Source organism: Escherichia sp. S10b, from assembly GCF_028421345.1.
GTDB lineage: Bacteria > Pseudomonadota > Gammaproteobacteria > Enterobacterales > Enterobacteriaceae > ECMA0423.
Window position 1 is genome coordinate 115,344 of the sequence record NZ_JAHZSO010000163.1, and the last position, 52,565, is coordinate 167,908.

General features: G+C 49.8%; 53 protein-coding genes, 3 tRNA genes and 2 pseudogenes (1 of these 58 only partly in view). 44 read left to right on the forward strand and 14 right to left on the reverse strand.

What is annotated here, in order from left to right:
* Nucleotides 1-294: the 3' portion of a lipoprotein YedD gene (yedD, locus tag FTE26_RS13155; RefSeq protein ID WP_001295642.1), read on the forward strand. It extends 120 nt beyond the left edge of the window; the window shows 294 of its 414 coding nt (coding positions 121-414); its start codon lies beyond the left edge, outside the window; the stop codon is at nucleotides 292-294.
* 33 nt (nucleotides 295-327) lie between these two features.
* Here yedD and amyA read toward each other — a convergent pair whose 3' ends face one another.
* The 4 genes from amyA to fliD form a co-directional block, all read right to left on the reverse strand.
* Complete coding sequence (gene amyA / locus FTE26_RS13160) at nucleotides 328-1,815, reverse strand: alpha-amylase (RefSeq protein WP_001245684.1); 1,488 nt, start codon at nucleotides 1,813-1,815, stop codon at nucleotides 328-330.
* A 77-nt stretch (nucleotides 1,816-1,892) separates the two neighbouring features.
* The gene (fliT, locus tag FTE26_RS13165) at nucleotides 1,893-2,258 is read right to left on the reverse strand and encodes a flagella biosynthesis regulatory protein FliT (RefSeq protein ID WP_001015028.1); all 366 of its coding nucleotides are present in this window, start codon (nucleotides 2,256-2,258) and stop codon (nucleotides 1,893-1,895) included.
* The gene (gene fliS / locus FTE26_RS13170; RefSeq protein ID WP_000287768.1) at nucleotides 2,258-2,668 is read right to left on the reverse strand and encodes a flagellar export chaperone FliS; all 411 of its coding nucleotides are present in this window, start codon (nucleotides 2,666-2,668) and stop codon (nucleotides 2,258-2,260) included. The genes fliT and fliS overlap by 1 nt, the downstream gene beginning before the upstream one ends.
* 14 nt (nucleotides 2,669-2,682) lie before the next feature.
* On the reverse strand, nucleotides 2,683-4,095 hold the full coding sequence (gene fliD, locus FTE26_RS13175) for a flagellar filament capping protein FliD (RefSeq protein ID WP_000146097.1): 1,413 nt from the start codon (nucleotides 4,093-4,095) through the stop codon (nucleotides 2,683-2,685).
* A gap of 254 nt (nucleotides 4,096-4,349) precedes the next feature.
* Between fliD and FTE26_RS13180 the strand changes: the two genes are divergently transcribed.
* The 8 genes from FTE26_RS13180 to sdiA all read left to right on the forward strand — a co-directional run bounded on the left by FTE26_RS13180 (nucleotide 4,350) and on the right by sdiA (nucleotide 11,672).
* Nucleotides 4,350-5,828 (forward strand): flagellin N-terminal helical domain-containing protein, encoded by a 1,479-nt coding sequence (locus FTE26_RS13180; protein WP_000079816.1) that lies wholly within the window; start codon nucleotides 4,350-4,352, stop codon nucleotides 5,826-5,828.
* Between the two features lie 164 nt (nucleotides 5,829-5,992).
* The gene (gene fliA / locus FTE26_RS13185) at nucleotides 5,993-6,712 is read left to right on the forward strand and encodes an RNA polymerase sigma factor FliA (protein WP_001087467.1); all 720 of its coding nucleotides are present in this window, start codon (nucleotides 5,993-5,995) and stop codon (nucleotides 6,710-6,712) included.
* 45 nt (nucleotides 6,713-6,757) lie between these two features.
* Nucleotides 6,758-7,309 carry a flagella biosynthesis regulatory protein FliZ gene (gene fliZ / locus FTE26_RS13190; RefSeq protein WP_001396188.1) on the forward strand — a complete coding sequence of 184 codons (552 nt, stop codon included), beginning with the start codon at nucleotides 6,758-6,760 and terminating at the stop codon, nucleotides 7,307-7,309.
* 87 nt (nucleotides 7,310-7,396) lie between these two features.
* Nucleotides 7,397-8,197 carry a cystine ABC transporter substrate-binding protein gene (tcyJ, locus tag FTE26_RS13195; protein WP_001295643.1) on the forward strand — a complete coding sequence of 267 codons (801 nt, stop codon included), beginning with the start codon at nucleotides 7,397-7,399 and terminating at the stop codon, nucleotides 8,195-8,197.
* A gap of 104 nt (nucleotides 8,198-8,301) precedes the next feature.
* A complete protein-coding gene (dcyD, locus tag FTE26_RS13200) occupies nucleotides 8,302-9,288 on the forward strand; it encodes a D-cysteine desulfhydrase (RefSeq protein WP_001128215.1) in 987 nt (328 codons plus the stop codon).
* A 14-nt stretch (nucleotides 9,289-9,302) separates the two neighbouring features.
* A complete protein-coding gene (gene tcyL / locus FTE26_RS13205) occupies nucleotides 9,303-9,971 on the forward strand; it encodes a cystine ABC transporter permease (protein WP_001158220.1) in 669 nt (222 codons plus the stop codon).
* Nucleotides 9,968-10,720, forward strand: coding sequence for an L-cystine ABC transporter ATP-binding protein TcyN (tcyN, locus tag FTE26_RS13210; RefSeq protein ID WP_001272994.1), 753 nt, complete (start codon nucleotides 9,968-9,970; stop codon nucleotides 10,718-10,720). The genes tcyL and tcyN overlap by 4 nt, the downstream gene beginning before the upstream one ends.
* 229 nt (nucleotides 10,721-10,949) lie before the next feature.
* A complete protein-coding gene (gene sdiA / locus FTE26_RS13215) occupies nucleotides 10,950-11,672 on the forward strand; it encodes a transcriptional regulator SdiA (protein ID WP_001154279.1) in 723 nt (240 codons plus the stop codon).
* Between the two features lie 66 nt (nucleotides 11,673-11,738).
* On the opposite strand, the gene yecF is transcribed toward sdiA, so the two are convergent.
* The 3 genes and pseudogenes from yecF to FTE26_RS20110 all read right to left on the reverse strand — a co-directional run.
* Entirely contained in the window at nucleotides 11,739-11,963 is a 225-nt protein-coding gene (gene yecF / locus FTE26_RS13220; protein WP_000106474.1) for a DUF2594 family protein YecF, read from the reverse strand.
* Nucleotides 11,950-12,126: a protein YecU gene (yecU, locus tag FTE26_RS13225; RefSeq protein WP_000590347.1), complete on the reverse strand. Its 177-nt coding sequence runs from the start codon at nucleotides 12,124-12,126 to the stop codon at nucleotides 11,950-11,952. The genes yecF and yecU overlap by 14 nt, the downstream gene beginning before the upstream one ends.
* 82 nt (nucleotides 12,127-12,208) lie before the next feature.
* Nucleotides 12,209-12,280: pseudogene (locus tag FTE26_RS20110) on the reverse strand (transcriptional regulator); the annotation flags it as partial.
* 141 nt (nucleotides 12,281-12,421) lie between these two features.
* Here FTE26_RS20110 and uvrY point away from each other — a divergent pair.
* From uvrY to yecA, 7 genes are all read left to right on the forward strand, one after another.
* Nucleotides 12,422-13,078, forward strand: a complete 657-nt coding sequence (uvrY, locus tag FTE26_RS13230; RefSeq protein WP_000611335.1) for a UvrY/SirA/GacA family response regulator transcription factor — start codon at nucleotides 12,422-12,424, stop codon at nucleotides 13,076-13,078.
* Nucleotides 13,075-14,907: an excinuclease ABC subunit UvrC gene (uvrC, locus tag FTE26_RS13235; protein ID WP_001283421.1), complete on the forward strand. Its 1,833-nt coding sequence runs from the start codon at nucleotides 13,075-13,077 to the stop codon at nucleotides 14,905-14,907. Before uvrY ends, uvrC begins: the two co-directional genes overlap by 4 nt.
* Before the next feature lie 56 nt (nucleotides 14,908-14,963).
* Nucleotides 14,964-15,512: a CDP-diacylglycerol--glycerol-3-phosphate 3-phosphatidyltransferase gene (gene pgsA, locus FTE26_RS13240; RefSeq protein ID WP_001160188.1), complete on the forward strand. Its 549-nt coding sequence runs from the start codon at nucleotides 14,964-14,966 to the stop codon at nucleotides 15,510-15,512.
* A gap of 151 nt (nucleotides 15,513-15,663) precedes the next feature.
* Nucleotides 15,664-15,739: transfer RNA gene (locus FTE26_RS13245), tRNA-Gly, on the forward strand.
* A 53-nt stretch (nucleotides 15,740-15,792) separates the two neighbouring features.
* A tRNA-Cys gene (locus FTE26_RS13250) sits at nucleotides 15,793-15,866 on the forward strand.
* A 12-nt stretch (nucleotides 15,867-15,878) separates the two neighbouring features.
* Nucleotides 15,879-15,965 (forward strand) — tRNA-Leu (locus FTE26_RS13255).
* 195 nt (nucleotides 15,966-16,160) lie between these two features.
* A complete protein-coding gene (gene yecA / locus FTE26_RS13260; RefSeq protein WP_000847902.1) occupies nucleotides 16,161-16,826 on the forward strand; it encodes a UPF0149 family protein YecA in 666 nt (221 codons plus the stop codon).
* Nucleotides 16,827-16,887: 61 nt separating this feature from the next.
* Here the strand turns inward: yecA and tyrP are convergent, their stop codons facing one another.
* On the reverse strand, nucleotides 16,888-18,099 hold the full coding sequence (gene tyrP, locus FTE26_RS13265; protein ID WP_000797573.1) for a tyrosine transporter TyrP: 1,212 nt from the start codon (nucleotides 18,097-18,099) through the stop codon (nucleotides 16,888-16,890).
* A gap of 190 nt (nucleotides 18,100-18,289) precedes the next feature.
* On the opposite strand from tyrP, the gene FTE26_RS13270 reads away from it, so the two are divergent.
* A complete protein-coding gene (locus FTE26_RS13270; protein WP_000377225.1) occupies nucleotides 18,290-18,529 on the forward strand; it encodes a YecH family metal-binding protein in 240 nt (79 codons plus the stop codon).
* Between the two features lie 37 nt (nucleotides 18,530-18,566).
* Here the strand turns inward: FTE26_RS13270 and ftnA are convergent, their stop codons facing one another.
* Entirely contained in the window at nucleotides 18,567-19,064 is a 498-nt protein-coding gene (gene ftnA, locus FTE26_RS13275; protein ID WP_001348483.1) for a non-heme ferritin, read from the reverse strand.
* Nucleotides 19,065-19,234: 170 nt separating this feature from the next.
* Entirely contained in the window at nucleotides 19,235-19,558 is a 324-nt protein-coding gene (locus tag FTE26_RS13280) for a YecR-like lipofamily protein (protein ID WP_001237869.1), read from the reverse strand.
* Between the two features lie 262 nt (nucleotides 19,559-19,820).
* Here FTE26_RS13280 and azuC point away from each other — a divergent pair, with 262 nt between their 5' ends.
* Nucleotides 19,821-19,907, forward strand: coding sequence for a stress response protein AzuC (azuC, locus tag FTE26_RS13285; protein ID WP_010723106.1), 87 nt, complete (start codon nucleotides 19,821-19,823; stop codon nucleotides 19,905-19,907).
* 114 nt (nucleotides 19,908-20,021) lie between these two features.
* Nucleotides 20,022-20,273, forward strand: a complete 252-nt coding sequence (gene yecJ, locus FTE26_RS13290; RefSeq protein WP_000082127.1) for a DUF2766 family protein YecJ — start codon at nucleotides 20,022-20,024, stop codon at nucleotides 20,271-20,273.
* A gap of 78 nt (nucleotides 20,274-20,351) precedes the next feature.
* Here yecJ and FTE26_RS13295 read toward each other — a convergent pair whose 3' ends face one another.
* A complete protein-coding gene (locus tag FTE26_RS13295; RefSeq protein WP_000179469.1) occupies nucleotides 20,352-20,855 on the reverse strand; it encodes a non-heme ferritin-like protein in 504 nt (167 codons plus the stop codon).
* A gap of 796 nt (nucleotides 20,856-21,651) precedes the next feature.
* On the opposite strand from FTE26_RS13295, the gene araF reads away from it, so the two are divergent.
* The 5 genes from araF (at nucleotide 21,652) to otsA (ending at nucleotide 27,592) form a co-directional block, all read left to right on the forward strand.
* Nucleotides 21,652-22,641, forward strand: coding sequence for an arabinose ABC transporter substrate-binding protein AraF (gene araF / locus FTE26_RS13300; RefSeq protein WP_000548675.1), 990 nt, complete (start codon nucleotides 21,652-21,654; stop codon nucleotides 22,639-22,641).
* A gap of 69 nt (nucleotides 22,642-22,710) precedes the next feature.
* Nucleotides 22,711-24,225 carry an arabinose ABC transporter ATP-binding protein AraG gene (gene araG, locus FTE26_RS13305; RefSeq protein WP_001187810.1) on the forward strand — a complete coding sequence of 505 codons (1,515 nt, stop codon included), beginning with the start codon at nucleotides 22,711-22,713 and terminating at the stop codon, nucleotides 24,223-24,225.
* A 14-nt stretch (nucleotides 24,226-24,239) separates the two neighbouring features.
* Entirely contained in the window at nucleotides 24,240-25,226 is a 987-nt protein-coding gene (araH, locus tag FTE26_RS13310; RefSeq protein WP_000100203.1) for an arabinose ABC transporter permease AraH, read from the forward strand.
* Nucleotides 25,227-25,392: 166 nt separating this feature from the next.
* Nucleotides 25,393-26,193, forward strand: a complete 801-nt coding sequence (gene otsB, locus FTE26_RS13315) for a trehalose-phosphatase (RefSeq protein WP_001295645.1) — start codon at nucleotides 25,393-25,395, stop codon at nucleotides 26,191-26,193.
* Nucleotides 26,168-27,592, forward strand: a complete 1,425-nt coding sequence (otsA, locus tag FTE26_RS13320; protein ID WP_001295646.1) for an alpha,alpha-trehalose-phosphate synthase — start codon at nucleotides 26,168-26,170, stop codon at nucleotides 27,590-27,592. The genes otsB and otsA overlap by 26 nt, the downstream gene beginning before the upstream one ends.
* A 6-nt stretch (nucleotides 27,593-27,598) precedes the next feature.
* On the opposite strand, the gene uspC is transcribed toward otsA, so the two are convergent.
* Nucleotides 27,599-28,027, reverse strand: coding sequence for a universal stress protein UspC (gene uspC / locus FTE26_RS13325; RefSeq protein WP_000122426.1), 429 nt, complete (start codon nucleotides 28,025-28,027; stop codon nucleotides 27,599-27,601).
* A gap of 779 nt (nucleotides 28,028-28,806) precedes the next feature.
* Between uspC and flhD the strand changes: the two genes are divergently transcribed.
* From flhD to flhE, 15 genes and pseudogenes are all read left to right on the forward strand, one after another.
* On the forward strand, nucleotides 28,807-29,157 hold the full coding sequence (gene flhD, locus FTE26_RS13330; protein ID WP_001295647.1) for a flagellar transcriptional regulator FlhD: 351 nt from the start codon (nucleotides 28,807-28,809) through the stop codon (nucleotides 29,155-29,157).
* A 2-nt stretch (nucleotides 29,158-29,159) separates the two neighbouring features.
* The gene (gene flhC, locus FTE26_RS13335; RefSeq protein ID WP_001291603.1) at nucleotides 29,160-29,738 is read left to right on the forward strand and encodes a flagellar transcriptional regulator FlhC; all 579 of its coding nucleotides are present in this window, start codon (nucleotides 29,160-29,162) and stop codon (nucleotides 29,736-29,738) included.
* Between the two features lie 126 nt (nucleotides 29,739-29,864).
* The gene (motA, locus tag FTE26_RS13340; protein ID WP_000906336.1) at nucleotides 29,865-30,752 is read left to right on the forward strand and encodes a flagellar motor stator protein MotA; all 888 of its coding nucleotides are present in this window, start codon (nucleotides 29,865-29,867) and stop codon (nucleotides 30,750-30,752) included.
* The gene (gene motB / locus FTE26_RS13345) at nucleotides 30,749-31,675 is read left to right on the forward strand and encodes a flagellar motor protein MotB (RefSeq protein WP_000795630.1); all 927 of its coding nucleotides are present in this window, start codon (nucleotides 30,749-30,751) and stop codon (nucleotides 31,673-31,675) included. The genes motA and motB overlap by 4 nt, the downstream gene beginning before the upstream one ends.
* A 4-nt stretch (nucleotides 31,676-31,679) precedes the next feature.
* Nucleotides 31,680-33,644 carry a chemotaxis protein CheA gene (gene cheA / locus FTE26_RS13350; RefSeq protein ID WP_001355823.1) on the forward strand — a complete coding sequence of 655 codons (1,965 nt, stop codon included), beginning with the start codon at nucleotides 31,680-31,682 and terminating at the stop codon, nucleotides 33,642-33,644.
* 20 nt (nucleotides 33,645-33,664) lie between these two features.
* The gene (gene cheW, locus FTE26_RS13355; protein WP_000147302.1) at nucleotides 33,665-34,168 is read left to right on the forward strand and encodes a chemotaxis protein CheW; all 504 of its coding nucleotides are present in this window, start codon (nucleotides 33,665-33,667) and stop codon (nucleotides 34,166-34,168) included.
* Between the two features lie 144 nt (nucleotides 34,169-34,312).
* Nucleotides 34,313-35,974, forward strand: coding sequence for a methyl-accepting chemotaxis protein II (gene tar, locus FTE26_RS13360; RefSeq protein ID WP_001297437.1), 1,662 nt, complete (start codon nucleotides 34,313-34,315; stop codon nucleotides 35,972-35,974).
* Nucleotides 35,975-36,019: 45 nt separating this feature from the next.
* A pseudogene (tap, locus tag FTE26_RS13365) lies at nucleotides 36,020-37,611 on the forward strand (methyl-accepting chemotaxis protein IV).
* A gap of 18 nt (nucleotides 37,612-37,629) precedes the next feature.
* Nucleotides 37,630-38,490 (forward strand): protein-glutamate O-methyltransferase CheR, encoded by an 861-nt coding sequence (gene cheR / locus FTE26_RS13370; protein ID WP_000204335.1) that lies wholly within the window; start codon nucleotides 37,630-37,632, stop codon nucleotides 38,488-38,490.
* 2 nt (nucleotides 38,491-38,492) lie between these two features.
* On the forward strand, nucleotides 38,493-39,542 hold the full coding sequence (cheB, locus tag FTE26_RS13375; protein WP_000036378.1) for a protein-glutamate methylesterase/protein glutamine deamidase: 1,050 nt from the start codon (nucleotides 38,493-38,495) through the stop codon (nucleotides 39,540-39,542).
* A gap of 14 nt (nucleotides 39,543-39,556) precedes the next feature.
* A complete protein-coding gene (gene cheY, locus FTE26_RS13380; protein WP_000763867.1) occupies nucleotides 39,557-39,946 on the forward strand; it encodes a chemotaxis response regulator CheY in 390 nt (129 codons plus the stop codon).
* A gap of 10 nt (nucleotides 39,947-39,956) precedes the next feature.
* Nucleotides 39,957-40,601: a protein phosphatase CheZ gene (cheZ, locus tag FTE26_RS13385; RefSeq protein WP_000983609.1), complete on the forward strand. Its 645-nt coding sequence runs from the start codon at nucleotides 39,957-39,959 to the stop codon at nucleotides 40,599-40,601.
* A 201-nt stretch (nucleotides 40,602-40,802) separates the two neighbouring features.
* Nucleotides 40,803-41,951 (forward strand): flagellar biosynthesis protein FlhB, encoded by a 1,149-nt coding sequence (gene flhB / locus FTE26_RS13390; RefSeq protein WP_001278958.1) that lies wholly within the window; start codon nucleotides 40,803-40,805, stop codon nucleotides 41,949-41,951.
* The gene (gene flhA / locus FTE26_RS13395) at nucleotides 41,944-44,022 is read left to right on the forward strand and encodes a flagellar biosynthesis protein FlhA (RefSeq protein WP_000066997.1); all 2,079 of its coding nucleotides are present in this window, start codon (nucleotides 41,944-41,946) and stop codon (nucleotides 44,020-44,022) included. Before flhB ends, flhA begins: the two co-directional genes overlap by 8 nt.
* Nucleotides 44,022-44,414, forward strand: coding sequence for a flagellar protein FlhE (flhE, locus tag FTE26_RS13400; protein ID WP_001259583.1), 393 nt, complete (start codon nucleotides 44,022-44,024; stop codon nucleotides 44,412-44,414). The genes flhA and flhE overlap by 1 nt, the downstream gene beginning before the upstream one ends.
* Before the next feature lie 119 nt (nucleotides 44,415-44,533).
* On the opposite strand, the gene FTE26_RS13405 is transcribed toward flhE, so the two are convergent.
* Nucleotides 44,534-45,022 carry a lysozyme inhibitor LprI family protein gene (locus tag FTE26_RS13405; protein WP_001297434.1) on the reverse strand — a complete coding sequence of 163 codons (489 nt, stop codon included), beginning with the start codon at nucleotides 45,020-45,022 and terminating at the stop codon, nucleotides 44,534-44,536.
* Nucleotides 45,023-45,112: 90 nt separating this feature from the next.
* On the opposite strand from FTE26_RS13405, the gene yecV reads away from it, so the two are divergent.
* Entirely contained in the window at nucleotides 45,113-45,157 is a 45-nt protein-coding gene (gene yecV, locus FTE26_RS13410; protein ID WP_211180499.1) for a protein YecV, read from the forward strand.
* A 41-nt stretch (nucleotides 45,158-45,198) separates the two neighbouring features.
* Here yecV and argS read toward each other — a convergent pair whose 3' ends face one another.
* Nucleotides 45,199-46,932: an arginine--tRNA ligase gene (gene argS / locus FTE26_RS13415; RefSeq protein WP_001025306.1), complete on the reverse strand. Its 1,734-nt coding sequence runs from the start codon at nucleotides 46,930-46,932 to the stop codon at nucleotides 45,199-45,201.
* Between the two features lie 215 nt (nucleotides 46,933-47,147).
* Here argS and FTE26_RS13420 point away from each other — a divergent pair, with 215 nt between their 5' ends.
* The 4 genes from FTE26_RS13420 to torZ all read left to right on the forward strand — a co-directional run bounded on the left by FTE26_RS13420 (nucleotide 47,148) and on the right by torZ (nucleotide 52,416).
* The gene (locus FTE26_RS13420; protein WP_001326063.1) at nucleotides 47,148-47,714 is read left to right on the forward strand and encodes a VOC family protein; all 567 of its coding nucleotides are present in this window, start codon (nucleotides 47,148-47,150) and stop codon (nucleotides 47,712-47,714) included.
* Between the two features lie 13 nt (nucleotides 47,715-47,727).
* Nucleotides 47,728-48,474 (forward strand): copper homeostasis protein CutC, encoded by a 747-nt coding sequence (gene cutC / locus FTE26_RS13425; protein WP_001185755.1) that lies wholly within the window; start codon nucleotides 47,728-47,730, stop codon nucleotides 48,472-48,474.
* A gap of 387 nt (nucleotides 48,475-48,861) precedes the next feature.
* Nucleotides 48,862-49,962, forward strand: coding sequence for a NapC/NirT family cytochrome c (locus tag FTE26_RS13430; protein ID WP_001214327.1), 1,101 nt, complete (start codon nucleotides 48,862-48,864; stop codon nucleotides 49,960-49,962).
* 24 nt (nucleotides 49,963-49,986) lie between these two features.
* The gene (gene torZ / locus FTE26_RS13435) at nucleotides 49,987-52,416 is read left to right on the forward strand and encodes a trimethylamine N-oxide reductase TorZ (RefSeq protein WP_000176774.1); all 2,430 of its coding nucleotides are present in this window, start codon (nucleotides 49,987-49,989) and stop codon (nucleotides 52,414-52,416) included.
* The last annotated feature ends 149 nt before the right edge of the window (nucleotides 52,417-52,565 follow it).

Genomic DNA, 52,565 nt, shown 5'->3' on the forward strand with positions numbered 1-52,565 from the left:
AAAGGGCCGCAACGTGCGCTGGTCAGTCCGGAAGCGATAGGCAGCCTGATTGTCACTAAAGAGGGCGATACCCTGGATTGCCGTCAGTGGCAGCGGGTGATTGCCGTGCCGGGCAAGTTGACATTGATGTCTGATGATCTCACTAACGTTACCGTAAAACGTGAGCTGTACGAGGTTGAGCGTGACGGTAACACCATTGAGTACGATGGTATGACGATGGAGCGTGTGGATCGCCCGACGGCAGAGTGTGCCGCCGCGCTGGATAAAGCGCCGTTACCGACGCCACTGCCGTAATGAAATCTCCCCGGCTTGCCGCCGGGGATGAATTTAAATCACCTCTTCGATAACCCACACGCTGACACTGCCGCCGTTGCAAAAGAAGGTCGCTTCACCGTTTTCGTCGGTTACTACGCTCTCTTGCCGGTTCCCCAGAAAATCACGCCAGGTTTTATTGCCGTAATTCTCTCCCAGATTAATGGTTTTTTCGCCATCATCCCCGTTCGACATGACCACCACGCAGCCGGGATATTCGTCAGTGCCACTGCGGCTAAAGGCAATGCAGTTCGGATGGTCGAAAAATAATGTCTGTACACCGTGGGCGAAACGCTGACGGGCGAGAATTAACTCATCAAGCTGTTCGATTATTGGCATATCTATCGGATAGGTTTGCCCGTCACCGCCGACATCTTCGTAATGCGCACCGTAGAGGTCCGGATAGAATACCGAAGGAACGCCATTTTCCCGCAACAAAATTAAGGCATATGCCAGCGGTTTAAACCACGGTTCGACCGGCGCTTCGAGGGCTTGCAACGGTTGGGTGTCGTGATTGGCAACGAGCGTCACGGCGTGGAAAGGATCGGCTTCCACTAATGTACCCGTGAAAATCTGCGTCATGTCGTAGTCACGCCCCATGCGCGATGCTTCATGGAATTTCATCTGCAGCGGCGCATCGAACAGCATGGTTTTGCCTTCCACCTGATCAATATACGTTTGCAGTTTATCGACTTCATGCGACCAGTACTCCGCCACAATAAACAGCGGCTTTGGCGCAACTTCCTGTACGTGTTCGATCCACTCTTTATAAAACCACGCCGGAATATGTTTGACCGCATCAAGACGAAAACCGTCGCATTGCGTTTGTTCCATCACCCAGCGCGCCCAGTATTTAATCTCTTCCGTCACGGCATGATTGCGAAAATCGATATTCTCGCCCATCAGATAATCGAAATTACCTAATTCATCATCAACCTGATCGTTCCAGCCTTCGCCGGTGTAGTCGTTAACAATTTTAAATATGCCATCTTCATCAGGGTTTTCGATATGGTCGATACCGCTAAAACATTTGAAATCCCAGATAAACTTCGAGTATTGCCCGGCACGCGCGGGGAAGGTGTAACGCGTCCAGCCTTCACACTCAATGATTTCTTCGTCAATTTGCGTACGGTCATCAGCATTTACACGCTGCACGCGAATAGCTTCTTTTTCATCCGCGCCCATTTTGTGGTTGACTACCACGTCCAACAGCACCGCAATGTCATTACGTTTCAGGGCGTCAATGGCGGCCAGCAGTTGTGCTTTATCGCCATATTTAGTAGGGATGCTGCCTTTCTGATCAAACTCGCCTAAATCAAATAAATCATAGGAGTCGTAGCCGACCGAATACCCGCCCGATGCGCCTTTATAGGCGGGCGGCAACCAGACCATATTGATACCAATATCATTAAAACCGTCGGCGCGCTCGGCCAGTTCAGGCCAGAGCTTACCGCCTTCCGGGTAATACCAGTGAAAACATTGTAACAGCGTGGGATTACGCATTCTTCGACTCCATTCAAGGGGAACATTAGAAGCGTAGCCGTAATCAGATTATTCGCGAGCCATTAGCTTGTTAAGATTCACAAGAAGTTATCTTGCGGAGCCAGCACAAAGCCGCCCTGATCGCCATAGGCACTTAACACCGATTTTTGCACCGATGACTGACCGACCAGTTTCGCCAGTTCATCCATCCGAATCTGTAATAACTGCTTTACCTTGCTTTCGTTGTCGAGAATCAGGCGCAGCATCGGGCGGAGCTGCTCCTGCATCGTGGTGGATGGGTTAATCTCTTCAGTCAGATGTGCAATCTCCTGCACCGCATTCACATACGCCATTTCGCTGGCGATGAGTTCGTCCCATTGTTCTTCCGTTGCCAGGCGTAACATGAGCTGGCTTTTTTCGACGAGTTGTTGCCAGGCGAAATACAAGTGCGGTGCATGGTTCATCAGACTGGGTCCTGAATCAAAGAAGGGGAGAGTAAAGACTCTTTCCAGGCATCGGCAATATTGCGCATTAATGCTTCCACTTCTTCGACTGCGGAGACATCGTTGCGTAAATTGGCTTGCAGCAAGCGCCTGACCATATAGCTATAAAGAGCAATCAAGTTTTGGGTTAATTCGTCTTTGCTCTCTTCATCAAGACTCACCCGCAGTCCGTTCTCAATGATGTTGATCGCTTTTGACAAAGAGACGCCTTTGCCTTGCTGATTGTTGTCCTGCATAAACAGGCGCGCTCTAACCAGTGCGCTCAGCACTCCATCAAATAGCATGGTGACCAGCTGCTGCTGGCTGGCGCTCATTACGGCGCTTTCGACGCCAATTTGTGCATAGGCTTTTGAGCCGCTCGCGGTATACATGCTGACCTCCGTGATCAGGAATTACTCATTGCAGTAAATTGTTGGCTGAGATAGGTACTGGTGTTATTCAGTTTGCTCATCATGGTATCTAATTGCGTAAACTGTGCAGTGTAACGCGCCACGGTGTCATCAATGCTGGCACTGACGGATAGATACTGTTTGGTCAGTTTTTTCAGTGTGGCGTTAATACTGTCCTGTGCGCTATCAATAATGCCATCATCGGCAAGGTAACCTTTTACCTCGGTGGCAATTTTGGTGGTAATTCCTGTTTCTTTACCATCGCCTACCAGCAATTCACGTACGGATGCTGTATTTTCATTCAGGACTTTTTTGAGTTTATCATCATCAATTTTCAGCTTACCCGTCGTGCCGTCCTGCTTAATCCCGAGCTCGTTTAATGTTTTGAAGGCACCGTCGCTGGCACCGTTTGCAAATTGTGCGCGGATGCCGCTTTGAATTGTACGTACAACGCTGTCTCCGAGAAGTGCACCATTATTTTTATCTTGTGCTTCAGCACCTGGGTCTACTTCTTTATATTTTGTCAGGGTGTTAAAGGTGTCAATGAGGGAGTTATATGAATCCACCCAGCCTTTAATTGCTTCGGTTGCTTTATCGTTGCTTTTTGTCACCGTGACCCGGACGTCAGTGACTTTTTGGGTCAAATCGAGAGTCACTCCCTGAGGAGCATCGGTAATTTTGTTACTTGAACGTTCAATATCGATACCGTTAACGTTTAGCTGTGCATTTTGCGCGTTAACCAGTTCCTTCATATTCCCGGTGTTGGTCTTGCTGTCATAAGCCAGCAGATCATTTAATTTACTGTCACCCTCAACAGATATGGTCATTTTATTGGCCAGACCTTCACTGGCGGTCAATACCAATTGATAGTCACCATCTTTGACTTTAACGATACTAGCGGAAATTCCACTATCGGCATCGTTAATGGCTTTGCTGATCTCATCCAATGACGTCTGATCTTTATTGAGCTTGATTTCCAGCGGCTCTTTACGGCCGTCTTGGGTAATTTTTATTGTGCGTGTATCTGATGACTCATCACCCAGTGCATCTTTTGTTGATGCAATGATTGTCGGGGAATCAGTTCGTAAAGATTGCGCCTGCGCCAGTTGGGTTACGCTGATGGTATAGATACCGGGGGCAGCACCTGCTTCGGTGGAAACTTTAAGGTCTTCATTGCTACTGGTAACGGTAGTGCTTTTGAACAGATCGGCTTTATTTAACGCAGTATTTGCAGTCTGGAATTTTTCTAATGCACTTTTTAATGTGCCATAGGCTGTCAGACGTGCGGTATTGTCACTCTGTTGCTGAGTAATTGGGTTTAAGCGTTTTTTTTCAGCGATGGTCAGGTTGTTTAGCAATGTATCCAGCGGCAGATTCGAACCAACGCCAAGAGATGTAAATGAAGCCATACCTAATTCCTTTTGATTGCAAACAGTAGATAAGCGGGTTATCGGCAATTTGTGCGCAAAGTTTAATAGTTGATTCACGAAGATGATGCGCAGAGTAGAGTTGTATATTACGGATATTTCAGCCGTTAAGAAAAAACAGGAGAGAAACTAAAATTTTCTAAAGTTCGAAATTCAGGTGCCGATACAAGGGGTACGGTGAGAAACCGTGGGCAACAGCCCAATAACATCAAGTTGTAATTGATAAGGAAAAGATCATGGCACAAGTCATTAATACAAACAGCCTGTCGCTGTTGACCCAGAATAACCTGAACAAATCTCAGTCTTCTCTGAGCTCCGCCATTGAACGTCTCTCTTCTGGCCTGCGTATTAACAGTGCTAAAGATGACGCAGCAGGTCAGGCGATTGCTAACCGTTTTACAGCAAATATTAAAGGTCTGACTCAGGCTTCCCGTAACGCGAATGATGGTATTTCTGTTGCGCAGACCACTGAAGGTGCGCTGAATGAAATTAACAACAACCTGCAGCGTATTCGTGAACTTTCTGTTCAGGCAACTAACGGTACTAACTCTGACAGCGATCTTTCTTCTATCCAGGCTGAAATTACTCAACGTCTGGAAGAAATTGACCGTGTATCTGAGCAAACTCAGTTTAACGGCGTGAAAGTCCTTGCTGAAAATAATGAAATGAAAATTCAGGTTGGTGCTAATGATGGTGAAACCATCACTATCAATCTGGCAAAAATTGATGCGAAAACTCTCGGCCTGGACGGTTTTAATATCGATGGCGCGCAGAAAGCAACAGGCAGTGACCTGATTTCTAAATTTAAAGCGACAGGTACTGATAATTATGATGTTGGCGGTAAAACTTATACCGTGAATGTGGAGAGCGGCGCGGTTAAGAATGATGCTAATAAAGATGTTTTTGTAAGCGCAGCTGATGGATCGCTGACGACCAGTAGTGATACTAAAGTATCCGGTGAAAGTATTGATGCAACAGAACTAGCGAAACTTGCAATAAAATTAGCTGACAAAGGCTCCATTGAATACAAGGGCATTACATTTACTAACAACACTGGCGCAGAGCTTGATGCTAATGGTAAAGGTGTTTTGACCGCAAATATTGATGGTCAAGATGTTCAATTTACTATTGACAGTAATGCACCTACGGGTGCCGGCGCAACAATAACTACAGACACAGCTGTTTACAAAAACAGTGCGGGCCAGTTCACCACTACAAAAGTGGAAAATAAAGCCGCAACACTCTCTGATCTGGATCTTAATGCAGCCAAGAAAACAGGTAGCACTTTAGTTGTAAATGGCGCCACCTACAATGTCAGCGCAGATGGTAAAACGGTAACTGATACTACTCCTGGTGCCCCTAAAGTGATGTATCTGAGCAAATCAGAAGGTGGTAGCCCGATTCTGGTAAACGAAGATGCAGCAAAATCGTTGCAATCTACCACCAACCCGCTCGAAACTATCGACAAGGCATTGGCTAAAGTTGACAATCTGCGTTCTGACCTCGGTGCAGTACAAAACCGTTTCGACTCTGCCATCACCAACCTTGGCAACACCGTAAACAACCTGTCTTCTGCCCGTAGCCGTATCGAAGATGCTGACTACGCGACCGAAGTGTCTAACATGTCTCGTGCGCAGATCCTGCAACAAGCGGGTACCTCTGTTCTGGCGCAGGCTAACCAGACCACGCAGAACGTACTGTCTCTGCTGCGTTAATTTACACTTATCGCTCAAACCCCGCCACCGGCGGGGTTTTTTCTGTCCGCAATTTACCGGTAACCCCCAAATAACCCCTCATTTCACCCACTAATCGTCCGATTAAAAACCCTGCAGAAACGGATAATCATGCCGATAACTCATATAACGCAGGGCTGTTTATCGTGAATTCACTCTATACCGCTGAAGGTGTAATGGATAAACACTCGCTGTGGCAGCGTTATGTCCCGCTGGTGCGTCACGAAGCATTGCGCCTGCAGGTTCGACTGCCCGCGAGCGTGGAACTTGACGATCTGCTACAGGCGGGCGGCATTGGGTTACTTAATGCCGTCGAACGCTATGACGCCCTACAAGGAACGGCATTTACAACTTACGCAGTGCAGCGTATCCGTGGCGCTATGCTGGATGAACTTCGCAGCCGTGACTGGGTGCCGCGCAGCGTGCGACGCAACGCGCGTGAAGTGGCACAGGCAATAGGGCAACTGGAGCAGGAACTTGGCCGCAACGCCACGGAAACTGAGGTAGCGGAACGTTTAGGGATCGATATTGCCGATTATCGCCAAATGTTGCTCGACACCAATAACAGCCAGCTCTTCTCCTACGATGAGTGGCGCGAAGAGCACGGCGATAGCATCGAACTGGTTACTGATGATCATCAGCGAGAAAACCCGCTACAACAACTGCTGGACAGTAATCTGCGCCAGCGAGTGATGGAAGCTATCGAAACGTTGCCGGAGCGCGAAAAACTGGTATTAACCCTCTATTACCAGGAAGAGCTGAATCTCAAAGAGATTGGCGCGGTGCTGGAGGTCGGGGAATCGCGGGTCAGTCAGTTACACAGCCAGGCCATTAAACGGTTACGCACTAAACTGGGTAAGTTATAACGTCAGTAAATGCCGCACTTTAATTTTGACTACCAGGAGTTCTTAATGATGGTGCAGCACCTGAAAAGACGGCCATTAAGCCGCTATCTTAAAGACTTTAAACACAGCCAGACCCATTGCGCGCATTGCCGTAAATTACTCGATCGCATTACCTTAGTTCGCGACGGCAAAATAGTGAATAAAATCGAGATTTCCCGCCTGGACACGCTGCTTGATGAAAATGGCTGGCAAACGGAACAAAAATCATGGGCGGCATTGTGCCGATTTTGCGGTGATTTACATTGCAAAACGCAGAGTGATTTTTTCGATATTATCGGCTTTAAGCAATTTCTTTTTGAGCAAACTGAAATGAGCCCAGGTACGGTGCGTGAATATGTCGTTCGTTTGCGCCGTTTGGGGAATCATCTACACGAGCAAAATATTTCCCTCGAACAGCTGCAGGACGGTTTCCTTGATGAAATCCTCGCCCCGTGGCTGCCCACCACCAGCACCAACAATTACCGCATCGCATTACGGAAGTATCAACACTATCAGCGTCAAACGTGTAGCGGACTTGTGCAGAAATCCTCCAGCCTGCCTGCTTCTGATATATATTAAATAAGAATAAGATGTAGCGGAGTTGTTTTTGTGTTTACAAACAATGGCTCTACACTGCAAACAGACATAACAACATTCGGGGTGAATATGAAATTAGCACATCTGGGACGTCAGGCATTGATGGGTGTGATGGCCGTGGCGCTGGTTGCGGGCATGAGCGTTAAAAGTTTTGCAGATGAAGGTCTGCTTAATAAAGTCAAAGAGCGCGGTACGCTACTGGTAGGGCTGGAAGGAACTTATCCGCCGTTCAGTTTTCAGGGGGATGACGGCAAATTAACCGGTTTTGAAGTGGAATTTGCCCAACAGCTGGCAAAACATCTTGGCGTTGAGGCGTCACTAAAACCGACCAAATGGGACGGTATGCTGGCGTCGCTGGACTCTAAACGTATTGATGTGGTGATTAATCAGGTCACCATTTCTGATGAGCGCAAGAAAAAATACGATTTCTCTACCCCGTACACCATTTCTGGTATTCAGGCGCTGGTGAAAAAAGGTAACGAAGGCACCATTAAAACGGCTGCTGATCTGAAAGGCAAAAAAGTGGGTGTCGGTCTGGGCACCAACTATGAAGAGTGGCTGCGGCAGAATGTTCAGGGCGTCGATGTGCGTACCTATGATGATGACCCGACCAAATATCAGGATCTGCGCGTAGGCCGTATCGATGCGATCCTCGTTGACCGTCTGGCGGCGCTGGATCTGGTGAAGAAAACCAACGATACGCTGGCAGTAACCGGTGAAGCATTCTCCCGTCAGGAGTCTGGCGTGGCGCTGCGTAAAGGAAATGAAGACCTGCTGAAAGCAGTGAACGATGCAATTGCGGAAATGCAAAAAGATGGCACTCTGCAAGCCCTTTCCGAAAAATGGTTTGGTGCTGATGTGACCAAATAATCAGCATAATGACAAAAAAGGGCGCTTTCACTAGCGCCTTTTTTATTTACGCGTTTTCAGCGTGCATAATAAGAAAATCACAACAACACACATCGGAGGCTATTATGCCACTGCATAATTTAACCCGTTTTCCACGGCTGGAGTTTATCGGCGCGCCAACGCCGCTCGAATATCTGCCGCGCTTTTCTGATTATCTTGGACGGGAAATTTTCATCAAACGGGATGACGTCACACCCATGGCAATGGGCGGCAATAAATTACGTAAGCTGGAATTTCTCGCGGCAGATGCCCTGCGCGAAGGTGCCGATACGCTGATTACTGCCGGCGCGATCCAGTCTAACCATGTGCGGCAGACTGCCGCAGTTGCGGCGAAACTCGGCCTGCACTGCGTGGCGCTGCTGGAAAATCCTATTGGCACAACCGCAGAAAACTATTTAACCAACGGCAATCGTTTGTTGCTGGATCTGTTCAATACCCAGATTGAAATGTGCGACGCACTGACCGATCCCAATGCCCAACTGGAAGAGCTGGCGACGCGAGTCGAAGCACAAGGCTTTCGCCCGTATGTCATTCCGGTTGGCGGTTCTAATGCTCTGGGCGCGCTGGGTTATGTGGAGAGTGCGCTGGAAATCGCGCAACAGTGTGAAGGGGCGGTTAATATTTCGTCGGTGGTGGTCGCATCGGGCAGTGCCGGAACTCACGCCGGATTGGCTGTTGGGCTGGAACACCTGATGCCTGAAAGCGAACTGATTGGCGTGACCGTGTCGCGTTCCGTTGCCGATCAATTGCCGAAAGTGGTTAACCTACAACAGGCGATTGCGAAAGAACTGGAGCTGACCGCATCAGCGGAAATTTTACTCTGGGATGACTATTTTGCACCTGGCTACGGCGTGCCGAACGACGAAGGCATGGAAGCAGTGAAATTGCTGGCGCGTCTGGAAGGCATTCTGCTTGATCCTGTGTATACCGGAAAAGCGATGGCGGGGCTGATTGACGGTATCAGTCAGAAACGCTTCAAAGATGAAGGGCCGATTCTGTTTATTCATACCGGCGGCGCGCCTGCGCTGTTCGCCTATCATCCCCACGTTTAGCTCCGGGAACGCTCATGCAAGAAAGTATACAACTGGTTATTGATTCCTTGCCGTTCCTGTTGAAAGGGGCTGGGTATACCCTGCAACTCAGTATCGGCGGCATGTTTTTTGGCTTACTACTCGGGTTTATTCTCGCGCTGATGCGCCTGTCGCCAATCTGGCCCGTGCGCTGGCTGGCGCGTTTTTATATCTCTATTTTTCGTGGTACACCGCTCATCGCACAACTGTTTATGATCTATTACGGCCTGCCGCAGTTTGGTATCGAATTAGATCCCATTCCGTCAGCAATGATTGGTCTGTCGCTCAACACTGCCGCCTATGCTGCCGAAACGCTTCGCGCCGCCATTTCTTCTATTGATAAAGGTCAGTGGGAAGCTGCAGCCAGTATTGGTATGACGCCATGGCAGACCATGCGTCGCGCGATTTTGCCACAGGCGGCGCGGGTGGCGTTGCCGCCGCTGTCGAACAGCTTTATCAGTCTGGTAAAAGATACGTCGCTTGCCGCGACAATCCAGGTGCCGGAGCTGTTCCGTCAGGCGCAGTTGATTACCTCGCGCACGCTGGAGGTGTTCACCATGTACCTGGCGGCTTCGCTCATCTACTGGATCATGGCGACAGTATTATCGACGTTGCAGAACCATTTTGAGAATCAACTTAATCGCCAGGAGAGAGAACCAAAATGAGTGCCATTGAAGTTAAGAACCTGGTGAAAAAATTTCACGGTCAGACGGTGCTGCACGGTATCGACCTCGAGGTAAAGCCTGGCGAAGTGGTGGCAATTATCGGTCCGAGTGGTTCCGGCAAAACCACGTTGCTACGCAGCATAAATCTGCTGGAACAACCGGAAGCGGGAACGATCACCGTTGGCGATATCACTATTGATACTGCACGTTCATTAAGTCAGCAAAAATCGCTGATTCGCCAGTTGCGTCAGCACGTCGGGTTTGTCTTCCAGAACTTTAATTTGTTTCCGCATCGTACGGTGCTGGAAAACATTATTGAAGGGCCGGTGATCGTCAAAGGCGAACCGAAAGAAGAGGCCACGGCGCGCGCTCGCGAGCTGCTGGCGAAAGTTGGGCTGGCCGGTAAAGAAACCAGCTATCCACGTCGTTTGTCTGGCGGTCAACAGCAGCGTGTTGCGATTGCGCGTGCGCTGGCTATGCGTCCTGAGGTGATTTTGTTTGACGAGCCAACGTCGGCGCTGGATCCAGAGCTGGTGGGCGAAGTCCTGAACACCATTCGTCAGCTGGCGCAGGAAAAGCGCACGATGGTGATTGTGACGCACGAAATGAGCTTTGCCCGGGATGTTGCGGACCGGGCGATTTTTATGGACCAGGGGCGGATAGTCGAGCAGGGGGCAGCAAAAGCGTTATTTGCCGATCCCCAGCAGCCTCGCACCCGCCAGTTCCTCGAGAAGTTTCTGCTGCAATAATAAGAAAAAATCAGCCCCGACGATTCACCTGTCGGGGCGGGACGCCATTTCAAGCGTGATAAAACTGCTTAACAAATCAGCATAACTCATTAATAACATAAGAGAATGCGATGGCTTGCAAAAGTAATTCATTGCCTGAATAATATAAATTATATATAAATCTTATTTATGTGATAGTTTGAATTATCATTATAAATGATACTCACTCTCAGGGGCGTTGCGGTTTACTATGCAGGATACGGATTTTTTCAGCTGGCGTCGCACGATGCTGTTGCGTTTTCAGAGGATGGAGGCCGCAGAAGAGGTCTACCATGAAATAGAGCTTCAGGCTCAGCAGCTGGAGTACGATTACTATTCGTTATGTGTTCGCCACCCGGTACCATTCACGCGACCTAAAGTGGCTTTCTACACCAATTACCCTGAGTCGTGGGTTAGTTATTATCAGGCAAAAAATTTTCTCGCAATTGATCCGGTGCTGAACCCTGAAAACTTTAGTCAGGGCCATTTAATGTGGAATGATGACTTATTCAGCGAAGCACAGCCGTTATGGGAAGCCGCGCGCGCACATGGTTTACGCCGCGGTGTCACTCAGTATTTAATGCTGCCAAATCGGGCGTTGGGCTTTTTGTCCTTTTCCCGTTGCAGCGCTCGCGAAATACCCATTCTTAGTGATGAACTGCAATTAAAAATGCAGTTACTGGTGCGCGAAAGTCTGATGGCTCTGATGCGTTTAAATGATGAAATAGTGATGACGCCAGAGATGAATTTCAGCAAGCGCGAAAAAGAAATTCTGAAATGGACGGCGGAAGGGAAGACATCAGCAGAGATAGCGATGATTTTGTCAATCTCTGAGAATACGGTCAATTTCCATCAGAAAAACATGCAGAAAAAAATCAATGCACCAAATAAGACCCAGGTGGCCTGTTACGCGGCCGCTACTGGCTTAATTTGATCGCTTTTCTTTCTGCGTGCCAGATGCAAAAACCGGCTGAAAGGCACGCTCTCAGCCGGTTTTATATTACTGACGGTAGGCTTGTTTAATTTGCTTAACCGTTTTGGAAAATACTGCAGCCTGGGTTTCGTCTTCGATCAGCGCAAGCTGTTTTTCCATCTTTAACATCACGCGGCCCGCGTCAGCTTGTCCCATCGCCTGCAGCATCAGCGTCAGCATCGCTTTCAGGCAGGAGACTTCATTTGCCAGTTCTTGATTATTCTCGGCAGTAGAAAAATCAGGCGTACTCATTTATTTTCCTCGTCATGTTGCAATGAAAATTTGCGGTGAAAAATGTTAAGGCGGCGGAGTATACCATAAGCTTTGCTAAAAATAGCAGTGGTTGTTTTTTGAGCGTGATATCGGCAGTGCTATAAAATACGTTAATATAATGACCAATAAATATTTTTATCATGAATGTTTTTTGCCCGTATTGTTCGGGTTAATTAATGTTACATATTCAGCGGGCTGATTTTCATTTTTGCTGAATAAAGTCAATTTTTGTCACATTTCATCGTAGGGCTTACTGTGAAACGATCCGGTAAGCCGTTGGTGACGGGCGTGACCATAACTGTGGACAATCGAATTGACAAAAACGAGAGAAAAATCGAATACCCACCATTTTTAACGTTTCAAAGTTGCAATAAAAACCGCTAATATACGAATGACTAACTATCAGTAGCGTTATCCCTATTTCTGGAGATATTCCTTTGATCAACGTTCTACTTGTTGATGACCACGAACTGGTGCGCGCAGGGATACGACGCATTCTGGAAGATATAAAGGGTATAAAAGTCGTCGGTGAGGCATCGTGCGGTGAAGACGCCGTTAAGTGGTGCCGGACAAATGCCGTTGACGTGGTGCTAATGGACATGAGTATGCCGGGCATTGGCGGTCTTGAGGCGACGCGTAAAATCGCGCGTTCCACAGCTGATGTCAAAATCATCATGCTTACCGTCCATACAGAAAACCCTTTACCAGCGAAAGTCATGCAGGCCGGTGCTGCGGGCTACCTCAGCAAAGGCGCGGCTCCGCAGGAAGTCGTGAGTGCGATTCGTTCTGTCTATTCAGGGCAGCGTTACATTGCTTCTGACATCGCTCAACAAATGGCGTTAAGCCAGATCGAACCAGAAAAAACAGAAAGCCCATTTGCCAGTTTGTCTGAACGTGAATTGCAGATTATGCTGATGATCACCAAGGGCCAGAAGGTCAATGAGATCTCAGAACAGCTCAATCTCAGTCCGAAAACGGTGAACAGCTACCGCTATCGTATGTTCAGTAAACTAAACATTCATGGCGATGTTGAGCTGACTCACCTGGCAATTCGCCATGGTCTGTGTAATGCGGAGACATTATCAAGTCAGTGAGTGATCAGTTTGACGCAAAAGCGTTTTTAAAAACCGTAACCAGCCAGCCAGGCGTTTATCGCATGTACGATGCTGGTGGTACGGTTATCTATGTCGGCAAAGCGAAAGACCTGAAAAAACGGCTTTCCAGCTATTTCCGTAGCAACCTCGCTTCGCGCAAAACCGAAGCGCTGGTCGCCCAGATCCAGCAAATTGATGTAACGGTTACTCACACAGAAACCGAAGCGCTGTTGCTGGAACACAACTACATCAAACTCTATCAGCCGCGTTACAACGTTTTGCTACGCGATGATAAATCATATCCTTTTATCTTCCTGAGTGGTGATACCCACCCGCGTCTGGCGATGCATCGTGGTGCGAAGCATGCCAAAGGTGAATATTTCGGCCCGTTCCCGAATGGCTATGCCGTACGTGAAACACTGGCGCTACTGCAAAAGATTTTCCCCATTCGCCAGTGCGAAAATAGTGTTTATCGCAATCGCTCGCGTCCGTGTCTGCAATACCAGATAGGGCGCTGTCTGGGACCGTGCGTTGAAGGACTGGTGAGTGAAGAAGAATACGCTCAGCAGGTCGAGTATGTGCGCCTGTTTTTGTCTGGTAAAGATGATCAGGTGCTTACGCAACTCATTAGTCGTATGGAAACTGCCAGCCAGAATCTGGAGTTTGAAGAAGCTGCACGTATTCGCGACCAAATTCAGGCGGTGCGACGCGTCACCGAAAAACAATTCGTTTCCAATACCGGCGACGACCTCGACGTTATTGGTGTGGCGTTCGATGCGGGCATGGCTTGTGTCCACGTATTGTTCATTCGTCAGGGCAAAGTGCTCGGCAGCCGCAGCTATTTCCCGAAAGTGCCTGGCGGTACGGAACTGAGCGAGGTGGTAGAAACCTTCGTAGGCCAGTTCTATTTACAAGGCAGCCAGATGCGCACCTTACCGGGTGAGATCCTGCTCGATTTTAATCTTAGCGATAAAACGCTGCTCGCCGATTCCCTTTCAGAACTGGCGGGACGCAAGATTAATGTTCAAACCAAACCTCGCGGCGATAGGGCGCGTTATCTGAAACTCGCGCGCACCAATGCGGCGACGGCCTTAACCAGCAAACTTTCGCAGCAATCTACCGTTCACCAGCGACTGACCGCGCTTGCCAGCGTGTTGAAATTGCCGGAAGTGAAGCGGATGGAGTGCTTTGACATCAGCCATACCATGGGTGAACAAACCGTCGCTTCCTGTGTGGTGTTTGATGCTAACGGCCCGCTGCGTGCGGAGTATCGGCGCTATAACATTACTGGCATCACGCCGGGCGATGATTATGCGGCGATGAATCAGGTGCTGCGTCGGCGTTATGGTAAAGCCATCGACGACAGTAAGATCCCGGATGTGATACTTATCGACGGCGGCAAAGGCCAGCTTGCGCAGGCGAAAAATGTCTTCGCCGAACTGGATGTCTCATGGGATAAAAATCATCCGCTGCTACTTGGCGTTGCCAAAGGAGCAGATCGTAAGGCTGGGCTGGAAACGCTGTTCTTTGAGCCGGAAGGTGAGGGATTCAGTTTGCCGCCAGATTCTCCCGCGCTGCATGTTATCCAGCATATTCGCGATGAATCACATGATCACGCGATTGGCGGGCACCGTAAAAAACGGGCGAAGGTCAAAAATACCAGTTCCCTGGAAACCATTGAAGGCGTCGGGCCAAAACGCCGGCAAATGTTGTTGAAATATATGGGCGGTTTGCAAGGTTTACGTAACGCCAGCGTCGAGGAAATTGCAAAAGTGCCGGGTATTTCGCAAGGTCTGGCAGAAAAGATCTTCTGGTCGTTGAAACATTGATGTCTCTGTAGCAACATAGGGGTAATCTTACTGACAACAGATAGTTACCCGTCATTATGCAATTTAATATCCCTACGTTGCTTACACTGTTCCGTGTCATCCTTATCCCATTCTTTGTATTGGTCTTTTATCTGCCTGTCACCTGGTCGCCGTTTGCCGCCGCGCTCATTTTCTGCGTCGCGGCGGTGACTGACTGGTTCGATGGTTTTCTGGCACGCCGCTGGAACCAGAGTACCCGGTTTGGTGCTTTCCTTGACCCTGTCGCAGATAAAGTTCTCGTGGCTATCGCCATGGTGCTGGTAACCGAGCATTATCACAGCTGGTGGGTGACCTTACCGGCGGCAACGATGATCGCCCGTGAAATTATTATTTCTGCGCTACGCGAATGGATGGCGGAGTTGGGTAAACGCAGTAGCGTGGCTGTCTCCTGGATTGGGAAAGTGAAAACCACTGCCCAGATGGTGGCGTTGGCCTGGCTGCTGTGGCGTCCGAACATTTGGGTTGAGTACGCCGGTATTGCACTTTTCTTTGTGGCTGCGGTACTGACTCTGTGGTCAATGTTGCAATATTTGAGCGCTGCGCGTGCAGATTTGCTTGAACAGTGATCGTTTCGGCGTAATTTTCAGCAAACAATCAAAAGTGGTGAAAAATATCGTTGACTCATCGCGCCAGGTAAGTAGAATGCAACGCATCGAACGGCGGCACTGATTGCCAGACGATAATAAAATCAAGTGATTAACTGATTGCTTGATGAATGCGGGAATAGCTCAGTTGGTAGAGCACGACCTTGCCAAGGTCGGGGTCGCGAGTTCGAGTCTCGTTTCCCGCTCCAGTTTAAAAGACATCGGCGTCAGCGGATGTCTGGCTGAAAGGCCTGAAGAATTTGGCGCGTTAACAAAGCGGTTATGTAGCGGATTGCAAATCCGTCTAGTCCGGTTCGACTCCGGAACGCGCCTCCACTTTCTTCCCGAGCCCGGATGGTGGAATCGGTAGACACAAGGGATTTAAAATCCCTCGGCGTTCGCGCTGTGCGGGTTCAAGTCCCGCTCCGGGTACCATGGGAAAGATAAGAATAAAATCAAAGCAATAAGCAGTGTCGTGAAACCACCTTCGGGTGGTTTTTTTGTGCCTGCAACTTGTCGTTACACCCTCCTTAATTTTTAATCACCAGCAAAGCCACTCAAAAAGTATCTCTGATACGGACCGGCATGTAAGATAGGTGCTGGCGAGTTGAGATCCACAAGGAAAAGCGTATGAAAACGGGACCGTTAAACGAAAGTGAGTTGGAATGGCTGGACGATATTCTGACCAAATACAACACTGACCACGCCATCCTTGATGTGGCGGAGCTGGACGGTTTATTGACGGCGGTGTTGAGTTCTCCGCAAGAGATTGAACCGGAACAGTGGCTGGTTGCCGTGTGGGGTGGGGCTGACTATGTGCCGCGCTGGGCGTCAGAGAAAGAGATGACGCGCTTTATGAATCTGGCTTTTCAACATATGGCCGATACCGCAGAGCGTCTGAACGAATTCCCGGAGCAGTTTGAGCCGTTATTCGGCTTGCGAGAAGTTGATGGCAGCGAGCTGACGATTGTTGAGGAGTGGTGCTTTGGCTATATGCGGGGCGTGGCACTTTCTGACTGGTCAACGTTGCCCGATTCGTTAAAACCAGCGCTGGAGGCGATTGCGCTGCACGGTACTGAGGAAAACTTCGAGCGGGTAGAGAAAATGTCGCCAGAAGCGTTTGAAGAGAGCGTAGATGCCATTCGACTGGCGGCGCTTGATCTACATGCGTACTGGATGGCGCATCCGCAGGAAAAAGCTGTTCAGCAACCGATCAAAGCAGAAGAGAAACCGGGGCGTAACGATCCTTGCCCGTGCGGTAGTGGTAAGAAATTTAAGCAGTGCTGCCTGCATTAAGAGGTCAAATTGGGTGTCAGCGTTAATTCTGGCACCCAATAAGGAATTTGAGGCTATCTGATCACCCCACTTCTGGTAACAACCCTGCCGCAATCAAAAATTGCACGCCAATCACAGCAATACCACAGAGAAACACCACCACCAGCGCCGGACGACCACCTTTGACCCGGTAACCCGCCTGAGGATTGTGCTTTCTGCTTTGCCAGGTCAACAGCGAAGGGATAATCAATGCCAGTACCGCCAGCGCCACACCGGCGTAACCCAGCGCCATCACAAATCCTCGTGGATAAAACAGTGCAAACGCCAACGGCGGCAGAAAGGTAATTGCACCAGTTTGCAACCGTCCACCAACGGTATTTGAACGCTGAAATAAATCAGCCAGATAATCAAATAAGCCTAACGCAACGCCGAGAAATGACGTGGCGAGGGCTAAATCAGCAAATAAATGCACTGCCAGCTCAACATGCGGAGAGGCCACCATTTCGCGTAATGCCTGTAACAGCCCGTTTAATCCGGCATGATTAGCCAGCAATCCCATAAAGGTTGTTGAATCAATGCTGCCAAGCGTTGCCACCTGCCAGAAAATATATGCCACCAGGGGGATCGCACTACCGGTTATAAACACCCAGCGTAGCTTACGAACGTTGCCATCCATATAGCTGACAATACTCGGCACGCTACCGTGAAAACCAAATGAGGTAAAAATCACCGGGATTGCTGACAGAGCCAGCCCCTGTTGTAACGGCAGGGTTAAAAGATTCACTTTGTGAATATGCGGTAGCAGCAATACCAGCATCACCACCAGAAAAATAATTTTGGCGCTGAACAGAAAACGGTTAAACAAATCGACCAGCGATGTCCCGACACAAACCACGCCACCGGCAACAAAAGTGAACAACAGCACGCCAGCGGTTGCCGACATTGAAATACCTGTCCAGTCGCTGATGCTGGAGGCCAACAATTCACCGGCACCGCTGATGTATGCCGCAGTCAGAGCATACATTAAGAACATCATACTGAAGCCCGTCAGCCACTGACCGTAGCGTCCCAGATAGCGTTTTGCCAGCGTGCCAAGACCGGTATCTGCCGGAACATGCTGGTACACCTCCAGCAGTAATAGCGCCGTGTAGCACATCAACGCCCAAAGCCCAATCAACAAGATTAACGTGACGCTAAAACCAACACCTGCCGCAGCCAGCGGCATTGCCAGCATGCCTGCGCCAATTGTGGTTCCCGCCACGATAAAAACACTTCCCAGGGTTCTGTTTTTCACGCTTTCTTCTGTCCTGACGATCTTTATGAGTGATATCTGCGGCGCAGGTTAAGGCATAACGGCTGCTTCGTCAAACCGACGTTACATATGGTGTAAATATAAATGTACAATAAAAAGCATTCAGTCCTGCGCTGGCGCAAAGTCTTCATAAGCGGCAATCGCTACGCTAGGCTTTTTTTGAGGAGGGACGATGGACTCTATTCACGGTCATGAAGTGTTAAATATGATGATTGAATCAGGCGAGCAATATACGCATGCCAGTCTGGAAGCTGCGATTAAAGCGCGTTTTGGTGAACAGGCACGTTTTCACACCTGCTCGGCAGAAGGGATGACAGCGGGAGAGCTGGTAGCGTTTCTGGCAGCAAAAGGCAAATTTATACCTTCGAAAGACGGTTTTTCGACCGATCAGAGTAAGATTTGCCGTCACTGATTTGAAACGGCGGCAGTAAACCTGCCGCCGGAGAGCATTAGTTTTGTGTGTCGAGGGTAGAGAGTTCTTTGTCGATAAAATACAGACCTTCGCCGCTTTTGCCTGCCAGGCTTAATTTATCAATAATCGATTTGAACAGTTTCTCTTCTTCATGCTGCTCAGAAACATACCATTGCAGGAAATTAAATGTTGGGTAGTCCTGATTGGTCATTGCAGCATGAGCCAGTTCGTTAATTTTCAGGGTGATTAATTGTTCGTGTTTATAGGTTTCCTGGAATAATTCATCAAGTGAGGAATATTCAGCAAACGGAGATTCAACGGTATTAATACGCGGTAAATTGCCGGTATCAGTCAGGTAATCAAACAGACGCTGCATATGCGTCATCTCTTCCTGGGCGTGACGGCGCAGGAACGCGGCAGCACCTTCGAAGGTATGATAGCTGCACCAGGCGCTCATTTGCTGATAAAGCAGTGAAGAGTACAGTTCCAGGTTCATCTGCTCATTAAGTTTTTCAATCATTTCTGGTTTCAGCATGATAGTGCTCCACAAAGGTTATATTTGTTGCTGTGGCGTCACTATAATTTGTTATTTTATTATTTGCAAAAGGTAAAATATAAACTTCAATTATTAAAAATACGAATGGGAATAAAACGCATTACCGCTATTTCTTTAATCAGCGAAGATCCCCTCGCTGATTAAAATATTTAGAGAAAGACAGGGAAGGCGGAATGATGGCACTGATATGACAAAGTGAATTCCGTATTCAAACATAAGGAACCCGCAAAAAGGCTACAGTTGCCTACTGGCTGACCAAAGGGGACCGCGTGGGTATAGCCTTCCTGCTGGCATGCGCGATCGGCGATCCCGCGACTGACATAACGATCGGTATGGGCATGCTGCAAAAAAGCCTGGTCATAAACTAACCGTACAATACCTGTTGCCGCGTCAACTTCGCTCACATGGGCTTGGCGAGTAACCGTACACCCCGCCAGCGTTATTAATGAAAGAGTCAGAATCAGAAGTCTCATGGTCCAGCCAGAAGAGTAAGAGAAAGCACTATTTTACGCGTTACAGTGCTGCGACAATGGCCGGAAAAGACGCCTGGCAGGCGCTATTTCTTGCCATCTGTAGGTGTCAGAAATAGGGGGGCTGTTTTTTGATTATCATTTTTATAACATTAAAGGGGTATTTATGTGATTTGTATCACATAAAGATTGATTTTTGTGATGATTGTCATATTATAAGCGCAAAGACAATAACACCTGTATAACAAATGGTCGGAGTGCCGCGATGAAACTGCGCAAAATCCTGAAAAGTATGTTCAATAACTATTGCAAGACGTTCAAAGACGTACCGCCAGGCAATATGTTCCGATAACAAAAAACCTGCTCCGGCAGGTTTTTTTGTGTCCTGATGACGGTGGATGTGACTATCGCTGAAGATGTGAAGCCGCTACTATAACGGCTTTCAAAATGCTATCAGGAGTTTACGATGTCCCAGCCGCTGAATGCCGATCAGGAACTGGTTTCTGATGTGGTTGCTTGCCAGTTGGTTATCAAACAAATTCTGGATGTTCTCGATGTAATCGCGCCCGTTGAAGTTCGTGAAAAAATGTCCAGTCAGCTGAAGAATATCGACTTTACTAACCATCCCGCCGCCGCAGACCCGGTCACCATGCGGGCAATCCAAAAAGCCATCGCGCTTATTGAACTCAAGTTTACCCCACAGGGTGAATCCCATTAAAAAAACCGCTGCTTCAAACAGATGAGGCAGCGGTTTCTCAAAACCTTCATCGGCGCAATGCATTAGCGCCGATGATGATCAATGCAGCTGGTGTGACACGACATTCAGAACATGTTGGTCGGTCTGCACAGGGCACATACCCGCAAGTTTCGCACTGCGCACTTCATCAAGAATGGTTTGCAGCAACAGACCATCATGCTGCTGTTCTTTTTCCAGATCGCGCAGGAAATTGACGGTTGAATCATCATTCAGTTCTTTCGCTTCATCGGCTAACTGTGCCAACGTACTAGAACGTTGCTCGTATTCTTCCATCGTTTTTTGGAACAGTTCTTCCAGAGAGTTCAGTTTTTCACCGGGAACATCAATGGCTTTAACGATGGGGGTAGCGCCGACACTCTTCATAAAGTTAAACATGCGCATCATTTGGGTCACATTACTCTGTGCCTGGGCGCGAAGGAAAGTGGCGGTGCCGTTCAGACTCTGTTCAGAACACCAGTTACTCAGGTGAAGGTAGAGATTGGATGCGTAAAACTCGCGGTTCATTTGAGAGTTGAGTTTGAGAAGCATTCCAGCGGTTGCCATACCTAATATCCTTATATCCAGAAGTGGAGAGGTGCAAGATAAATCAAAACACCATAATTACTGTTTGCAGAATAATTCCTTTCTGCCGGTCCGAAATGTGATCGTGGAGTCAATTCTGACGATGATCTGAAATAAGAATAACGTCTGAACGGGTATAAGAAAATGCTTAAATCATCAAGTTTATATATTTTTACATTTCATTGATGAAATCAATGTAACTGCAATGAATTTTAATGATAGTGCTTTTTGTATCTTATTGATATTAATCAATGAATTTGAATTCATGATGAAGTGATGATTTTATAAAACGTTTTTTCATTTTTGCGAGATGGCTCTCATTATACGTGTTCTGTTAATTAATGAGCACAGTGATAATTAATGGTGAAATGAATGACGTGCATTTTCCACATCTTTGAGTTGCGGTTATTACACCATTTCAAAAACTCAACGCCAGGTAATGCGGCCTATTGACTGGTTAAAAAGAAGACATCCCGCATGGGTACCAAAGACAACAAGGATTTCCAGGCTAATCTTATGGATTAATCTGCTGTGCATTCGACAATTTGTCTGACAAATTGGCTTTCCCTTATGTCTTTTCCCGCTAAATTTATGCACGTTCTCACTGTAATTCTGCGATGTGATATTGCTCTCCTATGGAGAATTAATTTCTCGCTAAAACTATGTCAACACAGTCACTTATCTTTTAGTTAAAAGGTAATGCTTTGTTTTCCGATTAATTTAACGAATGTCATTCGTTTTTGCCCTACACAAAACGACACTAAAGCTGGAGAGAACCATGCACAAATTTACTAAAGCCCTGGCAGCCATTGGTCTGGCAGCCGTTATGTCACAATCCGCTATGGCGGAGAACCTGAAGCTCGGTTTCCTGGTGAAGCAACCGGAAGAGCCGTGGTTCCAGACCGAATGGAAGTTTGCCGATAAAGCCGGGAAGGATTTAGGGTTTGAGGTTATTAAGATTGCCGTGCCGGATGGCGAAAAAACATTGAACGCGATCGACAGCCTGGCTGCCAGTGGCGCAAAAGGTTTCGTTATTTGTACTCCGGACCCCAAACTCGGCTCTGCCATCGTCGCGAAAGCGCGTGGCTACGATATGAAAGTCATTGCCGTGGATGACCAGTTTGTTAACGCCAAAGGTAAGCCAATGGATACCGTTCCGCTGGTGATGATGGCGGCGACTAAAATTGGCGAACGTCAGGGTCAGGAACTGTATAAAGAGATGCAGAAACGTGGCTGGGATGTCAAAGAAAGCGCGGTGATGGCGATTACCGCCAACGAACTGGATACGGCACGTCGCCGTACAACGGGTTCTATGGATGCGCTGAAAGCGGCCGGATTCCCGGAAAAACAAATTTATCAGGTACCTACCAAATCTAACGACATCCCGGGGGCATTTGACGCTGCCAACTCAATGCTGGTTCAACATCCGGAAGTTAAACATTGGCTGATCGTCGGTATGAACGACAGCACCGTGCTGGGCGGCGTACGCGCGACGGAAGGTCAGGGCTTTAAAGCTGCCGATATCATCGGCATTGGCATTAACGGTGTGGATGCGGTGAGCGAACTGTCTAAAGCACAGGCAACCGGCTTCTACGGTTCCCTGCTGCCAAGCCCGGACGTACATGGCTATAAATCCAGCGAAATGCTTTACAACTGGGTAGCAAAAGACGTTGAACCGCCAAAATTTACCGAAGTTACCGACGTGGTGCTGATCACGCGTGACAACTTTAAAGAAGAACTGGAGAAAAAAGGTTTAGGCGGTAAGTAATTTGCCGGAAAAATTCCCCTCTGCATGATGCAGAGGGGGTGTGAACGACCAGTGATTCACGGAGACGTTATGCAACAGTCTACCCCGTATCTCTCATTTCGCGGCATCGGTAAAACGTTTCCCGGCGTTAAGGCGCTGACGGATATTAGTTTTGACTGCTATGCCGGTCAGGTTCATGCGTTGATGGGTGAAAATGGCGCAGGAAAATCAACTCTCTTAAAAATCCTCAGCGGCAACTATGCGCCAACCACGGGTTCTGTAGTGATTAATGGGCAGGAAATGTCCTTTTCCGACACGACCGCAGCACTTAATGCGGGTGTGGCGATTATTTACCAGGAACTGCATCTCGTGCCGGAAATGACCGTCGCGGAAAACATCTATCTCGGCCAGCTGCCGCATAAAGGCGGCATTGTGAATCGCTCATTGCTGAATTATGAGGCGGGTTTACAACTTAAACATCTTGGTATGGATATTGACCCGGACACGCCGCTGAAATATCTCTCCATTGGTCAGTGGCAGATGGTTGAAATCGCCAAGGCGCTGGCGCGTAACGCTAAAATTATCGCCTTTGATGAGCCAACCAGCTCCCTTTCTGCCCGCGAAATCGACAATCTTTTCCGCGTTATTCGTGAACTGCGAAAAGAGGGGCGGGTGATCTTATACGTTTCTCACCGTATGGAAGAAATATTTGCCCTCAGCGATGCCATCACTGTCTTTAAAGATGGACGTTATGTCAAAACCTTTACCGATATGCAGCAGGTTGACCACGACGCGCTGGTGCAGGCGATGGTCGGGCGCGACATTGGCGATATCTACGGCTGGCAACCTCGTAGTTATGGCGAGGAGCGCCTGCGTCTTGATGCTGTGAAAGCACCAGGCGTGCGTACTCCAATAAGTCTGGCGGTTCGCAGTGGTGAAATTGTTGGGCTGTTTGGTCTGGTAGGAGCGGGGCGTAGCGAATTAATGAAAGGCTTGTTTGGCGGGACGCAAATCACCGCCGGTCAGGTTTATATCGACCAACAGCCGATCGATATTCGTAAACCGAGCCACGCCATTGCCGCAGGCATGATGCTCTGCCCGGAAGATCGCAAAGCGGAAGGCATTATTCCCGTGCACTCCGTTCGCGACAATATCAACATCAGTGCCAGACGTAAACATGTGCTCGGCGGTTGTGTAATCAACAACGGTTGGGAAGAAAACAATGCCGATCACCACATTCGTTCGCTCAACATCAAAACGCCGGGCGCTGAGCAACTGATCATGAATCTCTCAGGCGGAAATCAGCAAAAAGCCATTCTGGGCCGCTGGTTATCGGAAGAGATGAAGGTCATTTTGCTGGATGAACCTACGCGCGGCATTGATGTTGGTGCTAAGCATGAAATTTACAACGTGATTTATGCGCTGGCGGCGCAGGGTGTGGCGGTGCTGTTTGCCTCCAGCGACTTACCTGAAGTCCTCGGCGTTGCCGACCGGATTGTGGTGATGCGGGAAGGTGAAATCGCCGGTGAATTGTTACACGAGCAGGCAGATGAGCGTCAGGCACTGAGCCTTGCGATGCCTAAAGTCAGCCAGGCAGTTGCCTGAGTAAGGAGAGTATGATGTCTTCTGTTTCTACATCGGGGTCTGGCGCACCTAAGTCGTCATTCAGCTTCGGGCGTATCTGGGATCAGTACGGCATGCTGGTGGTGTTTGCGGTGCTCTTTATCGCCTGTGCCATTTTTGTCCCAAATTTTGCCACCTTCATTAATATGAAAGGGTTGGGCCTGGCAATTTCCATGTCGGGGATGGTGGCGTGTGGCATGTTGTTCTGCCTTGCTTCCGGTGACTTTGACCTTTCTGTCGCCTCCGTAATTGCCTGTGCGGGTGTCACCACGGCGGTGGTTATCAACCTGACTGAAAGCCTGTGGATTGGCGTGGCAGCGGGGTTGCTGCTTGGCATTCTCTGTGGCCTGGTCAATGGCTTTGTTATCGCCAAACTGAAAATAAATGCTCTGATCACAACACTGGCAACGATGCAGATTGTTCGAGGTCTGGCGTACATCATTTCAGACGGTAAAGCGGTCGGTATCGAAGATGAAAGCTTCTTTGCCCTTGGTTACGCTAACTGGTTCGGTCTGCCTGCGCCAATCTGGCTCACCGTCGCGTGTCTGATTATCTTTGGTTTGTTGCTGAATAAAACCACCTTTGGTCGTAACACCCTGGCGATTGGCGGGAACGAAGAGGCTGCGCGTCTGGCGGGTGTACCGGTTGTTCGCACCAAAATTATTATCTTTGTTCTCTCTGGCCTGGTATCTGCGATAGCCGGAATTATTCTGGCTTCACGTATGACTAGTGGGCAGCCAATGACGTCGATTGGTTATGAGCTTATTGTTATCTCCGCCTGCGTTTTAGGTGGCGTTTCTCTGAAAGGTGGCATCGGAAAAATCTCATATGTGGTGGCGGGTATCTTAATTTTAGGCACCGTGGAAAACGCCATGAACCTGCTTAATATTTCTCCTTTCGCGCAGTACGTGGTTCGCGGCTTAATCCTGCTGGCAGCGGTGATCTTCGACCGTTACAAGCAAAAAGCGAAACGCACTGTCTGATGCTTTTTTCCACAACAATTTAACGTTTTTTCCCACCACAGCCAGCCGCCACAACGGTTGGCTGTTCTTCATTGCAAATGGCGACCCCCGTCACACTGTCTATACTTACATGTCTGTAAAGCGCGTTCTGCGCAAAACAATAAGAAAAGAGAAGGAGGAGAGCCGGGTGACAGAACCGTTAACCGAAACCCCTGAACTATCCGCGAAATATGCCTGGTTTTTTGATCTTGATGGAACGCTGGCGGAAATCAAACCGCATCCCGATCAGGTCGTCGTGCCTGACAATATTCTGCAAGGACTACAGCTACTGGCAACCGCAAGTGATGGTGCATTGGCATTGATATCAGGGCGCTCAATGGTGGAGCTTGACGCACTGGCAAAACCTTATCGCTTCCCGTTAGCGGGCGTGCATGGGGCGGAGCGCCGTGACATCAATGGTAAAACACATATCGTTCATCTGCCGGATGCGATTGCGCGTGATATTAGCGTGCAACTGCATACAGTCATCGCTCAGTATCCCGGCGCGGAGCTGGAGGCGAAAGGGATGGCTTTTGCGCTGCATTATCGTCAGGCTCCGCAGCATGAAGACGCATTAATGACATTAGCGCAACGTATTACTCAGATCTGGCCACAAATGGCGTTACAGCAGGGAAAGTGTGTTGTCGAGATCAAACCGAGAGGTACCAGTAAAGGTGAGGCAATTGCAGCTTTTATGCAGGAAGCTCCCTTTATCGGGCGAACGCCCGTATTTCTGGGCGATGATTTAACCGATGAATCTGGCTTCGCAGTCGTTAACCGACTGGGCGGAATGTCAGTAAAAATTGGCACAGGTGCAACTCAGGCATCATGGCGACTGGCGGGTGTGCCGGATGTCTGGAGCTGGCTTGAAATGATAACCACCGCATTACAACAAAAAAGAGAAAATAACAGGAGTGATGACTATGAGTCGTTTAGTCGTAGTATCTAACCGGATTGCACCACCAGACGAGCACGCCGCCAGTGCCGGTGGCCTTGCCGTTGGCATACTGGGGGCACTGAAAGCCGCAGGCGGACTGTGGTTTGGCTGGAGTGGTGAAACAGGGAATGAGGATCAGCCGCTAAAAAAGGTGAAAAAAGGTAACATTACGTGGGCCTCTTTTAACCTCAGCGAACAGGACCTTGACGAATACTACAACCAATTCTCCAATGCCGTTCTCTGGCCCGCTTTTCATTATCGGCTCGATCTGGTGCAATTTCAGCGTCCTGCCTGGGACGGCTATCTACGCGTAAATGCGTTGCTGGCAGATAAATTACTGCCGCTGTTGCAAGACGATGACATTATCTGGATCCACGATTATCACCTGTTGCCATTTGCGCATGAATTACGCAAACGGGGAGTGAATAATCGCATTGGTTTCTTTCTGCATATTCCTTTCCCGACACCGGAAATCTTCAACGCGCTGCCGACATATGACACCTTGCTTGAACAGCTTTGTGATTATGATTTGCTGGGTTTCCAGACAGAAAACGATCGTCTGGCGTTCCTGGATTGTCTTTCTAACCTGACCCGCGTCACGACACGTAGCGCAAAAAGCCATACAGCCTGGGGCAAAGCATTTCGAACAGAAGTCTACCCGATCGGCATTGAACCGAAAGAAATAGCCAAACAGGCTGCCGGGCCACTGCCGCCAAAACTGGCGCAACTTAAAGCGGAACTGAAAAACGTACAAAATATCTTTTCTGTCGAACGGCTGGATTATTCCAAAGGTTTGCCAGAGCGTTTTCTCGCCTATGAAGCGTTGCTGGAAAAATATCCGCAGCATCATGGTAAAATTCGTTATACCCAGATTGCACCAACGTCGCGTGGTGATGTGCAAGCCTATCAGGATATTCGTCATCAGCTCGAAAATGAAGCTGGACGAATTAATGGTAAATACGGGCAATTAGGCTGGACGCCGCTTTATTATTTGAATCAGCATTTTGACCGTAAATTACTGATGAAAATATTCCGCTACTCTGACGTGGGCTTAGTGACGCCACTGCGTGACGGGATGAACCTGGTAGCAAAAGAGTATGTTGCTGCTCAGGACCCAGCCAACCCGGGCGTTCTTGTTCTTTCGCAATTTGCGGGAGCGGCAAACGAGTTAACGTCGGCGTTAATTGTTAACCCCTACGATCGTGACGAAGTTGCAGCTGCGCTGGATCGTGCATTGACTATGTCGCTGGCGGAACGTATTTCCCGTCATGCAGAAATGCTGGACGTTATCGTGAAAAACGATATTAACCACTGGCAGGAGTGCTTCATTAGCGACCTAAAGCAGATAGTTCCGCGAAGCGCGGAAAGCCAGCAGCGCGATAAAGTTGCTACCTTTCCAAAGCTTGCGTAGGAGCGGTTAATCACCCGTAAGTGGAACTAACAGCACATCGACCTCACTTGAGGCAATCACTCTTTTCGCCGAGCAGGATGCTCGCGAAAAGAAACTGTGATTGTGATTACCGCAAATCACCAAATCGAAATGATGTTTGTGACATACTTCCAGAATATGTTCGCTTAACTCACCGTAGGCAATAAACGTCTTGTCAACGGGATACCCCGCATCCTGAATTAACTTATCAAGAAAGCTTTGCGTTTCTTCTTGCATCACGCTGCGTAAATCTTCAAGCATCGGCGCGGCTAATTGATTGTACATTTCCGGGTCGGAAGCGAGAGTAATTAAACTGATGTGTCCCTTTACTGGCCTGGCGATAGATACCGCTTTTGCCAGCAGTTGCTGACTTTCCGGTGTAACCGCAACAGCGACAAGAATATTGCTATAGCTCATAACCTGTTCCTTATTCTGTGAACTTCAGGTGACATTAAAGCTTTACTCCTAATGGAGAAACGACGCAATCCCAACTCGGTCAAACAGGTAAATATTAGTCTGATTATTAGTAAAGACAATTAATCAATCACTCCCGGTGATCATATAATTTCAAATGTAATTATAAGAAAATAGTGTACTGATTCTCCGCATTAAACAAGTGGTTAATATATGTAAAACATTTCATTAACATTAAGTTGATTGTTGCCTTTCTTTGTATTTAATTAGTTTGTTGTGCGGTAAGTGTCTGTTTAAAAATAGCTTATCTGGTATTGCATGAAAGTGATTATTTATAGCAGATGATTATTTACGGTGAGTTATTTTAACTGTGCGCAACATCCCATTTCGATTATTCCTGTTTCATTTTTGCTTGCTAGCGTAGCGAAAAACTTTTTAACAGATTGAAATACACCCAAAACAAAAGTATGACTTATACATTTATGTTAAGTAATTGAGTGTTTTGTGTGATCTGCATCACACATTATTGAAAATCGCAGCCCCCCTCCGTTGTATGTGCGTGTAGTGACGAGTACAGTTGCGTCGATTTAGGAAAAATCTTAGATAAGTGTAAAGACCCATTTCTATTTGTAAGGACATATTAAACCAAAAAGGTGGTCCTGCTTATTGCAGCTTATCGCAACTATTCTAATGCTAATTATTTTTTACCGGGGCTTCCCGGCGACATCACGGGGTGCGGTGAAACCGCATAAAAATAAAGTTGGTTATTCTGGGTGGGAATAATGCATACCTCCGAGTTGCTGAAACACATTTATGACATCAACTTGTCATATTTACTACTTGCACAGCGTTTGATTGTTCAGGACAAAGCGTCCGCTATGTTTCGTCTCGGCATAAATGAAGAAATGGCGACAACGTTAGCGGCACTGACTCTTCCGCAAATGGTTAAGCTGGCAGAAACCAATCAACTGGTTTGTCACTTCCGTTTTGACAGCCACCAGACGATTACTCAGTTGACGCAAGATTCCCGCGTTGACGATCTCCAGCAAATTCATACCGGCATCATGCTCTCAACACGCTTGCTGAATGATGTTAATCAGCCTGAAGAAGCGCTGCGCAAGAAAAGGGCCTGATCATGAGTGAAAAAAGCATTGTTCAGGAAGCGCGGGATATTCAGCTGGCAATGGAATTGATCACCCTGGGCGCTCGTTTGCAGATGCTGGAAAGCGAAACACAGTTAAGTCGCGGACGCCTGATAAAACTTTATAAAGAACTGCGCGGAAGCCCACCGCCGAAAGGCATGCTGCCATTCTCAACCGACTGGTTTATGACCTGGGAACAAAACGTTCATGCTTCGATGTTCTGTAATGCATGGCAGTTTTTACTGAAAACCGGTTTGTGTAATGGCGTCGATGCGGTGATCAAAGCCTACCGTTTATACCTTGAACAGTGCCCACAAGCAGAAGAAGGACCACTGCTGGCATTAACCCGTGCCTGGACATTGGTGCGGTTTGTTGAAAGTGGATTACTGCAACTTTCCAGCTGCAACTGCTGCGGCGGCAATTTTATTACCCACGCTCACCAGCCTGTTGGCAGCTTTGCCTGCAGCTTATGTCAACCGCCATCCCGGGCAGTAAAAAGACGTAAACTTTCCCAGAATCCTGCCGATATTATCCCACAACTGCTGGATGAACAGAGAGTACAGGCTGTTTAACTGATACGGTGAGGCGCAACATTCCAGCAGCGGTAACGACGTACCGCTGCTTTTTTTTGCCCCAATCGCGCGTTAACGCCTGACGACTGAACATCCTGTCATGGTCAACAGTGGAAGGATGATGTCGTGCTTATCTTATTAGGTTACCTGGTTGTTCTCGGTACAGTTTTCGGCGGTTATTTGATGACCGGTGGAAGCCTTGGAGCACTCTATCAACCCGCTGAACTGGTGATTATTGCCGGTGCAGGGATTGGGTCGTTTATCGTCGGCAATAATGGCAAAGCGATTAAAGGCACGCTGAAGGCGCTGCCGTTGCTGTTTCGTCGCTCCAAATACACCAAAGCAATGTATATGGATCTGCTGGCTCTGCTTTATCGGTTGATGGCGAAATCGCGGCAGATGGGGATGTTTTCGCTGGAACGTGATATTGAAAATCCCCGTGAGAGCGAGATCTTCGCCAGCTACCCACGCATCCTCGCGGATAGCGTCATGCTTGATTTTATCGTCGATTATCTGCGTCTGATTATCAGCGGTCATATGAACACCTTCGAAATCGAAGCCCTGATGGATGAAGAGATTGAGACGCACGAAAGCGAGGCAGAAGTCCCGGCGAACAGTCTGGCGCTGGTCGGGGACTCACTTCCGGCGTTTGGTATTGTCGCGGCTGTAATGGGGGTCGTTCACGCGTTAGGTTCAGCCGATCGTCCTGCCGCCGAGCTGGGTGCGCTTATCGCACATGCGATGGTGGGGACTTTCCTCGGCATTTTATTGGCTTACGGATTTATTTCCCCATTAGCGAGTGTTTTACGTCAGAAAAGCGCCGAAACCAGCAAAATGATGCAGTGCGTCAAAGTCACTCTGCTTTCTAATCTGAACGGTTACGCACCGCCTATCGCCGTTGAGTTTGGTCGCAAAACGCTCTATTCCAGCGAACGTCCGTCGTTTATTGAACTGGAAGAGCATGTGCGTGCGGTGAAAAATCCGCAACAACAGACGACAACCGAGGAAGCATGAAGAATCAAGCGCATCCGATTATTGTCGTCAAACGACGCAAAGCCAAAAGCCACGGGGCAGCACATGGATCGTGGAAGATTGCTTATGCCGACTTTATGACTGCGATGATGGCCTTTTTTCTGGTGATGTGGCTGATCTCCATCTCCAGCCCAAAAGAGCTGATTCAGATTGCGGAGTACTTCCGGACTCCACTGGCGACTGCGGTTACGGGCGGCGATCGCATTTCTAATAGTGAAAGCCCAATTCCCGGCGGTGGTGATGATTACACCCAAAGCCAGGGGGAAGTGAATAAGCAGCCGAACATCGAAGAGCTGAAAAAACGCATGGAGCAAAGTCGATTGCGGAAATTGCGGGGTGATCTCGACCAGTTGATAGAGTCCGATCCGAAACTGCGGGCGTTACGTCCCCATCTCAAAATCGATCTGGTCCAGGAAGGTCTACGTATTCAGATCATCGATAGCCAGAATCGCCCGATGTTTAGAACCGGCAGTGCCGATGTCGAACCCTATATGCGCGACATTCTGCGTGCCATTGCGCCTGTACTGAACGGTATTCCCAACCGTATTAGCCTTTCAGGTCATACCGATGATTTCCCCTACGCCAGCGGTGAGAAAGGTTACAGCAACTGGGAGCTTTCTGCCGATCGGGCCAATGCATCCCGCCGCGAACTGATGGTCGGAGGGTTGGATAGCGGCAAAGTGTTACGTGTCGTCGGCATGGCGGCAACGATGCGCTTAAGCGATCGCGGACCTGATGATGCCGTCAACCGTCGCATCAGCCTGCTGGTACTGAACAAACAAGCCGAACAGGCCATTTTGCATGAAAACGCCGAAAGCCAGAATGAGCCAGTAAGCGCCCTGGAAAAACCTGAGGTTGCACCACAGGTCAGTGTTCCCACAATGCCATCAGCCGAACCGAGGTGACAGCGTGAGCATGGATATAAGCGATTTTTATCAGACATTTTTTGATGAAGCGGACGAACTGTTGGCTGACATGGAGCAGCATCTGCTGGTTTTGCAGCCGGAAGCGCCAGATGCCGAACAATTGAATGCCATCTTTCGGGCTGCCCACTCGATCAAAGGAGGGGCAGGAACTTTTGGCTTCAGCGTTTTGCAGGAAACCACGCATCTGATGGAAAACCTGCTCGATGAAGCCAGACGAGGTGAGATGCAACTCAACACCGACATTATCAATCTGTTTTTGGAAACGAAGGACATCATGCAAGAACAGCTCGACGCTTATAAACAGTCGCAAGAGCCGGATGCCGCCAGCTTCGATTATATCTGCCAGGCCTTGCGTCAACTGGCATTAGAAGCGAAAGGCGAAACGCCATCCGCAGTGACCCGATTAAGTGTGGTTGCCAAAAGTGAACCGCAAGATGAGCAGAGTCGCAGTCAGTCGCCGCGACGAATTATCCTTTCGCGCCTGAAGGCCGGGGAAGTCGACCTGCTGGAAGAAGAACTGGGACATCTGACAACGTTAACTGACGTGGTGAAAGGGGCGGATTCGCTCTCGGCCATATTACCGGGCGACATCGCCGAAGATGACATCACAGCGGTACTCTGTTTTGTGATTGAAGCCGATCAGATTACCTTTGAAACAGTAGAAGTCTCGCCAAAAATATCCACCCCACCAGTGCTTAAACTGGCAGCCGAACAAGCGCCAACCGGTCGCGTGGAGCGGGAAAAAACGACGCGCAGCAGTGAATCCACCAGCATCCGTGTAGCGGTAGAAAAGGTTGATCAATTAATTAACCTCGTCGGCGAGCTGGTTATCACCCAGTCCATGCTTGCCCAGCGTTCCAGCGAACTGGACCCGGTTAATCATGGTGATTTGATTACCAGCATGGGGCAGTTACAACGTAACGCTCGTGATTTGCAGGAATCAGTGATGTCGATTCGCATGATGCCGATGGAATATGTCTTTAGTCGCTATCCCCGGCTGGTGCGTGATCTGGCGGGAAAACTCGGCAAGCAGGTAGAACTGACGCTGGTGGGCAGTTCCACCGAGCTCGACAAGAGCCTGATAGAACGCATTATCGACCCGCTGACCCACCTGGTACGCAATAGCCTCGATCACGGTATTGAACTGCCAGAAAAACGGCTCGCCGCAGGTAAAAACAGCGTCGGAAATTTAATTCTGTCTGCCGAACATCAGGGTGGCAACATTTGCATTGAAGTGACCGACGATGGGGCGGGGCTAAACCGTGAGCGAATTCTGGCAAAAGCGGCCTCGCAAGGTTTGACTGTCAGCGAAAACATGAGCGACGACGAAGTCGCGATGCTGATATTTGCACCAGGCTTCTCCACGGCAGAGCAGGTCACCGACGTCTCCGGGCGCGGCGTCGGCATGGACGTCGTTAAACGTAATATCCAGGAGATGGGCGGTCATGTCGAAATCCAGTCGAAGCAGGGGACTGGCACTACGATCCGCATTTTACTGCCGCTGACGCTGGCCATCCTCGACGGCATGTCCGTACGCGTTGCGGATGAAGTTTTCATTCTGCCGCTGAATGCTGTCATGGAATCACTGCAACCCCGTGAAGCCGATCTGCATCCACTGGCCGGCGGCGAGCGGGTGCTGGAAGTGCGGGGTGAATATCTGCCCATCGTCGAACTGTGGAAAGTGTTCAACGTCGCGGGCGCGAAAACCGAAGCCACCCAGGGAATTGTTGTGATCTTACAAAGTGGCGGTCGCCGCTACGCCTTGCTGGTGGATCAATTAATTGGTCAACACCAGGTTGTGGTTAAAAACCTTGAAAGTAACTATCGCAAAGTCCCCGGCATTTCTGCTGCGACCATTCTTGGCGACGGCAGCGTGGCACTGATTGTTGATGTCTCCGCCTTGCAGGCGATAAACCGCGAACAACGTATGGCGAACACCGCCGCCTGAATGAGTAAAAAGGTAACAATATGACCGGTATGACGAATGTAACAAAGCTGGCCAGCGAGCCGTCAGGCCAGGAATTTCTGGTATTTACCCTTGGTGATGAAGAGTACGGTATTGATATCCTGAAAGTGCAGGAGATCCGTGGCTACGATCAGGTAACACGGATTGCGAACACGCCAGCGTTTATCAAAGGCGTCACGAATCTGCGCGGCGTTATTGTGCCGATTGTTGACTTACGAATTAAGTTCAGCCAGGTGGATGTGGACTATAACGACAACACGGTAGTTATCGTCCTGAATCTCGGACAGCGGGTGGTCGGCATCGTGGTTGACGGCGTCTCAGACGTGCTTTCATTGACGGCGGAGCAAATTCGTCCGGCACCGGAATTTGCCGTGACGCTTTCAACAGAATATCTCACTGGACTGGGCGCACTGGGCGACCGGATGTTGATTCTGGTGAACATCGAAAAACTGCTGAACAGCGAAGAGATGGCGCTGTTAGATAGCGCGGCGTCAGAAGTGGCGTAATTCTCCCGATTTCCTCAATTGAAATGAACCCGATGATCTGCGCATCGGGTTTTTTATTTCAATTTCGCGGCGGGTGGCATCAGCAATAAAGTTTCCCCCCTCCTTGCCGATAACGAGATCAACTTGTTTTCAGGAAGGTGCCTTATGATTAACCGTATCCGCGTAGTCACGCTGTTGGTAATGGTGCTGGGGGTATTCGCACTGTTACAGCTTATTTCCGGCAGTCTGTTTTTTTCTTCCCTTCACCATAGCCAGAAGAGCTTTGTGGTTTCCAATCAATTACGGGAACAGCAGGGCGAGCTGACGTCAACCTGGGATTTAATGCTGCAAACGCGCATTAACCTGAGTCGTTCAGCGGTACGGATGATGATGGATTCCTCCAATCAACAAAGTAACGCCAAAGTTGAATTGCTCGATAGCGCCAGGAAAACATTGGCGCAGGCAGCGACGCATTATAAAAAATTCAAAAGCATGGCACCGTTACCTGAAATGGTCGCTACCAGTCGTAATATTGATGAAAAATATAAAAACTATTACACAGCGTTAACTGAACTGATTGATTATCTAGATTATGGCAATACTGGAGCTTATTTCGCTCAGCCAACCCAGGGAATGCAAAATGCAATGGGCGAAGCGTTTGCTCAGTACGCCCTCAGCAGTGAAAAACTGTATCGCGATATCGTCACTGACAACGCAGATGATTACCGATTTGCCCAGTGGCAACTGGCGGTTATCGCGCTGGTGGTGGTATTGATTCTGCTGGTGGCGTGGTACGGCATTCGCCGTATGTTGCTTACTCCGCTGGCAAAAATTATTGCTCACATTCGCGAAATCGCCGGTGGTAACCTGGCGAATACCCTGACCATTGACGGGCGCAGTGAAATGGGCGACCTGGCGCAGAGCGTTTCACATATGCAACGCTCTTTGACTGACACCGTCACTCATGTCCGCGAAGGTTCAGATGCCATCTATGCCGGTACCCGTGAAATTGCGGCGGGCAACACCGATCTTTCCTCCCGTACTGAACAGCAGGCATCCGCGCTGGAAGAAACTGCCGCCAGCATGGAGCAGCTCACCGCGACAGTGAAGCAAAACGCCGATAACGCCCGCCAGGCCTCGCAACTGGCGCAAAGTGCCTCCGACACCGCCCAGCACGGCGGCAAAGTGGTGGATGGCGTAGTGAAAACGATGCATGAGATCGCCGATAGTTCGAAGAAAATTGCCGACATTATCAGCGTTATCGACGGTATTGCCTTCCAGACTAATATCCTCGCGCTGAATGCCGCGGTTGAAGCCGCGCGTGCGGGTGAACAGGGCCGTGGTTTTGCCGTGGTGGCGGGTGAAGTGCGTAATCTTGCCAGTCGTAGCGCCCAGGCGGCAAAAGAGATCAAAGCCCTCATTGAAGACTCCGTCTCACGCGTTGATACCGGTTCGGTGCTGGTCGAAAGCGCCGGGGAAACAATGAACAATATCGTCAATGCTGTCACTCGCGTGACTGACATTATGGGCGAGATTGCATCGGCATCGGATGAACAGAGCCGTGGCATCGATCAAGTCGCATTGGCGGTTTCGGAAATGGATCGCGTCACGCAACAGAACGCATCGCTGGTGCAGGAATCAGCTGCCGCCGCCGCTGCGCTGGAAGAACAGGCGAGTCGTTTAACGCAAGCGGTTTCCGCGTTCCGTCTGGCAGCCAGCCCACTCACCAATAAACCGCAAACACCATCCCGTCCTGCCAGTGAGCAACCACCGGCACAGCCACGACTGCGAATTGCTGAACAAGATCCAAACTGGGAAACATTTTGACGAGTATTTACTAACGCGGTCATTGCCGCCTGATGGGGAGCGTTGATGTTTAATCGTATTCGAATTTCGACCACGCTGTTTTTAATTTTGATTCTCTGCGGGATCTTGCAGATTGGCAGTAACGGCATGTCTTTTTGGGCATTTCGCGACGATTTGCAACGACTGAATCAGGTCGAGCAGAGCAATCAGCAACGTGCGGCATTAGCGCAAACTCGGGCGGTAATGTTACAGGCCAGTACCGCGCTGAACAAAGCGGGCACTCTGACGGCACTTAGCTATCCGGCGGATGACATTAAAACGTTGATGACGACGGCGCGCGCCAGTCTGACGCAATCCACCACGCTGTTTAAAAGTTTTATGGCGATGACTGCGGGCAACGAGCACGTCAGGGCGTTGCAAAAAGAGACGGAGAAAAGTTTTGCCCGCTGGCACAACGATCTCGAACATCAGGCGACCTGGCTTGAAAGTAATCAACTTTCGGATTTCCTCACTGCGCCGGTGCAGGAATCACAGAATGCGTTTGACGTTAACTTTGAGGCCTGGCAGCTGGAGATCAACCATGTGCTGGAAGCCGCCAGTGCGCAAAGCCAGCGTAACTATCAGATTTCGGCGCTGGTGTTTATCAGCATGATTATTGTTGCGGCGATCTACATCAGCAGTGCGCTGTGGTGGACGCGCAAGATGATTGTTCAACCACTGGCCATTATCGGTAGCCATTTTGACAGCATTGCTGCGGGTAATCTGGCGCGTCCGATTGCGGTATATGGTCGTAATGAGATCACCGCCATTTTTGCCAGCCTGAAGACCATGCAGCAGGGACGGTGAGTGATGTGCGTAAGGGAAGCCAGGAGATGCACATTGGTATCGCGGAGATTGTCGCAGGCAATAACGATCTCTCAAGTCGTACCGAACAGCAGGCGGCATCGCTGGCACAAACGGCCGCCAGTATGGAGCAATTAACCGCCACGGTAGGGCAAAACGCCGATAACGCACGACAGGCGTCGGAACTGGCAAAAAATGCCGCGACAACGGCGCAGGCGGGCGGTGTTCAGGTCAGTACCATGACTCACACCATGCAGGAGATCGCCACCAGCTCGCAAAAAATTGGCGACATTATCAGCGTTATCGACGGAATTGCTTTCCAGACCAATATTCTGGCCCTGAATGCGGCAGTGGAAGCGGCTCGCGCCGGAGAGCAGGGGCGTGGTTTTGCGGTAGTGGCAGGTGAAGTGCGCAATCTTGCCAGCCGTAGCGCGCAGGCAGCAAAAGAGATCAAAGGGCTGATCGAAGAGTCAGTCAATCGTGTCCAGCAGGGTTCGAAACTGGTGAATAACGCCGCCGCGACCATGATCGATATTGTCAGTTCGGTGACCCGCGTGAACGACATTATGGGAGAAATTGCCTCTGCGTCGGAAGAACAACAGCGGGGGATTGAGCAGGTTGCACAGGCTGTCAGCCAGATGGATCAGGTGACTCAGCAGAACGCCTCGCTGGTAGAAGAAGCGGCGGTGGCAACGGAACAACTGGCGAATCAGGCCGACCATCTTTCGTCGCGTGTGGCGGTATTTACCCTTGAAGAACATGAAGTAGCACGACATGAGTCGGCGCAGTTACAAATTGCGCCAGTGGTATCCTGAAGTGATTGAGAAGGCGCTATGACTTCATCTCTGCCCTGTGGGCAAACGTCTTTATTGTTACAGATGACCGAGCGCCTGGCGCTTTCCGACGCGCATTTTCGGCGGATAAGTCAATTGATCTATCAACGAGCCGGGATCGTTCTGGCTGACCATAAACGCGACATGGTTTACAACCGACTGGTTCGTCGTTTGCGTTCGCTGGGACTGACGGATTTCGGTCATTATCTGAACTTGCTGGAATCTAATCAGCACAGCGGTGAGTGGCAGGCGTTTATCAATTCGCTGACCACGAATCTGACGGCATTTTTCCGTGAGGCACACCATTTCCCTCTGCTCGCGGATCACGCACGTCGCCGTTCTGGCGAGTATCGCGTATGGAGCGCGGCGGCTTCGACCGGCGAAGAGCCGTACAGCATTGCGATGACGCTGGCTGACACATTGGGCACCGCGCCCGGACGCTGGAAAGTGTTTGCCAGTGATATCGACACCGAAGTGCTGGAAAAAGCCAGAAGCGGTATTTATCGCCATGAAGAGTTGAAAAACCTGACGCCGCAGCAACTGCAACGGTATTTCATGCGAGGGACGGGACCGCATGAAGGGCTGGTACGCGTGCGTCAGGAGCTGGCGAACTATGTTGATTTTGCCCCGCTGAATCTACTGGCGAAACAGTACACCGTGCCGGGGCCGTTTGATGCGATCTTCTGTCGTAACGTCATGATCTACTTCGATCAAAATACCCAGCAGGAGATTTTGCGCCGCTTTGTTCCGCTCCTTAAACCCGACGGATTGCTGTTTGCGGGTCACTCTGAAAACTTTAGCCACCTTGAGCGCCGCTTCACGCTGCGTGGTCAGACGGTGTATGCGCTAAGTAAGGATTAACGATGAGCAAAATCAGGGTGTTATCTGTCGATGATTCGGCACTGATGCGCCAGATCATGACAGAAATCATCAACAGCCATAGCGACATGGAAATGGTGGCGACCGCGCCTGATCCGCTGGTCGCGCGTGACTTGATTAAGAAATTCAATCCCGATGTGCTGACGCTGGATGTTGAAATGCCGCGGATGGACGGACTGGATTTCCTCGAAAAATTAATGCGTTTGCGTCCAATGCCCGTTGTGATGGTTTCTTCCTTGACCGGCAAAGGATCAGAAGTCACGCTGCGCGCGCTGGAGCTGGGGGCAATAGATTTTGTCACCAAACCGCAACTGGGTATTCGCGAAGGAATGCTGGCGTATAGCGAAATGATTGCTGAAAAGGTGCGTACGGCAGCAAAGGCGAGCCTTGCAGCACATAAGCCATTGTCAGCACCGACAACGCTGAAGGCGGGTCCGTTGTTGAGTTCTGAAAAACTGATTGCGATTGGTGCTTCAACGGGTGGAACTGAGGCAATTCGTCACGTACTGCAACCGTTGCCGCTTTCCAGCCCGGCATTGTTAATTACCCAACATATGCCGCCCGGTTTCACCCGCTCTTTTGCCGACAGACTTAATAAGCTTTGCCAGATCGGGGTTAAAGAAGCCGAAGACGGAGAACGTGTCTTGCCGGGGCATGCCTATATTGCGCCGGGCGATCGGCATATGGAGCTGTCGCGTAGTGGCGCAAATTACCAAATCAAAATTCACGATGGCCCGGCGGTTAACCGTCATCGGCCTTCGGTAGATGTGTTGTTCCATTCTGTCGCCAAACAGGCGGGGCGTAATGCGGTTGGGGTGATCCTGACCGGTATGGGCAACGACGGCGCGGCGGGAATGTTGGCGATGCGTCAGGCGGGGGCATGGACCCTTGCGCAAAACGAAGCAAGTTGCGTGGTGTTCGGCATGCCGCGCGAGGCCATCAATATGGGTGGTGTCTGCGAAGTGGTCGATCTTAGCCAGGTAAGCCAGCAAATGTTGGCAAAAATTAGTGCCGGACAGGCGATACGTATTTAAATCAGGAGTGTGAAATGGCGGATAAAGAACTTAAATTTTTGGTTGTGGATGACTTTTCCACCATGCGACGCATAGTGCGTAACCTGCTGAAAGAGCTGGGATTCAATAATGTTGAGGAAGCGGAAGATGGCGTCGACGCTCTCAATAAGTTGCAGGCAGGCGGTTATGGATTTGTTATCTCCGACTGGAACATGCCCAATATGGATGGCCTGGAATTGCTGAAAACAATTCGTGCGGATGGCGCGATGTCGGCATTGCCAGTGTTAATGGTGACTGCAGAAGCGAAGAAAGAGAACATCATTGCTGCGGCGCAAGCGGGGGCCAGTGGCTATGTGGTGAAGCCATTTACCGCCGCGACGCTGGAGGAAAAACTCAACAAAATCTTTGAGAAACTGGGCATGTGAGGATGCGACTATGATGCAACCATCAATCAAACCTGCTGACGAGCATTCAGCTGGCGATATCATTGCGCGCATCGGCAGCCTGACGCGTATGCTGCGCGACAGTTTGCGGGAACTGGGGCTGGATCAGGCCATTGCCGAAGCGGCGGAAGCCATCCCCGATGCGCGCGATCGTTTGTACTATGTTGTGCAGATGACCGCCCAGGCTGCGGAGCGGGCGCTGAACAGTGTTGAGGCGTCACAACCGCATCAGGATCAAATGGAGAAATCAGCAAAAGCGTTAACCCAACGTTGGGATGACTGGTTTGCCGATCCGATTGACCTTGCCGACGCCCGTGAACTGGTAACAGATACACGACAATTTCTGGCAGATGTACCCGCGCATACCAGCTTTACTAACGCGCAACTGCTGGAAATCATGATGGCGCAGGATTTTCAGGATCTCACCGGGCAGGTCATTAAGCGGATGATGGATGTCATTCAGGAGATCGAACGCCAGTTGCTGATGGTGCTGTTGGAAAACATCCCGGAACAGGAGTCGCGTCCAAAACGTGAAAACCAGAGTTTGCTTAATGGACCTCAGGTCGATACCAGCAAAGCCGGTGTGGTAGCCAGTCAGGATCAGGTGGACGATTTGTTGGATAGTCTTGGATTTTGATTTGTATTGCCTGATGTGGCGTGACCACGTCATATCAGGCGGTCTGATAAGGCGATGACGCCGCATCCGACAAACGCACACTATGCTTGATGTGTGGCAGCAAAAGCCCTAAATCCCGCCTGTTTTGCCCCTTACTCAAACCATTGAACGCTTTGCGCTCTGGCATCATTCACGCTTAATACTCTTTCCAGGATTGGCGACGTGTCTGACGAGAGCGACGACAAAACAGAAGCCCCCACACCTCACCGACTAGAAAAAGCGCGGGAAGAGGGGCAAATCCCGCGTTCCCGTGAACTGACCTCACTGCTGATTTTGCTGGTGGGCGTTAGTGTTATCTGGTTTGGCGGTGTGTCGCTGGCCCGTCGATTGTCGGGCATGCTCTCCGCTGGGCTGCATTTTGATCACAGTATTATCAATGACCCGAATCTGATCCTCGGGCAGATTATTCTGCTGATCAGAGAAGCCATGCTGGCGCTGCTGCCGCTGATTAGCGGCGTGGTGCTGGTGGCGCTCATTTCTCCGGTCATGCTGGGAGGGCTGGTATTTAGCGGCAAATCCTTGCAGCCGAAGTTTTCCAAACTCAACCCGCTACCGGGCATTAAACGGATGTTCTCGGCTCAGACTGGCGCGGAGTTGCTTAAAGCAATTTTGAAAACCATCCTGGTTGGCAGCGTGACGGGGTTTTATCTCTGGCATCACTGGCCGCAGATGATGCGCTTAATGGCCGAGTCTCCGATTACCGCCATGGGTAATGCGATGGATTTGGTAGGGCTATGCGCACTGCTGGTGGTGCTTGGTGTCATTCCAATGGTGGGATTTGACGTCTTTTTCCAAATATTCAGCCACCTGAAAAAGCTGCGTATGTCACGGCAGGATATTCGTGATGAGTTCAAACAAAGCGAAGGTGACCCTCATGTTAAAGGGCGGATCCGTCAGATGCAGCGAGCTGCTGCACGGCGTCGGATGATGGCCGATGTGCCGAAAGCGGATGTCATTGTCAATAACCCGACCCACTATTCGGTAGCGTTGCAGTATGACGAAAACAAAATGAGCGCACCGAAAGTGGTCGCTAAAGGTGCAGGGCTGGTCGCGCTGCGCATTCGTGAAATTGGCGCTGAAAATAACGTCCCGACGCTTGAAGCGCCGCCGCTGGCGCGAGCGCTGTATCGACATGCGGAGATTGGTCAACAAATCCCGGGTCAACTGTACGCCGCGGTGGCGGAAGTGCTGGCCTGGGTCTGGCAACTGAAACGCTGGCGTCTGGCTGGTGGACAGCGCCCTGTACAACCTACTCATCTTCCGGTGCCGGAAGCCCTGGATTTTATTAACGAGAAACCGACCCATGAGTAATCTGGCCGCGATGCTGCGCCTGCCCGCAAACCTGAAATCGACACAATGGCAGATCCTTGCCGGACCGATTTTGATCCTGTTGATCTTGTCGATGATGGTGCTGCCACTGCCCGCATTCATACTCGACCTGTTGTTTACCTTCAATATTGCCTTGTCGATCATGGTGTTGCTGGTGGCGATGTTTACCCAGCGCACGCTTGAGTTTGCTGCGTTTCCGACCATTCTGTTGTTTACTACGTTGTTGCGTCTGGCACTTAACGTGGCTTCAACCCGTATCATTTTGATGGAAGGGCATACCGGCGCGGCGGCGGCTGGGAAGGTGGTCGAAGCATTCGGTCACTTCCTCGTTGGTGGCAATTTCGCTATCGGTATCGTGGTGTTTGTCATTCTCGTGATCATCAACTTTATGGTCATTACCAAAGGTGCCGGGCGTATCGCAGAAGTGGGTGCGCGCTTTGTTCTCGATGGTATGCCGGGTAAGCAGATGGCGATTGACGCCGACCTTAACGCTGGATTGATTGGTGAAGATGAGGCGAAAAAACGCCGCTCCGAAGTGACTCAGGAAGCCGATTTTTACGGCTCAATGGACGGGGCAAGTAAGTTTGTTCGCGGCGATGCCATCGCCGGGATCCTCATCATGGTCATTAACGTTGTCGGCGGGTTGCTGGTCGGCGTGCTGCAACATGGCATGAGCATGGGACACGCGGCGGAAAGTTATACGCTATTGACCATTGGCGACGGTCTGGTGGCACAAATTCCGGCGCTGGTGATTTCTACCGCCGCGGGGGTCATCGTTACGCGTGTCAGCACCGATCAGGATGTTGGTGAGCAGATGGTGAATCAGCTTTTCAGTAACCCAAGCGTTATGTTGTTAAGCGCCGCCGTGCTCGGTTTACTCGGCCTGGTGCCTGGAATGCCGAACCTGGTATTTTTGCTGTTCACTGCCGGATTGCTGGGGCTGGCCTGGTGGATACGCGGACGCGAACAAAAAGCGCCTGTCGAACCCAAACCGGTAAAAATGGCAGAGAATAATACCGTTGTCGAAGCGACGTGGAACGATGTACAACTGGAAGATTCTCTGGGAATGGAAGTGGGTTATCGACTGATCCCGATGGTCGATTTCCAGCAGGATGGTGAGTTGTTGGGCCGTATACGCAGTATCCGCAAGAAATTTGCCCAGGAGATGGGATTTCTGCCGCCAGTGGTGCACATTCGCGACAATATGGATCTGCAACCTGCCCGCTATCGCATTTTGATGAAAGGCGTGGAGATTGGCAGTGGTGATGCTTATCCGGGGCGCTGGCTGGCGATTAACCCTGGAACCGCTGCCGGGACGTTACCTGGTGAGGCGACCGTCGATCCGGCATTTGGCCTGAATGCTATCTGGATTGAAAGTGCGCTAAAAGAACAGGCGCAGATTCAGGGGTACACAGTGGTTGAGGCCAGCACGGTGGTAGCAACGCATCTTAACCACCTCATTAGCCAGCATGCCGCAGAGCTGTTTGGTCGTCAGGAGGCGCAACAGCTGTTGGATCGCGTCGCCCAGGAGATGCCAAAGCTGACGGAAGATCTCGTTCCTGGCGTCGTCACGCTCACCACACTGCATAAAGTGCTGCAAAATCTCCTCGATGAAAAAGTACCGATTCGCGATATGCGCACCATTCTCGAAACGCTGGCGGAACATGCGCCCATCCAAAGCGATCCACATGAATTAACCGCCGTCGTGCGCGTGGCGTTGGGACGGGCGATTACCCAGCAGTGGTTTCCTGGCAAAGATGAAGTCCATGTTATTGGCCTCGATACACCGCTGGAACGTTTGTTACTACAGGCGCTGCAGGGCGGGGGAGGACTGGAGCCAGGGCTGGCGGATCGTTTACTGGCGCAAACTCAGGAAGCGCTATCCCGTCAGGAGATGCTGGGTGCGCCGCCAGTATTGTTGGTGAACCACGCGCTGCGACCATTATTGTCTCGCTTCCTGCGCCGCAGCTTGCCGCAGTTAGTGGTCCTGTCGAATCTGGAACTGTCTGATAACCGACATATCCGCATGACGGCGACAATTGGCGGCAAATAATGAGAACCTTATTAGCAATATTATTGTTTCCGCTGCTGGTGCAAGCCGCCGGGGAGGGGATGTGGCAGGCAAGTAGTGTAGGAATTACGCTAAATCATCGCGGTGAGTCGATGTCGTCTGCGCCTCTTTCTACGCGACAACCTGCTTCAGGATTGATGACGCTGGTAGCGTGGCGTTATCAGCTTATCGGCCCGACACCTTCAGGACTGCGGGTTCGCTTGTGTTCGCAATCTCGTTGTGTCGAATTAGAGGGGCAGAGCGGAACCACCGTGGCCTTTTCCGGTATAGCGGCAGCAGAACCGTTGCGATTTATCTGGGAAGTGCCAGGCGGTGGGCGGTTAATTCCACCGCTAAAGGTACAACGTAATGAAGTGATTGTGAATTATCGCTGAAGGACAAAAAAATTACGCGCTCGCGAGTATGTTTAATAACTCAGTGAAAAAGGCTCGATGTCTTGTTGCAATTATTTATCAGGAATAGCTTGCAACAAAACATGCCAAAAAGATGTGAATTATCCTCTTGTCAAAGGGCTTGGATAAAAATCTTCAGAGTTACGGTATAGCTGCAACTGGCGAGTTCGCGTATTGGTCTGTATGATCATACATGAGAGCCATTCTGATTCAGAATAAGGGTCACTTAAATCCTGAACGTCCTCATTTGAAAGGATTAATTCACATTCTTTGTCCCTAAAATCCAGCCAGGCTCGCTGTGATTTTTTAAGCAAGTTAAGTTGTTCGGTATCAGGTTTTTTTACACCTGTGCGTGGCACTTGTTCTATATAACGATAAGCTTCACCATAGGCTTTATTTAATTGCGCATCGACGAGATTGTATTCTTGTCGCAGGCATGATTTGATCACGTTAATGTCAGTATCATCATCTGAATTTTTTTGCCAACAATCTTTGATGGCTGAAATGTCATGGTCGTTTACTATAACCGTATCTTCTGCGTAAGCCTGGCAAGAGATAATGCCTAATGTTAATACAAGAAATTTAAACACTGCGGTATTCCTTAAATTCAACCGTTATCGTTTCCCTGGGGCCGGATATTACGCTTCTGGCCTCTTATCCAACAGTCAGAAAACAATGGCATGTCCATTTTCAGAATACATTTAGATGGCAATAAAAAAGCCTGATCAGGTAACCCTGATCAGGCTTTACTCTCACGAAAAATCGATTACATACGCTCTACTGTCTCAATACCCAGCGTATCCAGACCCAGCTTTAGCGTCTTCGCTGTCAGTTGTGCCAGTTTCAGACGGCTGTTACGCACTTCTTCGTTTTCTGCGCTGAGGATCGGGCAGTGCTCGTAGAAGCCAGAGAACAGACCAGCCAGATCGTACAGGTAAGCACACATCACATGCGGCGTGCCTTCACGGGCAACCACGGTGAGGGTTTCTTCAAACTGCAGCAGGCGAGCTGCCAGTTGCGCTTCACGATCTTCACGGATGATTACCGGAGCTGCAGCCAGTTGCTCTTCGTTAATTTCTGCCTTACGGAACACGGACAATACACGCGTGTAAGCATACTGCATGTATGGCGCGGTATTACCCTCAAACGCCAGCATGTTGTCCCAGTCGAAGATGTAGTCCGTGGTGCGGTTTTTGGAGAGATCCGCATATTTCACCGCACCAATACCAACCGCGTTAGCCAGTTTTTCCAGCTCGTCAGCTGGCATATCCGGGTTCTTTTCTGCCACCAGACGGCGTGCACGTTCCAGGGCTTCATCCAACAGATCGGCCAGTTTCACTGTACCACCCGCGCGGGTTTTGAACGGTTTGCCGTCTTTACCCAGCATCATGCCGAACATGTGGTGTTCCAGCGGTACGGATTCCGGTACATAGCCTGCTTTACGGACGATCGCCCATGCCTGCATCAGGTGTTGATGCTGACGGGAGTCGATGTAATACAGCACGCGATCGGCATGCAGTGTTTCATAACGATATTTCGCACAGGCGATATCAGTGGTGGTGTAGAGATAGCCGCCATCTTTCTTCTGAATGATCACGCCCATCGGTTCGCCTTCCTTGTTTTTAAATTCATCAAGGAATACGACGGTCGCCCCTTCGCTTTCTACTGCCAGACCTTTGGCTTTGAGATCCGCCACAATTCCTGGCAGCATTGGGTTGTAGAGGCTTTCGCCCATCACGTCATCACGGGTCAGCGTCACGTTGAGACGATCGTAGGTGATCTGGTTCTGCGTCATGGTGATGTCGACCAGTTTGCGCCACATCTCGCGGAAATATTCGTCACCGCTTTGCAGTTTTACCACGTAGTTACGTGCACGCTCGGCAAACTCTTCATCTTCGTCGTAATGCTTTTTCGCATCGCGGTAGAAACCTTCAAGGTCAGCCAGCTCCATTTCACCGGCGTTTTCCTGCTGCTGCTTTTCCAGCCATGCAATCAGCATACCGAACTGAGTGCCCCAGTCGCCGACGTGGTTTGCGCGAATCACTTTGTGACCGAGGAACTCCAGAGTACGCACTGCTGCGTCACCAATAATGGTAGAGCGCAGGTGACCGACGTGCATCTCTTTCGCCACGTTTGGCGCAGAGTAGTCAACCACAATGGTCTGTTTTTCTGGCGTAGCAACATCGAGACGATCGGACGCCAGCGCCTGCTGAACATGATCAGCCAGGAATGCCGGATCAAGGAAAATGTTGATAAAGCCTGGACCGGCGATCTCAACTTTGCTGGCGATACCGTTAAGATCCAGATGAGTCAGCACCTGCTCTGCTAATTGTCGCGGTGCCATACCCAGTTTTTTAGCAACTGCCATCATGCCGTTAGCCTGATAGTCGCCGAACTGAACTTTTGCTGACTGACGAACCTGCGGTTCGCAATCCGCAGGCGCGCCTGCCGCAATCATGGCCTGACGGACTTTTTCTGAGAGAAGAGCCTGAATATTCACCGGAATACCTTACATTGATGAAGCGAGCAAAAATTGCCCGCACCAGTTAAAGAAATTAGGGCGGGAGTATACTGCAAATGGCTGTTTTCGTCAGCAACGTGCGCGTGGCGTATTGCCGTTTTCACTATTGCATCAGAAGCGGCGTGAAATCAGCGGTTGGTTGGCACAGGGCAACAGGGTAAATTAACGCTTTTACTGAAAGACGAAGAGTGATTATGGCGAACTGGCAATCTATCGACGAGCTGCAGGATATTGCATCGGATTTACCGCGATTTACCCACGCATTAGATGAACTTTCCCGCCGTCTGGGGTTGAATATCACTCCGCTGACTGCCGATCACATTTCTTTGCGTTGCCATCAAAACGTCACCGCTGAGCGCTGGCGTCGCGGGTTTGAACAGTGTGGCGAGCTTTTGTCAGAAAATATGATCAATGGCAGACCGATTTGTCTGTTTAAATTGCATGAACCGGTACAGGTTGCGCACTGGCAGTTTTCTATTGTGGAGCTACCGTGGCCCGGGGAAAAACGTTACCCACACGAAGGTTGGGAACATATTGAAATCGTTCTGCCAGGTGATCCAGAAACGCTGAATGCCCGTGCGCTGGCATTGCTTTCTGATGAAGGACTCAGCCTTCCGGGGATCTCAGTTAAAACCAGTTCACCAAAAGGTGAGCATGAGCGATTACCGAATCCGACGCTGGCGGTCACCGATGGCAAAACAACTATTAAGTTTCATCCGTGGTCCATTGAAGAGATCGTTGCCAGCGAGCAGTCAGCGTAATTAAGGAGCAAAAATGGCATTACTGGAAATTTGCTGTTACAGCATGGAATGTGCACTAACGGCGCAGCAAAACGGCGCAGACAGAGTTGAATTATGCGCAGCCCCAAAAGAGGGGGGCTTAACGCCGTCGTTGGGGGTACTGAAATCCGTGCGCCAGCGGGTGACGATCCCTGTGCATCCGATAATTCGCCCACGCCGTGGTGATTTTTGCTACAGCGACGGTGAGTTTGCCGCCATTCTTGAGGATGTGCGCACGGTCCGCGAATTAGGTTTTCCTGGACTGGTGACGGGCGTTCTCGATGTTGACGGGAATGTCGATATGCCACGAATGGAAAAAATAATGGCTGCTGCCGGTCCGCTGGCAGTGACTTTTCATCGCGCCTTCGATATGTGCGCTAACCCTTTATATACACTCAATAATCTTGCGGAATTGGGCATTGCCCGGGTACTGACATCAGGGCAAAAATCAGACGCACTGCAAGGTTTATCAAAAATTATGGAACTTATTGCCCATCGTGATGCTCCAATCATTATGGCCGGAGCAGGAGTCCGTGCAGAAAACCTGCACCACTTCCTCGATGCCGGAGTGCTGGAAGTCCATAGCTCCGCGGGAGCGTGGCAAGCCTCACCGATGCGTTATCGTAATCAAGGATTGTCCATGTCATCAGATGAACACGCGGACGAGTATTCGCGTTATATCGTAGACGGGGCGGCGGTTGCTGAAATGAAAGGAATCATTGAACGCCATCAGGCCAAATGATTTTTACCGTTGCATCATGTCGCCCAATATGATGCTTGCTCGTACCAGGCCCCTGCAATTTCAACAGGGGCCTTTTTTTATCCCTGAGCAGTATAAAAAACGAACGATAACCGTGATCTGTTGAGCGGGTGACAGTGAACATAGCGTTGTGCTAATAATATTTTTTATATTCACATTGATTATGGGATTTAAATTGCTAAAACTGATAAATATATATTCTAAATAGCAACTGGGTTATTCCTTAGCAATTAATGATTACATTGTAATAAATCATATTCTTTATCGATTATTTCAGGCAGTGTTGTGCCGAGTTATGCAAGCGGTTAATTCGTTGTGTATTTAATTATACAATGATTTCGGTGTTCTGGAATTTATTTAGAGGAATCTATGCGAGGGAAAAAACGCATTGGGTTATTGTTTTTGCTGATAGCGGTTGTGGTTGGTGGCGGCGGGTTATTGCTGGCGCAAAAAGCCTTACATAAAACGTCGGATACAGCATTTTGCCTTTCCTGCCACTCGATGAGTAAACCTTTTGAGGAATATCAGGGAACTGTCCACTTTTCGAACCAGAAAGGGATACGTGCGGAATGTGCAGATTGCCATATTCCAAAGTCAGGGATGGATTATTTATTTTCTAAATTAAAAGCATCTAAAGATATTTATCATGAATTTGTTAGCGGCAAAATAGACAGTGACGATAAGTTCGAAACTCATCGCCAGGAAATGGCCGAAACAGTATGGAAAGAATTAAAAGCAACTGACTCTGCAACGTGCCGTAGTTGCCATTCTTTTGATGCCATGGATATTGCCTCGCAAAGTGAATCTGCGCAGAAAATGCATAACAAAGCACAAAAGGGCGGCGAAACCTGTATCGATTGTCATAAAGGCATTGCCCATTTTCCGCCAGAAATAAAAATGGATGACAACGCGGCGCATGAGCTGGAAAGTCAGGCCGCTACTTCAGTGACTAATGGCGCACATATTTATCCTTTCAAAACTTCTCGCATAGGCGAGCTGGCTACCGTGAATCCTGGTACCGATCTCACCGTCGTTGATGCCAGTGGCAAACAGCCGATCGTTCTGTTGCAGGGTTATCAAATGCAGGGCAGTGAAAACACGCTCTACCTGGCGGCAGGTCAACGGCTGGCGCTAGCCACATTAAGTGAAGAAGGTATCAAGGCGCTCACGGTAAACGGGGAATGGCAGGCTGACGAATACGGCAATCAATGGCGTCAGGCGTCTTTACAGGGTGCGCTTACCGATCCCGCATTAGCGGACCGTAAACCGCTATGGCAATACGCTGAAAAACTTGACGATACCTATTGCGCTGGTTGCCATGCGCCTATTGCCGCTGACCATTACACCGTCAATGCATGGCCGTCCATTGCCAAAGGAATGGGTGCGCGAACCAGCATGAGCGAAAACGAACTGGACATTTTAACGCGGTATTTCCAGTACAACACCAAAGATATTACCGAGAAACAGTGATCCTCGTTGATCAGGGAGGAAGTTATGACATTAACAAGACGTGAATTTATTAAACACAGCGGTATTGCCGCTGGAGCGCTGGTGGTGACATCGGCAGCACCGCTCCCCGCATGGGCAGAAGAGAAGGGCGGTAAAATCCTCACCGCGGGACGTTGGGGAGCGATGAACGTAGAAGTGAAGGACGGCAAGATTGTTTCTTCAACAGGCGCGCTGGCGAAAACCATACCGAACTCCTTACAGTCTACGGCGGCGGATCAGGTACACACCACGGCACGTATTCAGCATCCGATGGTAAGAAAAAGCTATCTCGATAATCCACTGCAACCGGCGAAAGGTCGTGGCGAAGATACTTATGTACAGGTGAGCTGGGAGCAAGCATTAAAACTGATTCATGAGCAACACGATCGCATTCGCAAAGCTAACGGACCATCTGCTATTTTTGCCGGATCATACGGCTGGCGCTCTTCTGGCGTGTTGCATAAAGCGCAAACCTTACTACAACGTTATATGAACCTGGCGGGCGGTTATTCCGGGCATAGCGGCGATTATTCAACCGGGGCAGCACAGGTGATCATGCCGCATGTGGTCGGTTCTGTAGAGGTGTATGAACAGCAGACCTCCTGGCCGCTGATTCTGGAAAACAGCCAGGCTGTGGTGCTGTGGGGGATGAACCCGCTGAATACCTTAAAAATTGCCTGGAGCAGTACCGATGAGCAAGGGCTGGAATACTTCCATCAGCTGAAAAAATCTGGCAAACCAGTGATTGCCATTGATCCTATCCGCTCCGAAACCATCGAGTTCTTTGGTGATAATGCCACCTGGATCGCGCCGAATATGGGCACCGACGTGGCACTGATGTTAGGGATTGCGCATACCCTGATGACACAAGGTAAACACGATAAAGTGTTCCTTGAAAAATACACCACCGGGTATCCGCAGTTTGAAGAGTATCTGACAGGTAAGAGCGATAATACTCCGAAGAGCGCGGCCTGGGCGGCGGAAATTACTGGCGTACCGGAAGCGCAGATAGTCAAACTCGCTGAACTGATGGCGGCGAATCGCACAATGCTGATGGCTGGCTGGGGAATTCAGCGCCAGCAATATGGTGAACAGAAACACTGGATGCTGGTGACGCTGGCGGCGATGTTAGGGCAGATTGGTACACCGGGCGGCGGTTTTGGTTTCTCTTATCATTACTCCAACGGTGGCAATCCGACGCGTGTTGGCGGCGTGCTGCCGGAAATGTCTGCGGCGATTGCCGGACAGGCCAGCGAGGCCGCTGATGATGGCGGAATGACGGCGATTCCTGTTGCCCGTATCGTCGATGCGCTGGAAAATCCTGGTGGCAAATATCAGCATAACGGTAAAGAACAAACGTATCCGAATATCAAAATGATCTGGTGGGCGGGTGGCGGTAACTTTACCCATCACCAGGATACTAATCGTCTGATCAAAGCATGGCAGAAACCGGAGATGATCGTCGTTTCTGAATGCTACTGGACCGCAGCTGCTAAACATGCAGATATCGTATTACCGATCACCACATCGTTTGAGCGCAATGACTTGACGATGACCGGTGATTACAGCAACCAGCATATTGTGCCGATGAAGCAGGCTGTTGCTCCGCAATTTGAAGCGCGTAACGATTTTGACGTATTTGCCGATCTTGCTGAATTACTGAAACCTGGCGGAAAAGAGATCTATACCGAAGGTAAAGATGAAATGGCGTGGCTGAAATTTTTCTATTATGCCGCTCAGAAAGGTGCTCGTGCGCAACGCGTGACTATGCCGATGTTTAATGCCTTCTGGCAGCAAAATAAACTGATCGAAATGCGCCGCAGCGAGAAGAACGAACAGTACGTTCGTTATGCTGATTTCCGCGCCGATCCGGTGAAAAATGCGCTGGGTACGCCAAGCGGCAAAATTGAGATTTACTCCAAAACGCTGGAAAAATTTGGCTATAAGGATTGCCCGGCACATCCAACCTGGCTTGCGCCTGATGAGTGGAAGGGTACCGCCGACGAGAAGCAGTTGCAGCTTCTGACCGCACATCCGGCACACCGTTTACATAGTCAGCTTAACTATGCGGAACTGCGTAAAAAATATGCGGTTGCCGATCGTGAACCGATCACTATTCACACCGAAGATGCTGCTCGATTTGGTATTGCGAATGGCGATCTGGTGCGTGTCTGGAACAAACGTGGTCAGATTTTGACAGGCGCGGTGGTGACTGACGGGATCAAAAAAGGCGTGGTATGCGTGCATGAAGGTGCATGGCCAGATCTGGAAAACGGCTTGTGTAAAAACGGCAGTGCGAACGTGTTAACGGCGGATATCCCCAGCTCGCAGCTGGCAAATGCCTGTGCCGGTAACTCTGCGCTGGTGTATATCGAAAAATATACGGGTAACGCACCGAAGTTAACGGCATTTGATAAGCCTGCTGTTCAGGCGTAAGAAGTGAATAGCGCCCGGAAACGGGCGCTGAGGTTATGCAAACGTAAAACTGCCTGATGCGCTATGCTTATCAGGCCTTGTATTATCCCTCCAGTGCAGAGAAAATCGGCCAGTTTTCTCTGCCTGCAGTCCGCATGCCGTATCGGGCC

What these genes read in the sequence shown, in the direction of transcription:
- amyA (WP_001245684.1), bottom strand. Translation starts at nt 1,815, where the DNA reads ATGCGTAATCCCACGCTGTTACAATGTTTTCACTGGTATTACCCGGAA.
- fliT (WP_001015028.1), bottom strand. Translation starts at nt 2,258, where the DNA reads ATGAACCATGCACCGCACTTGTATTTCGCCTGGCAACAACTCGTCGAA.
- fliS (WP_000287768.1), bottom strand. Translation starts at nt 2,668, where the DNA reads ATGTATACCGCGAGCGGCTCAAAAGCCTATGCACAAATTGGCGTCGAA.
- fliD (WP_000146097.1), bottom strand. Translation starts at nt 4,095, where the DNA reads ATGGCTTCATTTACATCTCTTGGCGTTGGTTCGAATCTGCCGCTGGAT.
- FTE26_RS13180 (WP_000079816.1), top strand. Translation starts at nt 4,350, where the DNA reads ATGGCACAAGTCATTAATACAAACAGCCTGTCGCTGTTGACCCAGAAT.
- fliZ (WP_001396188.1), top strand. Translation starts at nt 6,758, where the DNA reads ATGATGGTGCAGCACCTGAAAAGACGGCCATTAAGCCGCTATCTTAAA.
- tcyJ (WP_001295643.1), top strand. Translation starts at nt 7,397, where the DNA reads ATGAAATTAGCACATCTGGGACGTCAGGCATTGATGGGTGTGATGGCC.
- dcyD (WP_001128215.1), top strand. Translation starts at nt 8,302, where the DNA reads ATGCCACTGCATAATTTAACCCGTTTTCCACGGCTGGAGTTTATCGGC.
- tcyL (WP_001158220.1), top strand. Translation starts at nt 9,303, where the DNA reads ATGCAAGAAAGTATACAACTGGTTATTGATTCCTTGCCGTTCCTGTTG.
- tcyN (WP_001272994.1), top strand. Translation starts at nt 9,968, where the DNA reads ATGAGTGCCATTGAAGTTAAGAACCTGGTGAAAAAATTTCACGGTCAG.
- sdiA (WP_001154279.1), top strand. Translation starts at nt 10,950, where the DNA reads ATGCAGGATACGGATTTTTTCAGCTGGCGTCGCACGATGCTGTTGCGT.
- yecF (WP_000106474.1), bottom strand. Translation starts at nt 11,963, where the DNA reads ATGAGTACGCCTGATTTTTCTACTGCCGAGAATAATCAAGAACTGGCA.
- yecU (WP_000590347.1), bottom strand. Translation starts at nt 12,126, where the DNA reads ATGATAAAAATATTTATTGGTCATTATATTAACGTATTTTATAGCACT.
- pgsA (WP_001160188.1), top strand. Translation starts at nt 14,964, where the DNA reads ATGCAATTTAATATCCCTACGTTGCTTACACTGTTCCGTGTCATCCTT.
- yecA (WP_000847902.1), top strand. Translation starts at nt 16,161, where the DNA reads ATGAAAACGGGACCGTTAAACGAAAGTGAGTTGGAATGGCTGGACGAT.
- FTE26_RS13270 (WP_000377225.1), top strand. Translation starts at nt 18,290, where the DNA reads ATGGACTCTATTCACGGTCATGAAGTGTTAAATATGATGATTGAATCA.
- ftnA (WP_001348483.1), bottom strand. Translation starts at nt 19,064, where the DNA reads ATGCTGAAACCAGAAATGATTGAAAAACTTAATGAGCAGATGAACCTG.
- FTE26_RS13280 (WP_001237869.1), bottom strand. Translation starts at nt 19,558, where the DNA reads ATGAGACTTCTGATTCTGACTCTTTCATTAATAACGCTGGCGGGGTGT.
- azuC (WP_010723106.1), top strand. Translation starts at nt 19,821, where the DNA reads ATGAAACTGCGCAAAATCCTGAAAAGTATGTTCAATAACTATTGCAAG.
- yecJ (WP_000082127.1), top strand. Translation starts at nt 20,022, where the DNA reads ATGTCCCAGCCGCTGAATGCCGATCAGGAACTGGTTTCTGATGTGGTT.
- FTE26_RS13295 (WP_000179469.1), bottom strand. Translation starts at nt 20,855, where the DNA reads ATGGCAACCGCTGGAATGCTTCTCAAACTCAACTCTCAAATGAACCGC.
- araF (WP_000548675.1), top strand. Translation starts at nt 21,652, where the DNA reads ATGCACAAATTTACTAAAGCCCTGGCAGCCATTGGTCTGGCAGCCGTT.
- araG (WP_001187810.1), top strand. Translation starts at nt 22,711, where the DNA reads ATGCAACAGTCTACCCCGTATCTCTCATTTCGCGGCATCGGTAAAACG.
- araH (WP_000100203.1), top strand. Translation starts at nt 24,240, where the DNA reads ATGTCTTCTGTTTCTACATCGGGGTCTGGCGCACCTAAGTCGTCATTC.
- otsA (WP_001295646.1), top strand. Translation starts at nt 26,168, where the DNA reads ATGAGTCGTTTAGTCGTAGTATCTAACCGGATTGCACCACCAGACGAG.
- uspC (WP_000122426.1), bottom strand. Translation starts at nt 28,027, where the DNA reads ATGAGCTATAGCAATATTCTTGTCGCTGTTGCGGTTACACCGGAAAGT.
- flhD (WP_001295647.1), top strand. Translation starts at nt 28,807, where the DNA reads ATGCATACCTCCGAGTTGCTGAAACACATTTATGACATCAACTTGTCA.
- flhC (WP_001291603.1), top strand. Translation starts at nt 29,160, where the DNA reads ATGAGTGAAAAAAGCATTGTTCAGGAAGCGCGGGATATTCAGCTGGCA.
- motB (WP_000795630.1), top strand. Translation starts at nt 30,749, where the DNA reads ATGAAGAATCAAGCGCATCCGATTATTGTCGTCAAACGACGCAAAGCC.
- cheW (WP_000147302.1), top strand. Translation starts at nt 33,665, where the DNA reads ATGACCGGTATGACGAATGTAACAAAGCTGGCCAGCGAGCCGTCAGGC.
- tar (WP_001297437.1), top strand. Translation starts at nt 34,313, where the DNA reads ATGATTAACCGTATCCGCGTAGTCACGCTGTTGGTAATGGTGCTGGGG.
- cheR (WP_000204335.1), top strand. Translation starts at nt 37,630, where the DNA reads ATGACTTCATCTCTGCCCTGTGGGCAAACGTCTTTATTGTTACAGATG.
- cheB (WP_000036378.1), top strand. Translation starts at nt 38,493, where the DNA reads ATGAGCAAAATCAGGGTGTTATCTGTCGATGATTCGGCACTGATGCGC.
- cheY (WP_000763867.1), top strand. Translation starts at nt 39,557, where the DNA reads ATGGCGGATAAAGAACTTAAATTTTTGGTTGTGGATGACTTTTCCACC.
- cheZ (WP_000983609.1), top strand. Translation starts at nt 39,957, where the DNA reads ATGATGCAACCATCAATCAAACCTGCTGACGAGCATTCAGCTGGCGAT.
- flhA (WP_000066997.1), top strand. Translation starts at nt 41,944, where the DNA reads ATGAGTAATCTGGCCGCGATGCTGCGCCTGCCCGCAAACCTGAAATCG.
- flhE (WP_001259583.1), top strand. Translation starts at nt 44,022, where the DNA reads ATGAGAACCTTATTAGCAATATTATTGTTTCCGCTGCTGGTGCAAGCC.
- FTE26_RS13420 (WP_001326063.1), top strand. Translation starts at nt 47,148, where the DNA reads ATGGCGAACTGGCAATCTATCGACGAGCTGCAGGATATTGCATCGGAT.
- cutC (WP_001185755.1), top strand. Translation starts at nt 47,728, where the DNA reads ATGGCATTACTGGAAATTTGCTGTTACAGCATGGAATGTGCACTAACG.
- FTE26_RS13430 (WP_001214327.1), top strand. Translation starts at nt 48,862, where the DNA reads ATGCGAGGGAAAAAACGCATTGGGTTATTGTTTTTGCTGATAGCGGTT.
- torZ (WP_000176774.1), top strand. Translation starts at nt 49,987, where the DNA reads ATGACATTAACAAGACGTGAATTTATTAAACACAGCGGTATTGCCGCT.